Origin of the sequence: Aestuariivirga sp. (assembly GCF_020252395.1) — a bacterium.
Taxonomy (GTDB): domain Bacteria; phylum Pseudomonadota; class Alphaproteobacteria; order Rhizobiales; family Aestuariivirgaceae; genus Aestuariivirga.
Genome location: NZ_JADCDB010000003.1, coordinates 1 through 57671, shown reverse-complemented (window position 1 = coordinate 57671; position 57671 = coordinate 1). Strand labels below are relative to the sequence as shown.

Sequence of the window (57671 nt, the reverse complement as noted above, 5' to 3'; positions counted from 1 at the left end):
TCGGCGACCTCATCGGCGCCACCTTCCCGGGCGGCTCGATCACCGGTGCGCCGAAGATCCGCGCCATGGAGATCATCGCGGAGATCGAGCAGTCCCCGCGCGGCGTCTATTGCGGCGCCATCGGCTATATCGGCTTCAACGGCCGCACGGACCTCAACATCGCCATCCGCACCGCGCAGTTCGCGAACGGCATCGCCCGCGTGCAGGGCGGCGGCGGCATCACGGCGCGGTCGAACCCGGCGGCCGAGTACGAAGAGAGCCTCACCAAGATCAAGCGGATCATGGCGGCTTTTGAACCATGATCCTCATCGTCGACAATTACGACTCGTTCGTTCACAACGTGGCGCGCTATTTCGAGGAGCTGGGCCAGCACACGCGCGTCGTCCGCAATGACGGGGTGACGGCGCGGGACCTCGATGCAGCCAAAGCCATCGTCGTCTCGCCCGGCCCCTGCACGCCGCGTGAGGCGGGCCAGTCGTTGGACATCATACGCGAATACTCGGGCAAGCTCCCCATTCTCGGCATCTGCCTCGGCCACCAGGTGATGGGCGAGGTCTTCGGCGGCCTCGTGACACGCGCAAAGCGTCCGATGCATGGCGACTCCTCCGAGATCAACCATGACGGCAAAGGCATCTTCGAGGGCCTGCCACAGCGATTCAGCGCCGGGCGCTATCATTCGCTCATCGTGGAACTGGAGGGCCGTGACACGCCACTCATCGTCACGGCCAAGAGCGACGAGGGCGAGGTCATGGGTCTGCGTCATGCAAGCCACCCGACTTATGGGGTACAGTTTCACCCCGAATCGATCCTCACTGAGGGCGGCTACGACATGTTCAGGAATTTCCTGAAGGCGGTGGAATGAGCCGCACCTGGTTCAACGGCGCCCTCACCGAGGGCCCGCTGGCGGTGGCGCGCGGCGAGCGCGGTCTGCTGCTGGGCGACGGACTGTTCGAAACCATGCTGGTTCTCAACCGCACGCCCTTATGGGGCAACATGCATTTCGCCCGGCTCGAGGCCGCGGCCAGGGAACTGGGCCTCGGCTTCGACCGCGGCACGCTGGATGATGCGGTGGCGGAAATCCTCACCGGCATCCCCAGGCTTCACCACGTGCTGCGCGTGACGCTGACCCGCGGTACCGCGGCGCGCGGACTTGCGGCGGCCGGCGGCTCCTCCAGCCTGCTCCTCATGCTCGACGCCTTCGACGCGAACATGATGCTGAAGTCCGTGGCGCTGTCGTCAACCGCGATCCGCCGCAACCCGCAGTCGGTCTCCTGCCGGCTGAAGACCCTCTCCTACATCGACAACATCGCAGCTGCGCGCGAGGCGGCGAGCCACGGCGTCGAGGACGCGCTGATGCTCAATGGGGACGGCAATGTCGCCTGCACCACCATCGCCAATGTCTTCCTTCTCAAGGGCAAGAGCCTTGTCACGCCGGCCCGCGACCAGGGCATCCTGACGGGGGTAACCCGCCAGACGCTGCTCCATTCCGCCGCGCACTTGGGCCTCAAGCCCGAGGAACGCGTGGTGAAGCCCGGCGAGCTGAAGGAGGCGGATGCCGTGTTCCTCACCAACAGCCTGCGCTTCATCAGGCCCGTCACGGCGCTGGACCGCGGGCCGCTGGCGCAGGGCGACCTCAGCCCCCTCATCCAGTCTCTGTGCGAGGCGGCCCGCCTGCAATGCGGCCACGACCCGCGCATGGTTGATTTGGGCAAGTCCGGGCGGTAAGGCTCCCCGCAGACAAAAGGGACCCGCCCATGAAATTCTTTGCCGATACCGCCGAAGTGAAGGACATACAGGAACTGAATGACCTGGGGCTGCTCGACGGCGTCACCACCAACCCCTCGCTGATTGCCAAGTCCGGCCGCAACTTCAAGGATGTGATCGCCGATATCTGCGCGATCGTCGAAGGCCCGGTCTCGGCGGAGGTCGTGTCGCTCGACTATGACGGCATGATGCGCGAGGCCGCCGGCCTGCGCCAGATCGCACCCAACGTCACGATCAAGGTGCCGCTCACGCTCGATGGCCTCAAGGCCTGCAAGGCGCTCACCTCCGACGGCTGCATGGTGAACGTCACGCTCTGCTTCTCGGCCATCCAGGCGCTCTTGGCCGCCAAGGCCGGCGCCACCTTCATCTCGCCCTTCATCGGCCGTCTCGACGACATTCACCTGGACGGCACGGACCTCATCGCGGAGATCCGCCAGATCTACGACAATTACGCCTTCGACACCGAGATCCTCGCGGCCTCCGTGCGCACCGCGCTGCATGTGAAGCAGGTGGCCTTGATCGGCGCCGACGTCGCCACCTGCCCGCCCGCCGTCATCAAGGGCCTGGTCAAGCACCCTCTGACCGACAAGGGCATCGAGCAGTTCCTGGCGGATTGGAAGAAGACCGGGCAGACGCTGTAAGGCGCAACGTGACGGCGCCCCACTCTTCGCCCTCTCCCCCTCTGGCCGTCATCCCGGCGAAAGGCGGGACGGCGGACTTCGAGGGTGGCGCGTAATGGGCGCCATCCTTACTGAATATCAGCTGCGCTGCGGCGCAGGCACCCTCAAGCCCGATGCCGCGCAGCGAGCTGTTGCAGCGAGGCTCGACGCACTCGCCACCGCACTGACCGCGCAGGTCCCGTCTTCCGGCCTCCTCGCCCGCTTCCGTAAGCCCGCAGCCCCACCCAAGGGTCTCTACATCCACGGCGAGGTGGGCCGCGGCAAGACCATGCTGATGGACATCTTCTACGAGACAGCCGAAACCGCCCCGAAGCGCCGCGTCCACTTCCATGCCTTCATGCAGGACGTGCACAGGCGCCTCCACGCCGCGCGGCAGTCGCACCGCCAAGATGCCATCGCCCCCGTGGCGAAGGCGCTGGCGAAGGAAGCGCGCCTCCTCTGCCTCGACGAGATGCAGGTCACCGACATTGCGGACGCCATGATCGTCGGCCGCCTGTTCGAGGGCCTGCTGGCGGCCGGCACGGTGATCGTCACCACCTCCAACCTCGCGCCCGGCCAGCTTTACCGCAACGGCCTCAACCGCCAGCTCTTCCTGCCCTTCATCGCGCTCATCGGGGAGCGCCTCGATGTCGTCTCGCTGGAGAGCCCGACGGATTACCGCCTCGGCCGGGTGAAGGCGCATGAGACTTTCCTCACGCCGATCTCGGCCCAGACCGACGCCCGCCTGCAGGACCTGTGGCAACGCCTCACCGACACGGAACGGGGCGAGCCCATGGACATCGGCGTGCTGGGCCGCAAGCTGCACGTGCCGCAGGCCGCCCATGGCTGCGCGCGCTTTTCCTTCGCCGAACTCTGCGGGCAGCCGCTGGGCCCGCCGGATTACCTGGCGCTGGCCCAGAATTTCCAGATTCTATTCCTTGAGCACATCCCAGAGTTGAACCCAGACAGCCGCAACGAGGCCAAGCGCTTCGTGCTGCTGATCGACACGCTCTATGACGGCAAGATCAGGCTGGTGGCCACCTCCGCGCAAGCCCCGGAGGGCATCTATCCCGCGGGAGACCACGCCGTCGAATTCGGCAGAACCGTCTCGCGCCTCAAGGAGATGCAGTCGGCCTCCTGGTGGGGCAAAAAAATCGCCGAAACCTGACGTTTTGGTCAAGTTTCTCCTCCAAAAGGACTAGGCCGCCGTCTTGAAGGTGATAGATATCGGGTCTACACAAACGTCGCTTTTGCACTGCAAAACGACCTGACGGCACGGCCTTCAAGAAGGAATCCCTTACATGGCTCGGAAGAAAATCGCTCTGATCGGCGGCGGCATGATCGGCGGCACGCTTGCGCATCTCGCGGCGCTGAAGGAACTTGGCGACATCGTCATTTTCGACATTGCCGAGGGCCTGCCACAGGGCAAGGCGCTGGACCTCGCCCAGTCGGGGCCGGTCGAGGGCTTTAACACGAAGCTGTCGGGCGCCAATTCCTACGAGGCCATCGCCGGCGCCGACGTCTGCATCGTGACGGCGGGTGTTCCGAGGAAGCCCGGCATGAGCCGTGACGATCTCCTGGGGATCAACCTCAAGGTCATGGCCTCGGTGGGTGCGGGCATCAGGCAACATGCCCCCGATGCCTTCGTCATCTGCATCACCAACCCGCTCGACGTGATGGTCTGGGCCCTGCAGAAATATTGCGGCCTGCCGCCCCAGAAGGTGGTGGGCATGGCGGGCGTGCTCGACAGCGCCCGCTTCCGCCACTTCCTCGCCGAGGAATTCAATGTCTCCGTCCAGGACGTCACCGCCTTCGTGCTCGGCGGCCATGGCGACACCATGGTGCCGCTGATCCGCTACTCCGCGGTGGCCGGAATTCCGGTGCCGGACCTCATCAAGATGGGCTGGTCCACAAGCGAGAAGATCGACAAGATCGTGCAGCGCACGCGCGACGGCGGAGCGGAAATCGTCAGCCTGCTGAAGACCGGCTCCGCCTATTATGCCCCCGCCACCTCGGCGATCGAGATGGCCGAGAGCTACCTCAAGGACAAGAAGCGCCTTCTGCCCTGTGCCGCAAACCTGACTGGCCAGTATGGCGTGAAAGACACCTATGTGGGCGTTCCCGTCGTGATCGGCGCCAAGGGCGTCGAGCGCATCGCCGAGATTTCGCTCAGCGACGAGGACAAGGCGGGCTTCAGGAAGTCGGTTGACGCCGTGCACGCCCTCATGGCCGCGGCCAAGACCATCGCTCCCGATCTCGCCTGATTTGACGCGCACGTAAAACAAGGACGTGGCAAGATGAACATCCATGAATACCAGGCCAAGGACGTGCTCCGCGGCTTCGGCGTCGCGACCGGCAAGGGCATCGCGGCCTTCACCGTGGACGAGGCCGTTAAGGCCGCGCAGACGCTGGGTGGCCCCGTGTGGGTCGTGAAGTCGCAGATCCACGCCGGCGGCCGAGGCAAGGGCGGCGGCGTGAAGGTGGTGAAGTCCATCGACGATGTGAAGGCCGAGGCCACCCGCATGCTCGGCATGACGCTGGTCACGCACCAGACCGGCCCCGAGGGCAAGCTGGTGCAGCGCCTCTATATCGAGGAAGGCACGGCCATCGCCCGCGAGCTCTATCTCTCGATCCTGGTCGACCGCGAAACCTCGCGCGTCGCCTTCATCGCCTCGACCGAGGGCGGCATGGACATCGAGAAGGTGGCCCATGACACGCCGGAGAAGATCGTCACCGTGCAGGTCGATCCTGCCGCCGGTTACGCGCCCTATGTCGGCCGCCGCATCGCCGCGGCGCTGAAGCTTGAGGGCGATCAGGCCAAGCAATGCGTGAAGATGATCGGCCAGCTCTACAAGGCCTTCGTCGACAAGGACATGAGCCTGCTCGAAATCAACCCGCTGGTCGTCACCAAGGACGGCAACCTGATCTGCCTCGACGCCAAGATCAACTTCGACTCCAACGCGCTCGACCGTCACCCGGAGATCAAGGAACTCCGCGATCTGACGGAAGAGGACCCGAAGGAGATTGAGGCTTCCAAATATGATCTCTCCTACGTGGCGCTCGATGGCTCCATCGGCTGCATGGTGAACGGCGCAGGCCTCGCCATGGCGACGATGGACATCATCAAGCTCTATGGCGCCGAGCCCGCCAACTTCCTCGACGTCGGCGGCGGCGCCTCCAAGGAGAAGGTCGCCGCGGCCTTCAAGATCATCACAGCGGACCCGAAGGTGAAGGGCATCCTCGTCAACATCTTCGGCGGCATCATGAAGTGCGACGTCATCGCCGAGGGCGTCATCGCCGCGGTGAAGGAAGTGGGCCTCAAGGTTCCCCTCGTCGTGCGGCTCGAAGGCACCAACGTCGATCTCGGCAAAAAGATCATCAGCGAGTCTGGCCTCAACGTCATCCCCGCCGACGACCTCAACGATGCCGCGTCCAAGATCGTCCAGGCTGTGAAGGAAGCGGCGTGATTCTCGTACCCCTTGCCATCTCCTCAGCAATCTGCGCCGCATTGGTGTGGCTGCTGCTTTTGTTGGCAGGGCGGTACTTGGGCCAGCGGGCGGTCTGGGCCGTCGGGCTACTGCTAAGTGGACTTCTTCTCTACGCGATTGTCGAGATGGTCATTACATGCAGTGCTCCGCCAGAATTTGTTCCCCCTGATTGCTCCGATCCTGCTGTCTGCGGTGACGGCAAAATGATTTTTGCGTGCGACGGGCCAGGAGGAGCTTTGAACTACGGCTTCATCTACGTGTTTGGTCCACTGATGGCCTGCCTCGTCCTGCTCCTTACATTCCGGGTTGCAAAGCGACCGCGCCAAGAAAAACTGGAGAGCTAATGTCCATTCTCGTCGACAAGTCCACCAAGGTCATCTGCCAGGGCATCACCGGCAACAACGGCACCTTCCACACCGAGCAGGCCATTGCCTATGGCACGCAAATGGTGGGCGGCGTGACGCCGGGCAAAGGCGGCACGATCCATGTGGGCGTTCCGGTGTTCGACACGGTGTGGGATGCAAAGCAGGCCACGGGCGCTGACGCCTCCGTGATCTACGTGCCGCCGCCCTTCGCGGCGGATGCGATCCTCGAGGCGATCGATGCCGGGATCCCGCTCATCGTCTGCATCACCGAGGGCATTCCGGTGATGGACATGGTGAAGGTGAAGCGCGCGCTGTCGGGCTCCAAGTCCCGCCTCATCGGGCCCAACTGCCCGGGCGTGCTCACGCCTGACGAATGCAAGATCGGCATCATGCCGGGCAATATCTTCAAGAAAGGTTCGGTCGGCATCGTCTCGCGCTCCGGCACACTCACCTATGAAGCCGTGTTCCAGACCACCCGCGAGGGCCTGGGGCAAACCACCGCCGTCGGCATCGGCGGTGACCCTGTCAAGGGCGCCGAATTCATCGACATGCTGGAAATGTTCCTCGCCGACGACGCAACTCAATCGATCATCATGATCGGCGAGATCGGCGGCTCGGCCGAGGAAGACGCCGCGGAGTTTATCGCCAAGTCCAAGAAGAAGAAGCCCATGGCCGGCTTCATCGCCGGCCGCACCGCACCTCCGGGCCGCCGCATGGGCCATGCCGGCGCCATCATTTCCGGCGGCAAGGGCGGGGCCGAGTCCAAGATCGACGCCATGAAGCGCGCCGGCATCGCCGTCGCGGATTCGCCCGCTTTGCTTGGCAAGACGCTGGTCAAGACGCTGAAGGGCTGATTTATGCGGCAAGCCGGACCCCATGCCCCCTCGTCCTCTCCCGCCAGGCGGGAGAGGACGGGACCCCATGCGCAGCATGGGGGAGGTGAGGGTCCGCTGGTTCTGCGCTTACTTCCCCTCACCTATCCCGCCGCTGCCGCGGCGGGCCCCTTTCCTCTCCCGCTTCGCGGGCGAGGACGCGCAATGAGGATCATGGGATGAACAAAACCGATCTCACCACTGCCTTCGAGCAAACCTCCTTCCTCTATGGCGGCAACGCCCAGTACATCGAGCAGCTCTACGCCAAGTATCTTGAGAACCCCGCCGCCGTGGACCCGCACTGGCGGCAATTCTTTGCCGGGCTGGAAGACAACGCCGCACAAGCCAGGCAGCAGGTCGAGGGTCCGTCGTGGCAGAGGAAGGACTGGCCCAAAGCTGAATCGGGCGATCTCGTCAACGCCCTCGACGGCAACTGGCCGGCCGTGGCCCCCCCCGCCGCCAAGGGTGCGCCTGCCGCCGAAGCCAAATCCCCCGCCCTGTCGGCGGACGACGTGCGCAAGGCCACGATGGATTCTGTCCGTGCGCTGATGATGATCCGCGCCTACCGCATGCGCGGCCATCTCGCCGCCGACCTCGACCCCCTGAAGCTCAAGGCGCCCGAAACCCACCCGGAGCTCGACCCCGCCACCTACGGCTTCACCGAAGCGGACATGGACCGCCCGATTTTCCTCGATCGCGTGCTAGGGCTCGAACACGCGACCATCCGCCAGATCACCGGCATCCTAAAGCGCACGTACTGCAGCACGCTGGGTGTCGAGTTCATGCATATCTCTGACCCCGGGCAGAAGGCCTGGATCCAGGAGCGGATCGAGGGTCCGGACAAGGCCATCAGCTTCACCAAGGAGGGCAAGAAGGCCATCCTCAACAAGCTCATCGAGGGCGAGGGCTTCGAGCAGTTCCTGAACGTCAAGTACACCGGCACCAAGCGCTTCGGCCTCGATGGCGGCGAGTCGATGATCCCCGCGCTCGAGCAGATCATCAAGCGCGGCGGCCAGCTGGGGCTGAAGGAAATCGTGCTCGGCATGGCGCATCGCGGCCGGTTGAACGTGCTGGCCAATGTGATGTCGAAGCCCTTCTCGGCGATCTTCCACGAGTTCAAGGGCGGATTCTCCACCCCTGATGAGGTCGAGGGTTCGGGCGACGTCAAGTATCACCTCGGCTCTTCCTCCGACCGCGTGTTCGACGAGAACACCGTGCACCTCTCGCTCACCGCCAATCCCTCGCATCTCGAGATCGTCGATCCCGTTGTGCTCGGCAAGGCGCGCGCCAAGCAGGACCAGCGCGGCGACAAGGAGCGCACCTCGGTGCTGCCCCTCCTGATCCACGGCGACGCGGCTTTTGCGGGGCAAGGCGTGGTGGCGGAATGCTTCGGGCTGTCAGGCTTGCGCGGCCACCGCTGCGGCGGTTCCATCCACTTCATCGTCAACAACCAGATCGGCTTCACCACAAGCCCGATCTGGTCGCGCTCATCGCCCTACCCCTCCGACGTCGCCAAGATGATCGAGGCGCCAATCTTCCACTGCAATGGCGACGATCCGGAAGCCGTCGTCTATGCCGCGAAGATCGCCATCGAGTTCCGGCAGAAGTTCAGGAAGCCCGTCGTCATCGACATGTTTTGCTACCGCCGCTTCGGCCACAACGAAACGGACGAGCCGGCCTTCACCCAGCCGCTGATGTACAAACGCATCGCCCAGCAGCCCACTGTGGTGACGCTCTATGGCAAGCGCCTGGTCGACGAGGGCGTCATCTCCGGGGCCGATTTCGACGCCATGAAGGCGGCCTACCGCAAGACGCTCGATGACAATTTCAGCGTGGCCGAGAACTACAAGGCCAACAAGGCCGACTGGCTCGACGGCCGCTGGGCCGGCCTCAAGGCAGCGAAGGATCACGAGGAGCCGAGGAAGGGCCACACCGGCGTGCCCATCGCAACGCTCAAGGACATCGGCCTCAAGCTCACACGCGTGCCGAAGACCTTCAAGGTCCACCGCACCATGCAGCGCGTGCTCGATGCGCGCCGCAAGATGATCGAGGACGGCACGGGGCTGGACTGGGCGATGGCTGAGCACCTCGCCTTCGGCTCGTTGCTGCTCGAGGGCTTCCCCATCCGGCTTTCGGGGCAAGACGTGCAGCGCGGCACCTTCTCGCAGCGCCACGCCGTGCTCGTCGACCAGGACAACGAGAAGCGCTACACGCCGCTCAATCACCTGGTGAAGGACCAGAAGGTCAAGATCGACGCCATCAACTCCATGCTCTCGGAAGAGGCGGTGCTGGGCTTCGAATACGGCTACTCGCTGGCCGAGCCCAACACGCTGACCATCTGGGAAGCCCAGTTCGGCGACTTCGCCAACGGTGCGCAGGTGGTTTTCGACCAGTTCATCTCGAGCGGAGAGCGCAAGTGGCTGCGCATGTCGGGCCTCACCGTGCTGCTGCCGCATGGCTACGAGGGCCAGGGGCCGGAGCATTCCTCCGCCCGCATGGAGCGCTATCTGCAGATGTGCGCCGAGGACAACATGCAGGTGGCGAACGTCACGACGCCCGCGAACTATTTCCACATCCTGAGGCGCCAGCTGAAGCGCGACATCCGCAAGCCGCTGGTGATCATGACGCCGAAGTCGCTGCTGCGGCACAAGCGCGCCACCTCGCCGCTCTCGATGATGGACGAGGGCGCCACCTTCCACCGCCTCCTGTGGGACGACGCGGAGATGATGCCGGGCGAGGCGATCAAGCTGCAGCCGGACGGCAAGATCCGCCGCGTCATCCTGTGCACCGGCAAGGTCTATTACGATCTCTACGAGGAGCGCGAGAAGCGGGGCCTCACCGGCATCTATTTGCTGCGCGTCGAGCAGCTCTATCCCTGGCCGCACAAGGCGCTCATCAACATCCTGTCGCGTTTCAAGGATGCGGAGTTCGTCTGGTGCCAGGAGGAGCCCTACAACATGGGCGCCTGGAGCTTCGTGCAGCCCAACATCGAGCGCGTGCTCGACTTCATCGGCGCGAAACACACACGGCCCCGCTATGTGGGCCGCGCGGCTTCGGCTTCCACCGCAACCGGCCTGATGAGCCGGCACCTCAAGGAACTGCGCACGTTCCTCGATGAGGCGCTGGGCGAAAACAAGGCTTGAAGGAACAAACAAGATGGCAAAGGAAATCCGCGTTCCGGCACTGGGTGAATCGGTCACCGAGGCGACGATTGCGAAGTGGTTCAGGAAGCCGGGCGAGGCCGTGAAGGCGGACGAGTCGCTGGTCGAGCTGGAAACCGACAAGGTCACCGTCGAGGTGCCCGCCCCGGCCTCGGGCAAGCTCGCGGCGATCTCCGCCGAGCCCGGAACCACGGTCAATGTCGGCGCCCTTCTCGGCATGATCGAGGAAGGTGCGGCCGGTTCCGCGCCCACCAATACGGCCGAAGCGCCGAAGAAGGCCGAGGCCCCCGCCGCCAAGGCCGCCGAGCAGACCCTCTCGCCCGCCGTCCGCAAGATGGTGGCGGAGAACAAGGTCGACACCGCCGCCGTTTCCGGCACCGGCAAGGATGGACGCCTCACCAAGGGCGACGTGATCGCGCATCTGGAGAAGCCCGCCGCGGAGTCGAAGCCGCTGGTGATCCCCGCAGCATCCGCACCTGCCGCCCGCGCGCCGTCAACCCCGTCCGATGCCGCGCGCGAGGAGCGCGTGAAGATGTCGCGCCTCCGCCTCACCATCGCGCGCCGCCTGAAGGATGCGCAGAACACCGCCGCCATGCTCACCACCTTCAACGAGGTGGACATGACGGCGGCCATGCAGGTCCGCAACCAGTACAAGGACCTGTTCGAGAAGAAGCACGGCGTGAAGCTCGGTTTCATGAGCTTCTTCGTGAAGGCCTGCATCCAGGCGCTGAAGGAGATCCCGGCGGTCAATGCCGAGATCGACGGCGACGACATCGTCTACAAGAACTTCTACAACATCGGCGTGGCGGTCGGCACCGACAAGGGCCTCGTCGTGCCCGTGCTGCGCGATGCCGACATGCTGTCCTTTGCCGGCATCGAGAAGACCATCGCTGAATACGGCAAGCGCGCGCGTGACGGCAACCTGCAGATCGCCGACATGCAGGGCGGCACCTTCACCATCTCCAACGGCGGCATCTATGGCTCTCTGATGTCGACGCCGATCCTCAACGCGCCGCAGTCCGGCATCCTCGGCATGCACAAGATCCAGGAGCGCCCCATGGCCATCAACGGCCAGGTGGCGATCCGCCCGATGATGTATTTGGCGCTGTCCTATGACCACCGCATCGTCGACGGCAAGGAAGCCGTCACCTTCCTGGTGCGCGTCAAGGAGAACCTCGAGGATCCGCAGCGGATCATTCTGGACCTTTAACAATAATGCCGTGATCCCTCCCCTCATTGCTGTCATCCCGGCCCTTTGCCGGGGTGACGGAAGAAGGGGAGCGGGAGGCGGGGGAGTGGGAGATATGACAGCAGTAGCCATCCTCACTGGCGGCAGCCGCGGCATCGGCCGCGCGGCGGCGCTGAAGCTTGGTGCGGCGGGCTACACCGTCGTCGTCAACTACGCCTCGAACGAAGCCGCTGCGAATGATGTGGTGAAGGCCATCACCGCCGCGGGCGGCAAGGCGGTCGCCGTCCAGGGCGACGTCGCGAAAGAAGCCGATATCCTCGCCCTCTTCGCCGCAGCGGACAAGCTCGGCCCCCTCAAGGTCCTCGTCAACAATGCCGGCATCATGGACCGCCAGAACCGGCTGGACGAAATGAGCGCGGAGCGCCTGAAGCGCCTCTTCGACATCAACATCCTCGGCTCCTTCCTCTGCGCGCGCGAGGCGGTGAAGCGCATGTCGGCGAGGCATGGCGGCAGCGGCGGATCGATCGTCAACCTCGGCTCCGCGGCCTCCGTGCTGGGCGCCCCGGGCCTCGGCGTCGAATATGCCGCGAGCAAGGGCGCCATCGACGTGCTCACCATCGGGCTCGGCCGCGAAGTCGCAGCCGAGGGCGTGCGCGTCAATGCGGTGCGCCCCGGCATCATCGACACCGAGATTCATGACAGCTCCGGCATTCCCGGCCGCGTGAAGATGATGCGCGAGCACATCCCCATGAAGCGTGAAGGCACGGCGGACGAGGTGGCGGACGCCATCCTCTGGCTGTGCTCGGACCAATCCTCCTATGTCACCGGCTCCATCATTCCCGTGGCCGGCGGGCGCTGCTAAGGAACAGAAACATGGCCAACCCGTTCGACGTCACCATCATCGGCACCGGCCCCGGCGGCTATGTCTGCGCCATCCGCGCCGCCCAGCTGGGGCTCAAGGCCGCGGTGGTGGAAAAGCGCGCCACCCATGGCGGCGCCTGCCTCAATGTCGGCTGCATTCCCTCCAAGGCCCTGTTGCATGCCTCCGAGCTCTATGCCGAGTCGAAGCATGCCTTCGCCAAGATGGGCATCAAGGCCGAAACCAGCGTCGACTTCCCGAAGATGATGGGCTTCAAGCAGGAGGCCATCGACGGCAACACCAAGGGCATCGACTTCCTGCTGAAAAAAAACAAGGTCGCCGTGTTCCGTGGGGTTGGCAAGATCTCAGGTCCCGGCAAGGTCACCGTGGGCGGCGAGACCATCGAGACGAAGTCCATCGTCATCGCCACCGGTTCGGACGTCGCCAGGCTCAAGGGCATCGATGTCGACGAGGAGCAGATCGTCTCCTCCACCGGCGCCCTCGACCTCGGGAAAGTTCCCGCCACGCTGGCCGTCATCGGCGCCGGCGTCATTGGCCTCGAGCTCGGCTCCGTCTATGCCCGCCTTGGCGCCAAGGTGACGGTGATCGAGTATCTCGACCGCATCCTGCCCGGCATGGACCACGACGCCGCCAAGACCTTCCAGCGCATGCTGCAGAAGCAGGGCTTCGCCTTCCGCCTGTCATCGAAGGTGACGGGCGCCGTGAAGTCGAAGGACAAGGTGACGCTTAACGTCGAGCCCGCCGCGGGCGGCACGCCTGAAACCATCGAGGCAGAAGTGGTGCTCGTCGCCGTCGGCCGCACGCCCTACACCGAAGGTCTTGGCCTTGAAGCCGCGGGCGTGAAACTCGATAACCGCGGCCGCGTCGAGGTGGACGACTATTTCCAGACCAATGTGCCGGGCATCTATGCCATCGGCGACGTCATCCGCGGCCCCATGCTCGCCCACAAGGCGGAGGACGAAGGCATCGCGCTCGCCGAGATCCTCGCGGGGCAAGCCGGCCATGTGAATTACGGCGTCATCCCCGGCGTCGTCTACACCAACCCGGAAGTCGCCGCCGTCGGCAAGACGGAAGAGGAGCTGAAGGCCGGGGGCGTGGACTACAAGGCCGGCAAGTTCCTGTTCCTCGCCAATGGCCGCGCCAAGGCCAATCAGACGACGGATGGCTTCGTGAAGGTGCTGGCCGATGCCAGGACCGACCGCGTGCTGGGCGTCCACATCGTCGGCCCCATGGCGGGCGAGCTGATCCACGAGGCCGCCGTGCTGATGGAATTCGGCGGCAGTGCCGAAGACCTCGCCCGCACCTGCCATGCGCATCCCACGCTGTCGGAAGCGGTGAAGGAAGCGGCGCTCGCGGTGGCGGGCCGGGCGATCCATTCGTAACGCCCTGCTCACACGTCACCAGTTTTCATCATGGCCGGGCATGATGAATGTGTGAGTGGGCGAGTGTTCCTACAGCCCCGTCGTCGGCCGCGGGTTCGTCCCATCAAAGAACCGCGTGTAGCGGAAGGGCGATGGGTCCACGCATGGCGTCTCTCCCGTCACGATCTCCGCCATCAGCTTGCCCGCGCCCGGCCCAAGCCCGAAGCCGTGGCCCGAGAAGCCGGTGCACAAATGGAAGCCGGGCAGCGCATCGACTTTCGAGATGACCGGCACCGCATCCGGCATCGCATCGATGGCGCCGGCCCAGCGCTCGGCGATCTTCATCGGCTTGAACACCGGATAATATTCCTTCAGCGCCATCGCAGCACCGTCCAGCACATCGTTCACCGGCTCCGGATCGAGAATGCGCACCTGTTCGAAGGGCGTCACTTCATCGAGTTCCCAACGGCGCTTGAGTTTCGCCTCCGCGATGAAGCGCTTGCCGAGGCGCAGGCGCAATCCGTTCCAGTCCAGCATCAGCGCGGGCAGAAATTCGCGGAACAGGCGGAAAGAATCCGGCACGATGTCGGCCACCGAGAAGTGGTTGTCGGTTACCGTATAGCCGCCATCCATGCGCTTACGGAAGGTGAAGCCGCCGCCGGAGCAGGTGCGGGTCAGCCCCGTGTCGATAGGCTCGGTGCGCATCACCGAATTGATGACGGTGAGCTGCGGCAGCGAAATGCCGAGGTTGTGACAGAAGCGGCGCGACCAGGCGCCGCCCGCCAGCACCACCGTGTCACAGGCGATCGTCCCCTTCTCTGTCACGACCGACGAGATGCGCCCCCCTTTTGTCTCCAGCCCGCGCACCGCGCAATTGGTGAAGACCTTGCCGCCCTTGGCGCGCAGCGCCTCCGCCATCAGCGGCACAGCGACGAAGGGCTCGGCGCGGCCATCGTTCGGCGTATAGAGCGCACCCTTCCAGGGCCTGGTGCAGCCAGGCTGCAATTCGTTCGCTTCGGCAGCGCCGATCATGCGCGTGGCAAGGCCAGCGGGCTTTGCGTTCTTCTCGAACCACTCACCCTTCTGCGCCAACTGCTGCCCGGTTTCGCAGAGATAGAGGATGCCGCAGCGCGTGAAGCCGGTCTGGCCATCGACACGCGCATCCATGCCGTCCCAGATCGCCATGGAGATCTGGATCAGCGGAATCTCGCGCGGGTCGCGCCCCATCTGGCGGCACCAGCCCCAGTTCCGGCTCGACTGCTCGGCGGCGATCTCGCCCTTCTCCAGCAGCACGGCATCGATCCCGCGCTCGGCGAGTTCGAGGGCGGTGGATACCCCGGCGACACCGCCGCCAATGACGCAGACGGCGGCCTGTTTCGGGAGTTGCGTGTCGGATGGAACGAGCTTGATCTTCGGCATGGGCTGAAACTAGCCTGCCCGCCCCGGCCCTGTCACCAACAGCACGTGCATGACCCCCTCACGCGCGGGGATGGGCCTTGCGATACTGCTCCAGCAGATGCGCGCGGTTCACTTCGGTATAGATCTGCGTGGTCGACAGGCTGGCGTGGCCGAGCAATTCCTGGATCACCCGCAGGTCGGCGCCATTCGCCAGGAGATGCGTGGCGAAGGAATGCCGCAACGCATGCGGAGTGGCCGTCCCGGGAAGCCCCAGCGCGCCACGCAGCCGCGCGATCAGCAGCTGGATGTTGCGGGCATTCAGCGGCCCGCCCTTCTGCCCGCGGAACATTGGCTCGCGCGGCTTGAGCGCGAAGGGGCAGAGCTCGCGATAAAGCGAGATGGCCGCGCGCGCCACGGGCAGCAGCGGCACGAGCCTGGTCTTGTTGCCCTTGCCGGTGATGGCCAGCGTGGGCTGCTCCACCTGCGCCTCGGTGAGAGACAGGGCTTCCGAAATGCGCAAGCCGCAACCATAAAGCAGCGTCAGCACCGCCTGGTCGCGCGCCAGCACCCAGCGCGGGGTTTCCTCCGTGGCCAGAACATCGGCTTTCGCCAGCGCCCGCGCCTTCTCCGGCGAAAGGGGTTTCGGCACCGCATGCGGCAGCTTGGGCGAGCGCAGGGCGGAGAGTGCGGGGTTGCGGAACAGCCCGGTCTTCTCGGCATGGCGATAGAAGGAGCGCAGGCTGGACAATTGCCGCGCCAGCGTGCGGCTCTCGACCCCGGCCATGCGCCGCCTGGCCAGGAAGGCCCGGAAGTCGGAGACGGTGAGGTCTGCCAAGTCCTTGTTGGATGGCAGCGCGCCGAGGTGATCGGCCATGAACTGCGCGAACTGCCCCATGTCCCGCGCATAGGCCTCCAGCGTCTTCGCAGACATGCGACGCCCGGACTTGAGGCTCGTGAGCCACCCCTGCACGGCAGCAGCGGCATCGGCGCTCAAACTGGATGCGAAGTCAGACATGGCGCGGAACGCTACGGGTGTGCGGTAAAGATTCGCTCACCACTGCGAAAGCTCCCCGGCCTTAAGTTCCGTTATCACCGATCAGCGGCGCCTGCGGGCTGGCATGCCGAGGCATCGCCCCCGTCAGCCGCGGATCGGGGTGCACCTCCACCATCACCGCATAAGGCCGGAAGCCGGAGCGCTGGTAGAAGCCCAGTGCGGCCGGATGATCGAAGTGGCAGGTGTGCACCCACATCCGCGTGATGGGCTGTGCCCAGGCCCGAGTCAGCGCCTCATTCATCAAGAAGCGCCCGGCGCCGCCGCCCACGGCGGAGGGCGCCACTCCGAAGAAAGACAGCTCGCACTGGCCTTGTTCGCGGAAGTCCAGTTCGAGAAGCCCCATGTCATGCCCGTCCCTTACCAGTGCGAAGCATTGTACACCGGGGTGGCCGATGATGGCGGCAAGCGTCTCCTCGCTCAGCATCAGCCGCGAGAACCACATGATGTCCTGCCCGATCGAACGGAACAGGGCGCGGAATCGCCCGGTGTCCTCCGCCCCCATGCGCTCCAGCGTGAAGCCCTGCTCCGGCGCGGGCCGCAGCGCGGGTTTCGCCGTCATCTCGAGGCAGGTCACCAAGTTGGCGAGGTGGCCCTTGGGCAGCGGGTGATAGCCCACAGGCAGCGGGACTTTGTGAATGTCAGCCATGGCCAGCGCGGAAAAGCGAAGGCTTCTGCTTGTTCAGCGCATCGTCGGGATCGAGAACTGTGCCCCTTCCTTGATGCCGGAAGGCCAGCGCGCCGTCACCGTCTTGGTCTTGGTGTAGAAGCGCACGGAATCGGGCCCATGCTGGTTCAGGTCGCCGAAGGCCGAGCGCTTCCAGCCGCCGAAGGTGTGGTATGCCAGCGGCACCGGGATCGGTACATTGATGCCCACCATGCCGATCTGGCAGCGCGAGGCGAAGTCGCGCGCCGTGTCGCCGTCGCGCGTGAAGATGGCGGTGCCGTTGCCGTATTCGTGATCATTCACCAGCTTCAGCCCTTCGTCATAAGTCTTGGCGCGGACGACCGAGAGCACGGGCCCGAAGATCTCTTCCTTGTAGATCTTCATGTCCTTGGTCACGTTGTCGAACAGCGTGCCGCCGAGGAAGAAGCCCTTCTCGTAGCCCTGCATGCGGAAGCCGCGGCCATCGACCTTCAGTGTGGCCCCTTCCTTCACGCCGGCATCGATGTAGCCCACCACCCGGTCCAGCGCCTGGCTTGTGACGAGCGGGCCGTAATCGGCCTCGCGGTCGGTGGACAGACCCACCTTCAGCTTCTCGACGCGCGGCGCCAGCTTCTCGACCAGCGCATTGGCCGTGGCCTCGCCGACGGGAACCGCGACCGAGATCGCCATGCAGCGCTCGCCGGCGGAGCCATAGCCGGCGCCGATCAGCGCATCGACCGCCTTGTCCATGTCGGCGTCAGGCATGATCAGCATGTGGTTCTTGGCCCCGCCGAAGCACTGGGCGCGTTTGCCGTTGTTGGCGGCGCGCGAATAAACGTAATGCGCGATGGGCGTCGAGCCGACAAAGCCCACCGCCGCAATGTCCGGATGATCGAGAATGCCGTCGACGGCTTCCTTGTCGCCATTCACCACATTGAAGATGCCGGGCGGCAGGCCCGCCTCAAGGAAAAGTTCGGCGAGCCGCATCGGGCAGGACGGGTCACGCTCCGACGGCTTGAGGATGAAGGCATTGCCGCAGGCAATCGCCGGGGCCGCCTTCCACAGCGGGATCATGGCCGGGAAGTTGAAAGGCGTGATGCCCGCCGCGACGCCCAGCGGCTGGCGCATCGAATACATGTCGATGCCGGGGCCGGCGCCATCGGTGAATTCGCCCTTCAGCAGATGCGGAATGCCGCAGGCGAATTCCACCACCTCGACGCCGCGCTGCAGGTCGCCCAGCGCATCGGGAATGGTCTTGCCATGCTCCATGGAAATCAGCGTGGCGATCTCCTCGGCATGGGTGCGGGTGAGCTCGAGGAACTTCATCATCACGCGCGCCCGCACCTGGGGGTTCCTGGCCGCCCAGTCCGGCTGGGCCGCCTTGGCGTTCTCCACCGCGGCGCGGAGTTCAGGCGGCGAGGCCAGCGCCACCTTGGCCTGAACCTCGCCGGTATTGGGGTTGAACACGTCGGCGAAGCGGCCCGAGGCGCCCTTCACGTGCCTGCCGCCGATGAAATGTCCGATCTCCTTGACCATGAAGGCCTCCTGCCAATCTGAAATGGTGGCGCAACCTAGAGCATGATCCGCAAAAGTGGAACCCACTTTTGCGATAAGATCATGCTCAAGCTTTTGATCTGGCGCATGTTCTTGCCGATCAGGCGAGCCCACCTGATCGGAACATGCTCTATCGCGGCGTAGGCGCCGTCGGCACCCAGGCATATCCGTCATCGTCGAGGATGACGCATTCGCGAAGCCCGTGCGCCTTGTCGAGTGAGCCCGCCAGCACCGTGAAGCCCAGCTCGCGCGCCTTTGCTTCCGCCCGGTCCGGGTCACAGCCGTAAATCCGCAGTTCCACCCCGGCGCCGCGCGCCTCCAGCCCGGCGACGATGCCGGACAGCGGGTGCCCGCGATAGGAACGGTCGGCATGGAACATGAAGTCCTGCCCCTGCCAGCGCAGCGCCGCGAAATCCTCATTGTCATAGAAACTGGTGGCGCCCAGCACCTCCCGGGCGAAGGTCACGGAGCGCGGCACATCGGTCACCAGCAGGTTGAAGCCGAGGCCCCTGAGGCCGCGTCCATATTCGGCGGCATCCGGTTCGGGATTGGTATCGCTCATGATGCGATGTGAACACTTGCCCGCTCGGCGCGCAAGTTCCACATCACGGCGCAGGCGGGAATCCGCTTTGGGTCGGCAATGCCATGGCGCTTCATGGCGATGAGGAACACCACCGCCGCATCTGCCACGGCCTCGGACAAGTCGGCCGCGGGCAGCCCCTCTTCCAGCAGTTCCATCAGGTGCAGTGCCGCAGCATCGCTGAGTTCGGCGGCCTCGCCGGCGGTGAGCTCATCGGCCGCCTGCCAGCTCTGGGCCAGGTCGTCGTCATCCATCTCGGCGACCAACTGCGCGCCAATGGCGAAGGCCAGGCGCCCTGCCTGGGGCCGGTAGCCGGGAGACACGAGAGTGAAAGATTCTTCCGGCAGGGATTGAGACATGGAACACCTCACGCAACAAACGGGCTCCATCCTGCGCCCGATGCTTTGCCGGATGGTTAACACCCCTTGTGCGAAGCTTGCCGCATTTTAGGGAAGCGGGTAAGCAACATGCCGCGGCGATTTCCCCTCTCTCGTCGCAGCAGGCAGTCGGAGAAGAATTCGCCGCAATCACCGCCTCTCATAGGCCAGCGTCCGCCACGCCGCCTGATACCCGGCGAGCCCCGCAATCTCCGCCGGCGTCACGTCCGTCATTCTGATGCCGATCGCCGGCAGCTTGCCATTCTCGATCATCGCTAATGCCGCCGCCCCCGCGGTGGTGCCGTCGCGGAGTGCGGAGGCCTTTACCTTCTGCGCCGGGCGCAATTGCGCCAGCACCGCGAGCAGCACCGGGTTCTGCGAGAAGGGCCCATCGACGATGATGTCGTCCTTTGACGTAACGGCATCGAGCTGCTCGGACACCATTAGCGCGCAATAGAGGGCCGCGAGCGAGGCGCGCTCCTCCGCGTTCTCCGCCGCGGGCCCCTTCACATAGCCCTTGCCGAGAGACTCCGGCACCGGCCCGCTGGTCATGGTGAAGGACGGCACGGCGTAAGTCCCCCGCGCGGCCAGTGCTGCAACGCAGGCGAGGCTCGCCGCCTCTGCCGGCGCGCCATTGGCCACCGCGGCGAATTCCATGCCGCCGAAGAAGCGGCTGCAGCACACATTGCGTCCCAGCACGTCGGTGTTGGTGTTGGTGTCGCGCCTGGGGTCCAGCACATCCACACTCGTCGAAGGATCGAAGCTGATGCTCCACGTGCCGGTCGAGACGAGCGTGAAGCGGTCGAGCCCGGCGCAGACATAGCGCATGAAATTGGCGGTCGAGTCGTGCACGCCGCCCAGCACGCGGGCCTCGCCACGGAAGCCTGGCCCCCGGAACTCGTCCTTCAGGGCGCCGATCGTCTCCCAGGCCTTGGCCATGGGCGGAAACAGCGCGTCCCAGCCGAGCTTGCGCGCCATGCTCGATGGCGCTTGCGCGCGGATGTCGAGCAGATGCGTCTGGCAGGCCATGGAGGAGATCTCGGTCACCCGGACGCCGCTGAGCCTGAAGGCCACATACTGGATCCACGGCAGCAGCGTCGTCACTCGCGCGAAGTCATCCGGCCAGGCCCGCTGCTGCCAGAAAAGCTGCAGGCCGTGGGTGATCGCCATCGGCAGCAGCGGGCACAGCGCCTCGTCGAAGCCCGGCATGATCTTCTCATACTCCGCTACGATCTCTGCGGGCGGCTCGCTGGTATAGCCCATCACCGGCAGCGCGAGCTTTCCCTCGGCATCAAGGCAGGCCATGGCCGCGCCATGGGCCGTTGGCACGATCGCATCGATGGGCAGCATGGCGTCAAGTTCGGGAAGCGCGCTCCGGCACAGCGCCACCATCGGCTCGGGGTCGATATGCTTGTAAGGCGGTGCGGGCACATGCCGGCTCGGCGCCTTGCGCTCCGCCAGCAACTCGCCCGCCTTCGAAAACAGCGCGATCTTGGTGTTGGTGAAGCCCACATCCACCACCGCGATGCCGCGCAAGCCGTCCTGCCCCATTCGCTTCGTCCTTTTGTTTTCGGCCACTCTCTCGCATCCGCCGCATGGGCGTCAATCGCCCCGGGCACTTGAAGGGGCAGGCGGCTCAGGTCTATAGCCATGCGCCTGACAACCAGTCCGGAGATCCGCCCACATGGCCAAGCTGAAACATCTCGACCTCCGCCAGGCGGTGATCGACACCTGCCTCAGGATGAATGAGGAAGGGATCAATCAGGGCACGTCGGGCAATGTCAGCGTGCGCACCCCTGAAGGCTTCCTGATCACCGCTTCGGGCATCCCCTATGCCCGCATGAAGCCCGATCACATCGTCGAGATGGATTTGGACGGCGGCTACATCGGCGAATACCTGCCATCGACCGAGTGGCGCATGCACCTCGACATCTTCAAGCACCGCGCGGAAGCCGGCGCCATCGTCCACACCCACTCGATTTATGCCACCGCCCTCGCCTGCCTCAGGATGGACATTCCCGCCTTCCACTACATGATCGGCATTGCCGGCGGCACCGACATCCGCTGCTCGGACTATGCCGAGTTCGGCACGCCGGAACTGTCGAAAGTCATGCTGAAGGCGTTGGAGGACCGCTCCGCATGCCTCCTCGGCAACCATGGCCAGATCGCCTTCGGCCCAAACCTCGAGAAAGCGCTTTGGCGGGCGGGCGAGGTCGAAACCATCGCGCAGCAGTACTGGGCGGCCCTGCAGGTGGGCAAACCCATCATTCTGAAGCCGGGCCAGATGGGCACCGTGCTGGCGCGCATGAAGACCTATGGCAAGCAGTCCGGCGAATTCAACAAGACCGATGCGCCCTCCGTCACCGGCCTCGTGCGCCGCGATGTGCCGAAGACATCCGCCGCCAGGAAGAGCGCGAGGAAAAAGTGATCGCAGGCGTCTCCCCCCTCGTTGCCGAACTCAAAGCCCGCGAAGAGGCGGGGAGGCCCGTCACCATCGGCCTTGCCGGCTGCGGCCAGATGGGCACCGACATCATGGTGCAGCTCAACCGCATGCCGGGCCTCCGCCTGGGCGCCGTGGCCGAAATGCGCCCGCCCCAGGCCCGCGCCGCCGCCGCCATGGCGGGTTTCACGGAGGACCGCACGGTTTACGCCGAAACGCCCGCCGCCATCGATGCGGCGATCGAGGCAGGCCGCATCGCCATCACCTCGGACCCCGCGGTGCTGGCCAGGTCCGGCCGCATCGATGTGGTGATCGACGCCACCGGCAATCCCAACACCGGCACGCAGTTTGCCCTCGAATCCATCGCCAGCGGCAAACACGTCGTCATGCTCAATGTCGAGGCCGATATCACCATCGGCCGCCACTTGCATGAGGCGGCGAAGCACGCCGGCGTCGTCTACACCGGCGCCGCGGGTGACGAGCCCGCCGCCACGCTGGAGCTCATCGGCTTCGCGCAGTCCATCGGCCTCGAGGTGATCTGTGCGGGCAAGGGCAAGAACAATCCGCTGAAGTGGGATGCAGTGCCCGCCGACTACGAGGCGGAGGCCAAGGCCCGCAACATGAATGCCCGCATGCTGGTCGAGTTCGTCGACGGCTCCAAGACCATGGTGGAGATGGTGGCCATCGCCAACTGCACCGGCCTCGTGCCCGACGTGCCCGGCATGCACGGCCCCGCCGCCACACGCGAGGAACTCGCCTCGGTGCTGATCCCCAAGGAACATGGCGGCGTGCTCTCGAAAAAAGGCTGTGTGGATTATTCCATCGGCAAGGGTGTGGCGCCTGGCGTGTTCTGCATCGTGACGACGGACCATCCGCGCCTGCAGGAGCGCATGATCGATCTCAAGGTCGGAAAGGGCCCCTATTTCGCATTGACGCGGCCCTATCACCTCACCAGCCTCGAAGTGCCGCTCTCCGCCGCCCGCGCCGTGCTTCACGGCAAAGCCGACATGGCGCCGCTGGAACAGCCCGTCGCCGAATGCGTGACAGTGGCCAAGCGTGACTTGAGCCCCGGCGAAATCCTCGGCCGTATCGGCGAGATGGACTACCGCGCCTGGGCCATGACTCATGCGGAAGCGAGAAACGCCAACGCCATGCCCCTGGGCCTCGCCCAGGGTGCAAAGGTGCTGAAGCCCATCAAGGCCGGCGACCGCCTCACCTACGACAATTGCGCGCCGGACGAATCCCTCCTCGTCACCCAGATCCGCCGCCGCATGGACCAGGCCGACACGCGCTTCCACGCGTTGTAGCGCGCCGCCACGCTTCTTGCGCCGCAATATACTGTTTGCAACGCAAAATCCTGCGCCATTTGGCTGCGCGCCGTTGACTCGCGCCCAATTCCCCTGCACTTTTGCAATTCAAAAATCACAAATGCAACTGCCCGCAACGCCGGGAATGGGAGCCGTCCTGATGCCTGCCGATTCCGCCAGCCTGGAGGTCCGCGCGACGGATCGCCGTCCGTGGCTGCCGCATTGGCTGACGTCCGAAAGCCCCTTGCCGTGGCTGCTCCCGGCCGCGGCGCTAATGGCGGTCTTCGGCATCTATCCGCTCATCTATGCGGTGACGCTGTCGCTCTACAAGAAGAACGCCGCCACCCGGAAGATGGTGTTTGACCCCACGCATAACTGGACCAAAATCCTCTCTGACGAGCGGGTCTGGAACGCCATCTACAATACCTTCCTGTATACCGGCGTGGCGCTGGTCTTCCAGCTGGTGCTGGGCATGTTGATCGCCCTGCTGCTCGATTCGGACCGCAAGGGCTACGGCGTGCTGCGCGCCATGATGACGCTGCCCCTCGTCATCCCGCCCGCCGTCACCGGCATGATGTTCCTGCTCATGCTCAACGGCTCCTTCGGCGTTCTGAGCCGCGGGCTTATCGCCATGGGCGTGTTCCCGCCCGGCTTCTCGATCCTCGGCACAGCGAATACGGCGATGGCCGGCGTGCTGCTGGCCGAGATCTGGCAGTGGACGCCCTTCATGGTGCTGATCATGCTGGCGGGCTTGCGCTCGCTGCCGAAGGAACCCTTCGAGGCCGCCGCCATCGACGGCGCCACTGCCTTCCAGGCCTTCTTCAAGCTGACCTTGCCCATGATGTCGAAGGTCATCGCCATTGCGGTGCTGATCCGCGGCATCGACCTGTTCCGCGCCTTCGACTACGTAAAGGTGATGACCGACTCCGGCCCCGGCACGGCAACCGAGACGCTCACCTCCTATGCCGGCCGCATCTATTTCGGCAATGCCGATTTCCCCTATGCCTCGACGATCGCGCTCCTTACCCTGATCATCGTCATCCTCGTCTCCACGGCCTTCATGAAGGCCTTCAAGGTCAAGCTGTGATGGAAAGCTCGCGCCCCCTTCGGATTGTGCGGGACGTCACCGCCGTGACGGTGGTGGGGATCTTCATGTTCCCCATCTTCTGGTGGGCGCTCACCTCGATCAAGCCGATCTCGGCCATTTTCGACAAGGACCGCGTCAACTTCTTCGACTTCACGCCGACCTTCATCAATTATGGCGTGACGTTGTTCGGGCAGTCGCGCTCGCAGCTCGCCATCGACCAGGGCATCGGCATGGGCGTAGGCGGGGCTGAAGCTTATGATTCGCGCCAGTCGATCATGGAATCGGTCATCGTCTCGCTCGGCGCCACGGCCATCACCATGGCGGTCGCCGTCTTTGCGGCCTATGCCATCTCGCGCATGATGTTCAGGGGCCGCAGCCACTATCTCAACTGGGTGCTGGGCCAGCGCTTCATGCCGCCCATCGCCATCCTGGTGCCGCTCGTCACCATCTACAAGACGGCGGGCCTGCGCGACACCGACAACCTCTACATGGGTTATTTCGGGCTCATGATGATCTATGCGCTGATGAACCTTCCCATCGCCGTGCTCCTGATGAAGTCCTTCCTCGACGACGTGCCGAAGGACGTGGACGAGGCGGCGATGATCGACGGCGCCACGCGCTTCCAGACCTTCCGCAAAGTGGTGCTGCCGATGGTGAAGGGCGGCATCGCGGCCTCCGCCGTCCTCGTCTTCATCTTCAGCTGGACCGAGTTCCTGCTGTCTCTCTTCCTCACGACGGAGATCCGCACCGTGCCGGTGAAGATCCAGACCTTCGTGACCTCGACGGGCAATGAATGGGGCTTCATCGCGGCGCTGGGCACGGCGGCGATCATCCCGAGCTTCGTATTCATCCTGCTCGTCCAAAAGAATCTGGTGCGCGGCCTCACTCTTGGCTCCCTGAAAGAGTGAACCGCGCGCGAGAACCTAAAGCTCAAACCCATGGGAGGATTTCAATGAGCTTCAAAGACCACGACAAGAAGACGTTCATCGCCGATACGGCGCGCGACTTTGCCGCCCGCCGCATCACCAAACGCGATTTCATGAAGAAGATGGCGCTGGCTGGCGTCGGCTTTTCGGCCTTCTCGGCCGGGTTGCTCGGCAACACCCGCGGCTTCCGCGGCGACCTCAGCCTGATCGGCACCGAGGCCATGGCGCAGGACGCCTCCGTCACGCAGTGGCTGAAGGATGTGGGATCGAAGTACAAGGGCGCCAAGATCCGCTACACCTCGGAAGCAACCCCGCCCACCGTCGTGCTCGACAAGATCAAGAAGGAATTCACCGACCCGACCGGCATCGAGGTGGAAGTCGAGATCGTCCCGCTGGAGCAGGTGCTCGCCAAGGCCACGCAGGACGTGCAGGGCCAGCTCGGCACGTACGACCTCTACTATCTCGACCAGTCCTGGGTGGCGACCTTCGCGCAGGACACGATCGACCCCACCCAGTACTACAAGGACAAGCCGGACCTGGCGATGCCCAACTTCGACTGGGATGATTTCTCCAAGCCGCTCGTCGACGGCCTTGCCATGTACGAGGGCAAGATGGTCGGCATTCCTTTCGACATCCCGATCTTCATGCTGATGTACAGGAAGGACATTCTTGAGAAGCACGGCATCGCCGTGCCAACCACCGAGGACGAGTTCACCGCGGCGATCAAGAAGATCACCGAGGCGGAAAAGGCCAATGGCATGTATGGCACCGGCCTCCAGGCCAAGTCGGGCCACTATTCGCTGAACTGCGACTGGACCCAGATGGTGTGGAACGCCGGCGGCTCGATCTTTGGCGCCGACAAGAAGTTCAAGGGCAACGACGAAGCAGGCGTCGCCGGTCTCGCGCTGTACCAGGAATGGGCGAAGAACGCGCCGCCTGAGTCGCTCAACTCCACCTGGGACGGCCAGTTCCAGATGATGGCCGCGGGCCAGTGCGCCCTCGTCCAGTCGTGGGACGAGTTCTTCCCCGGCCTCGACGCCGCGGACTCGAAGGTGCAGGGCCTGTGGATGCCGGCAAAGCCGCTGCAGGCCAAGCCGCTGCGCCCCACCTCCGAAGTGGGCTTCGGCGAAATCCCGAACCGCGCCCACCAGGGCGGCTCGGTGCTCGGCCTGTCGAAGTACTCCAAGAACGTCGATGCAGCCTGGCTTTTCATGCAGTGGGCCTGCTCGAAGGACGTGATGACCCGCTGCACGCTGATCGGCGGCTTCGCGCCCATGCGCATCTCCTCCTTCACCGATCCGCGCGTCGCGGAGAAGGCGGTGGTGGGCCCCGGCACCACGCGCCACCTCGAGCTGGTGAAGTGGATCATCGACAACGACATGGCCTCCGAGCCGGACATGCCGCTGTGGGCGGGCTTCTCGAACAACGAGATACCCGTCAACCTCGGCAAGCTGCTCACGGGTCAGGACTTCGGCGGCGACCCGAAGAAGTGCATGGACACGATCGCCGCGGCGATCGATGCCGCCGTGGCCGACGCCGGCCTCTAAGCAATACGACGCGGAGGCGGCGCAGCGCATCGTGCGGGCAAGTGGCAACACTTGCGAAGCCTAAGATGCGCCAGAGTTAAAAGTCTGGCGCAGCTTTTTCCCCTCAAGTGCTTTGCACTTGAGGGTCCGTTGCGCCCGCCGCCTCCATTTTCATCTGTGAAAGAAACACCCCGTCCCATGCGCCCCGATCTGGTCATCGGCATCGACAGCTCGACCACGGCCACGAAGGCCATTGCCTTCGATGCCAGGGGCCGCATCGTGGCCGAAGGCCGCGCGCCCATTCCGCTGTCCAACCCGCATCCCGGCTGGTTCGAGCAGGAGGTCAGCGACTGGACCGGCGCCCTCACCAAGGCGCTGAAGCAGCTGTCGAAGAAGATCGACATGGCGCGCGTTGCAGGCCTCGCCATCTCCAACCAGCGCGAAAGCTTCGCGCAGTTCGACGCGAAGGGCAAAGCGCTCCGCCCAGGCACGCTGTGGCTCGACGAGCGTGCGCAGAAGGAAGTGAAGGACATCGCCGCCGAACTGGGCGCCGGCACGGTCCATCATATTTCCGGCAAACCCGCCGATGTCACCCCCTGCCTCTATCGCTGCCGCTGGCTCTCGACCCACATGCCGAAGGTCTGGGCCAAGACTGCGACGACGGCGGAGGTCCACGGCGTCCTCACCCATTTCCTTACTGGCCAATGGGCCACCTCGACGGCCTCCGCCGACCCCATGGGCCTGCTCGATGTCCAGTCCTATGACTGGTCCGACGTGCTGCTGAAGGCCGCGCGCCTGCGCCGCGACCAGATGCCTATCCTCTTCCGCCCCGGCGAGGTGATGGGCGAGGTCACTCCGCAGGCCGCCAAGCTCACCGGCCTCAAACCCGGAACACCCGTCATCGCCGGCGGCGGCGACGGCCAATGCGCCGGTACCGGCGCCAACACATTCCTTAGAGGCCGCGCCTATGTGAACCTCGGCACCGCCGCTGTCTCCGGCAGCTACGGCAAGCATTACGCCGCGCACCGCGCCTTCCGCACCATGATGGCGGTGGGCGAGGAGGGCTTTTCCTTCGAAACCGCCATCCGCACCGGCACCTTCCTCGTCAACTGGATGGTGGAGCGCCTGTTCAACGTGAACCCGGGCAAAGACCCCACGATCTTCAAGGCGCTGGAGACGGAAGCCGCCGCTTCCCCCATCGGCGCGCACGGCCTCGTGCTGGTGCCCTACTGGTCTGGCGTGATGACGCCTTACTGGGATAGCGCCGCGCGCGGCGTCATCGCAGGCCTCTCCGGCAGCCACTCGCGCGGCGACGTCTATCGTGCGCTCCTCGAAGGCGTGGCGCTGGAACAGGCGATGATGACCAACCAGGTGGCCGATGCGACCACACCCATCACGCATTTCGCCGCCGTGGGCGGCGGGTCGCGCTCGGACCTGTGGTGCCAAATTCTCGCGGATGCCTCAGCCCGCGAGGTGAAGCGGCTGGAAACGGCGGAAGCCTCCGCCCTTGGCGCCGCCATGGCCGCCGCCAAGGGTGCGGGCTGGTTCAAGTCCGTTCCGCAAGCCTCGGCCGCCATGTCCGGCAAGCCATCCAAAACCTTCCGCCCACGGAAGAAAAACGCAGCCCGCTATCAGGACCTGCTCGTCATCTATTCCGAACTCTGGCCGAAGCTCTCCGGCTGGAACCAGAAACTCGCCGATTTCTCGCGAAGCGCACAGAAATGACCGGCTGGAACGAACTGATCGCCGACGTCGTGGCCGGCAACTGGAAGGACCCCGCCACGGGCAAGACCGCCACCGTCCCCTTCGAGGTGATCCGCATCGAGGAAGACCTCGACGGCGGCGAGGCCGATGTGCTGGCGCCTTTAAAGCTCGGCAAGCGCATCGCGGTGGTGTCGGACGTCAACACGCATGAGGCGATGGGCAAGCGCGTGGCCAAGCACCTCAAAGGCCTCGGCGCCATCGAGGAGCTGGTGCTGCCCGGCAATACCCATTGCGACGAGCCCACCATCGCCATGGTGCAGGAGAAGACCCGCCATGCCGATGCGCTCGTCGCCGTCGGCTCGGGCGCGCTTTCTGACACCTGCAAATACGCCACCTTCAAGGACAGCCGGAAATACGCCTCCTTCGGCACCGCCGCCTCGATGAACGGCTATGCCGCATCGACCGCCTCGGTGACGCTCGCCAACGGCTACAAGACCTCGCTTGCCGCCCACGCGCCGCGCGGCATCTTCCTCGATCTCAAGGTCTCCGCTGCAGCGCCTCACTGGCTCTCCGCCGCGGGCTTGGGCGACTCGCTTTGCCGCCCCACCGCACAGGCCGAATGGTGGGCCTCGCACCGCCTGTTCGACACCTTCTATTCGAGTGCGCCCTACACCCTCATCGGCGGCGACGAGCCGCGCATGATCGAGTCCGCCGCGGGCTTGAAGACCCATGACATCGCCGCCAATGGCCACCTCCACCGCGTGCTCACCCTTTGCGGCCTCGGCGTCTGCTTCACCGGCGTGTCGCATCACGGCTCCATGGGCGAACACCAGGTCTCGCACTGGATCGACATGTTCGCGGGCGAGAAACACCCGGGCTCCACCCACGGTCAGCAGGTCGGTGTCGCCTCGCTCGCCATGGCGCGGCTGCATCACGAGCTTCTGGCCTTGGACCAGCCGCCCCTCATCAAGGCGACCCGCATCGAGGAGAAGGAATTCATCGCGCGTTACGGCGAGGCCATCGGCCGCATGTGCTATACCGAGGCCAAGAAGAAGAGCTTCGACCGCGCCGGAGCGGAAGCCTTCAACCGCAAGCTTGGCGCCATGTGGCCGCAGCTCCGCGAGGAGCTGCGCCCCATGCTCATGGACCCCGCCAGGATGAAGGCCGCGCTCGCCGCCGCCGGCGGACCCACCACGGCCACCGAGCTCGGCCTCGACCGCAAGGTCTGGCGCGATGCCATGAAATATGCCCGGGACGTCCGCAACCGCTGGTCCTTCCTCGATCTCGCGGACGATGCGGGCCTGCTCGACGATTTCCTCGCCCGCGACGAACAATAGGAACGTAGAATGTCATCGGTAACGATCAAGAACGTCAGGAAGAGCTACGGCAACCTCGAAGTCGTCCACGGCATCGACCTGACCATTGAGGATGGGTCCTTCGTCGTGCTGCTCGGCCCCTCTGGCTGCGGCAAGTCAACCCTGCTGCGCATGATCGCCGGGCTCGAAAGCGTCACCGGCGGCGACATCGAAATCCAGGGCCGCCGCGTCAATAACGTGCACCCGAAGGACCGGAACATCGCCATGGTGTTCCAGAACTATGCGCTCTACGCCCACATGAAGGTCAAGGACAACATGAGCTTCTCGCTGCAATTGGCCAAGCGCCCGAAAGCCGAGATCGACGAGAAGGTGAAGTGGGCCGCCAAGATCCTCAACCTCAAGCCATACTTGGACCGCTACCCGCGCGAGCTCTCGGGCGGCCAGCGCCAGCGCGTCGCCATGGGCCGCGCCATCGTGAGAAACCCCGCCGTCTTCCTCTTCGACGAGCCGCTCTCCAACCTCGATGCCAAGCTGCGCGTGCAGATGCGCACCGAGATCAAGGAACTGCACGAGCGCCTCAAGACCACCACCGTCTACGTCACCCATGACCAGATCGAGGCCATGACCATGGCCGACAAGATCGTCATCCTGCGCGATGGCTATATCGAGCAGGAAGGCTCGCCACTCGAGGTCTATGACAAGCCCGCCAACCTCTTCGTCGCCGAATTCATCGGATCGCCGTCGATGAACCTGCTGAAGGGCGAGGTGACGTCCAATGGCGTGCTGCTGGGCGAGGGAACGACCCTGCCGTTGCCGCCCGTCCACAAGGCGGCGCTCGGCCAGAAGGTCGTCTATGGCATCCGGCCGGAACACTTCACCTTCGGCTCAGGCGCCCCCGCCAAGGTCGTGGTGGTGGAGCCGACCGGCCCTGAGATGCACATCTATGCCGACATGGGCGGCCAGGAAATCTGCGCCATCACCCAGGACCGCGTGTCGCTCACGCGTGATGAGATCTTCCACCTGCAGCCGCGCCTCGACAAGGTGCACCTCTTCGACGCGACAAGCGGAAAGGCTCTTGCGTGAGCACGGTCACCATCCTCGGCGCCGGCGTCATGGGCTCCGCCATGTGCATGCCGCTCAGCGACCGCGGCCATGCCGTGCGCCTCGCCGGAACGCATCTCGATGCGGAGATCATCGACAGCGTCAAGGCCACCGGCCGCCACCCCAAGCTCAACGTCAAGCTCCCCGATGGCGTCACTGGCTACCAGCACGACGCGTTCGCCAAGGCACTGGGCAGCGACACCGATCTCCTCATCCTCGGCATCAGCTCCGCCGGCGTCAACTGGGCCATCGACCGCCTGTGCGAAACGCTGAAGGCGCCCGTGCCCGTCGTCATGATCACCAAGGGCATGCACCCGGAGGAGCAGCGCCTCGCCGCGCTCCCCGGCCGCGTGGCGGCGGAGGTGAAGCGCCGCACCGGTATCGGCTTGCGCATCGCCGCCATCGGCGGCCCCTGCATCGCGGGCGAACTCGCGGTCAGGCGCCAGACAGGCACCGTCATCACCTCGCATGACTTGCCCTTCGCGCAGAGCCTCTGCGACATGCTGGAGTGCGAGTACTACCACCCGCGCCTCTCGCCGGATGTCATTGGCGTCGAGATCTGTGCGGCCTTCAAGAACTTCTTCGCCATCGGGGTGGGCTGGGCGGCGGGGCGCCTCGAGAAGATGGCCGCCACCGAGAACCGCGCCTTCAACCACAATGCCGCCGCCATCATCTTCGACCAGGCGATCCGCGAGCTCATGGTGCTGGTCCGCGCCCACGGCGGCGCAGAGGCAAGTGTGTGGGGCATGCCGGGCGCCGGCGACCTCTATGTCACGGCCCAGGCCGGCCGCAATTCGCGCCTCGGCAACAATCTCGGCCGCGGTCTCACCTACAGCCAGACCAAGGACGGCCCGATGAAGGGCGACACCATCGAGGGCGCCGAGCTCGGCGTCACCGTGGCCAAGACGCTCCGCGCCATGATGGCGGCCGGCGCGCTCGACGCCAGGTCGCTGCCCCTAACCACCGCCATCCTCGATGCGCTCACCCACGACACCGCCCTCGACATTCCCTGGGCGGCCTTCCACCGCATGTGAGGCGATGATGGACGAGGGCGACACACGCGCATTGCCGGACCTGGCGCCCGCCCTCGGCGCCAATCTCGCCGTCGACCCGGAAGAACAGCTCGCCACCCGCGCCGCCTGGCTCTATTTCGTGGCTGGCCTCACCCAGGCGCAGATCGGCAAGAAGCTTGGCCTCAACCGCACCCGCGTCAACCGGCTTCTCGCCCAGGCGCGCGACCAGGGCCTCGTCCAGATCAACATCACCGGCAGGCTCGCCTCCTGCGTGGAGCTCGAGGAGAAGCTCGAGGAATGCTACAGCCTCGAAGACGCGACGGTTGTGCCCACGCCGCCCAGCCAGGAACTCATCCCGCAGGTCATCGCCACCGCCGCGGCGGCTGCCCTCTCCGCGCGGCTCAAGGACGGCATGTCGGTGGGCGTCGGCTGGGGCCGTACGCTGCGGCTCTCCATCCAGTCCGTGCCGCGCCGCCAGCTGAGCCGCCTTTCGGTCGTCTCGCTGCTGGGTGGCCTCACGCGCGGCTCCGCAATGAACCCGCACGAGACGGCCTCGCACCTGGCCGATCTCGTCGGCGCGCAATGCTACTACGTCGCCGCCCCCGCGCTGACCGACACGCAGTCGACGCGCGACCTGCTCATGGCCCAGCCCATGCTGCACGAGATCTTCGAGCGGGGCTCAAAAGTCGATCTCGCCTTCCTCTCGGTGGGCGAGCTTACGCCCACCTGCACCATGACGCGCGTCGGCCTCGTATCGCGCGCCGATGTCGACTCGCTGACGCAGGCCGGAGCCGTGGGCGACATCTCGGCGCACTGGATCGACCGCGAGGGCCGGGTCGTCGACCATGAGCTGAACAAGCGCGTGGTGGCGCTCTCGCCTGAGAAGCTGAAGCAGATTCCCTGCGTGATGATCGCATCGGGTGGCCGCACCAAGGTGCCGGGCTTGCGGGGCGTGCTCAAGGGTGGCATGTGCGACGTCATCATCACGGACGAGCAAACAGCTCAGTCCGTCCTCGCCATGGAAGAGACATGACGGACGTCGTCCTCGGCATTGACATCGGCACGTCGGGCGTGCGCATCGCCGCCACCGACGGGAACAATACGCTCAAGGCTATGGCCACGGCCCCCATCGCTGCCCCGATCGCCGATTTCGGCCGCGCCCGGCAGGACCCGCAGCTGTGGTGGAATGCGACACTTGCCGCCTTCGCCACCCTGAAGCTCGATGGCTTGCACGTCCGCGCCATCGCCATCGACGGCACGTCGGGCACCATCCTCGCCGTCAACTCTGACGGCAGCCCGGCGAGCCTTGGCTCCATGTACAACGACGTTTGCGACAATGAGAGTCTGGCGAGGATCGCCGCCGTCGCCCCGCGCGAGACGGCGGCACTGGGCAGCACCTCGCCCCTTGCCCGCGCCATGGAACTCGTCGGCAAGGGCACGCGCATCCTCCACCAGGCCGACTGGATCCTCGGCAAACTCTCGGGCCGCTATGACGTCACCGACGAGAACAACGCGCTCAAGTCCGGCTATGATCCCATCGCTCGCGATTGGCCGCGCTGGATCGCCAGGACGGGCTTCGATCTTCGCCTCTTCCCCGCCGTCGTCCCCGCCGGCGCCAGGATCGGCAACATCACCGCCGGGATAGCCGCCCAGCTCGGCCTGCCGGAGACGGCCGCCATCGTTGCCGGCACCACCGACGGCTGCGCCGCCTTCCTCGCGAGCGGCGCCTCCGAGCCCGGCGACGGCGTCACCTCGCTCGGCACCACGCTCACATTGAAGCTGCTCTCCGCAGAGCCTGTCTTCGCGCCCGACTTCGGCATCTACAGCCACCGCATCGGCGGCCAGTGGCTGGCAGGCGGTGCGTCGAACACCGGCGGCGCCGCCATCGGCGCGTACTTCTCGAAGGACGACATCGCACGCCTGACGCCGCTGCTCCAACCGGACCAGTCCACTGGCCTCGACTACTACCCGCTGCCCAAACACGGCGAGCGCTTCCCTATTAACGACCCGAATTTCCAGCCGCGCCTCGCGCCGCGCCCGGCGGATGACCGCATCTTCTTCCAGGGCATCCTCGAAGGCATCGCCCGCATCGAGGCGGAGGCCTATGCCAAGCTCGGTGAGCTCGGTGCTTCCACACTGAAGAGCATCCGCAGCGCCGGCGGCGGCTCCGCCAATGCGGCGTGGACGGCGATCCGCCTGAAGGCGCTCGGCGTGCCGGAAAAGCCCTCCCTCAGCGAACACGCCGCCGTCGGCACGGCCCGCCTCGCCTGGCGGGGCATCGGCCATGTCAACTAAAGCAAAGCGACTTGACGGCCTTCACGAAATCGCATCCCGTTTCGACGGGATGTTGATCGACCAGTTCGGCGTCATCCATGACGGCCAGTCGCTCTATCCCGGCACGCCGCGCGTGCTCAGCGAACTGCACAGGCTTGGCATTCCCGTGGCGGTGATGACCAATTCCGGCAAGCGCGCCGAGTCCAACCGCCAACGCCTCGTCAAGATGGGCGTGCCGCGCGATCACTTCGTCGATGCCATCAGCTCCGGCGAGGCTGCCTTCTCCAGCATCACCGCCAAGAAGGCCTTCCTCATCGGCAAGGACGGCGAGTACTATGGCTTCGACGGCATCCAATTCGTAAGCGACCCTCGCGAGGCCGAGATCATCCTCATCCTCGGCTCCAACGCGCCGAAAACCTCGCTCGAGGACTATCGCAAGCTGCTCACCGGCCTGGACCTTCCGGCGATCTGCTGCAACCCCGACAAGCTGATGCTGACGCCCGCAGGCCTCATGCCCGCTCCCGGCGCCATCGCCGCGCTCTATCAGGAGATGGGAGGCTCGGTCACCTGGATCGGCAAGCCCTACCCACAGATCTACGCGCAAGCCGCGCGGCTCATCGGCAACCCCCGGCGCATCCTCTGCATCGGTGACAGTGCCGAGCATGACGTGGCGGGCGGGCGCGCCGCGGGCTTCTCAACGCTGCTCGTCCTGCAGGGCGTCTCCGCGGGCCATGATCCCGCAACACTCTCTCCCCAACCCGATTACGTGATGGACGCCTTCCAATGGTAGAACTCCGCCGCCTCCGCGCTCTCTCGGCCAGGGCCGGCAGCGACCCGCTGCTGGTGCAGGCCGCCGGCGGCAACACCTCGCTGAAGGACCAGGGCATCATGTGGATCAAGGCTTCCGGAACCTGGCTGAAGGACGCCGCCGCGCGCGACATCTTCGTGCCGCTCGATCACACCGCCATCATGCAGGGCCTCGCCAGCAACGACCCGGCATGTGAATCCTGCACCGCCTTCGTGCGCACGGATTTGAACAGCACCGGCCTTCGCCCCTCGATCGAGACCACCGTGCACGCCCTGATGCCGCAGCGCGTGGTGGTGCATGTCCATTGCGTCAACACCATCGCCTGGGCCATCCGTGCCGATGCCGGGCAGCGCCTCGCCGGGAGGCTGAAGGACTTCGACTGGGCCTTCATCCCCTATGCCCGCCCCGGCCTGCCGCTCGCCGGCGCGATCCAGTCCCGTATGCGCGAGGGCGTTGACGTTCTCGTTCTCGGCAACCACGGCCTCGCCGTCGCGGCTGACAGCGTGGAAGAAGCCGAAACGCTTCTCGACAAGGTGGTGGCTGCCGTCACCCGTCCCGTCCGTGCCGCGTCGAAGGTCGACCGCGCCGCGCTGGAAAAGCTCAGCGCCGGCACGCCCTACAAGCCCGCCGAAATGGACGCGACCCACGCGCTCGCCACCGACCCACTGGCGCTGAAGCGTGGCCAGCACAAGGTCTTCTACCCAGACCACGTGGTCTTCCTCGGCGTCGGCGTCGCCACCAGCTTCGAGGGCAACCCGCCCCTCGTCGCCATTCCCGGCGTCGGCGTCTTGATCCGCGAGGATGCCAAGCCCGCCATCGAACCCATGGGCCGCTGCCTTGCCGACGTCATGCGCCGCGTGGAGGAGGACGATCCGCTCGTGGCGCTGACAGACGACGACGTCGGCCGCCTGGTGAACTGGGACGCGGAGAAATATCGCCAGACCTTGAAGGTGTGAATATCGACTCCCGTCATCCCGTTGGGTGGTGTTGCAGACTAAGCCTTCAGCAGCCACTCATGCTCTGGCGCATTGTGGAACTTCCATGTCCGCTTCGGCCCCGCCATCACGTTGAGATAATACAGGTCATAGCCATGCGTCGTGGCGCAGGGATGATAGCCCTTGGGCACCAGCGTCACGTCGCCATCCTCCACAGCCATCGCCTCGTCGAGCGACCGGTCATCGGTATAGACGCGCTGGAAAGCGAAGCCCTGTGGCGGGTTGATGCGGTGGTAGTAGGTTTCCTCCAGCAATGACTCATGCGGAAGATTATCCTCGTCGTGCTTGTGCGGCGGATAGCTGGACGTGCAGCCGCCGGGCGTGATGACCTCCACGACGAGCAGGCCTTCGGCCGGGTCCCATTCGGGAATGATGTTGGTGACGTGCCGCGTGTTCGAGCCCTTGCCGCGCGTTTCCTGGTGCAGGCCCTCGGGCGGGATGACGCGGGCCGGGTGCTTGCCCCCTTCGTCGGGCGCCGTGCATACGGCGAGCGTCACCTCATTCTCCGCCGTCACCTTCCACGGCTCGCGAGCAGGAATATAGACCGACCAGGGCTTTCCCTCGAAGGGCGAATTCCTTTCACCCAGCACGCCGAAATCCTTGGCCCCGACATAAACCTGCCCCTTGCCCCCGATGAAAACGAGGCACACCTCCCGGCCCTCTTCGCCGCCCTCGGCAACGCCGCCCGGCTTCAGTTTCCAGATGTCGAAACCCACATGCTTCCAGCCCGCACTTTCGGGCGTCACATGAACGATGCGGCCATCCCGCGCCGTGGGGTGAATCTTCAGCTTCGGCATGTCAACCTCCTGCATGTGCCGCGTTCGCCAACAACCTCTCCCGCGAAGCGGGAGAGGACGCTCCAACGAAGTTGGAGCCAGTGAGGGGAAGTCCGCCACAACCGGACGGCACTCCCCACGTCCCCTCATCTCCCCGTTGCAGATCGCAACAGGGTCTTCTTCCGCTGAAGCGGGAGAAGAGGTCGCGCACTGAGCACAGTAAAGCCACTCCAAATTTAAAGGCCAGCGGAACTTTCCGCCTGCAAGTGCTGCGCTCCTGAGGGCACGTAGCGCGAGAGCATGATCCGCAAAGGTGGAAGCCAGTTTCGTGGCAAGATCACGCGGAGCGCCGCGCCTCCCGCCAGAGGCCGGCCAGCGCCTGAAATCGCTGCGCCATGTCCTCCACCGCCTGCTCGTCATCCATTTCGCCGCGCAGCCAGTTCTGCGCCGCGTTGCTGAAGATGGTCCGTCCCACGGCGAAGCCTTTCACGATGGGCTGGCCCGCCACGGCGGCGAAACCCTTGGCCAACTCCTCCTCCGGCGCGTCGAGGCCCAGCAGCACCACGCCGCGGCACCACGGATCATTCTGCTTGATGACGCTTGCGATGTTCTCCCAGGCTTGCGCCGAAGCCTGCGGCTCCAGCTTCCACCAGTCGGGCTTGATGCCCAGCGCATAAAGCTCCGCCAGCGCGCGCGCGATGGTTCTGCCATCCATCGGGCCGTTCTTGCCGGCGATGATCTCGACCAGCAATTCGCGCCCCACCTTGCGGGCGGCCTCATAAAGCGTGCGCAATTTCTGCGCTTGCTCTTCCTTCATGTCCCCTGGGTCGTCGGGGTGATAGAAGGCCAGGCACTTGATGGTGTGCGTCACGGGCCAGTCCACCAGGCGCGAGCCCACATCCTGCCCGAACTCGAAGCGCAGGGGGCGCGAGCCCGGCTGCTCCAGCGGGCGGCCGATCCACAGGCCCAGCTTCGCCGCATCGAACATCGCCTCGCGGCCATAAACGTCGTCGAGAAGCGTGCCATAGCCCGGCTCGCCTTTCGACACGCGGCCGATGGCCTGAACGGCCAGCCGCTTGAAGGCGTTGAGGCGCGTGCGCGGCGCGCCCGCATCGTCGGCCATCTTCTCCATCTGCATGCGGTGGTCGATGGCGAAGGCCAAGAGCTGCTCCGGTTGCTGGCGGCGCGTGGTCGCCCAATGCACGTGGTTGATCGCCTCGTCCTTGCGCAGCGCCGTGTGCGGGCTGCCATGTTTGAGGAAAAACTGCAGCTCCTCCCACGTGGGGATTTCCGGCGAGCACAGAAGGCGGGACACCGCAAACGCCCCGCAGGCATTGGCCCAGGTGGCGCTCGTCGCATAGTCCTCGCCCTTGAGCCAGCCGCGCAAGAAGCCGGACATGAAGCTGTCGCCCGCGCCCAGCACGTTATAGACCTCGATGGGGAAGCCCTTGCCGACCAGCCCCTTGTCCAGCGCATCCGGAATTTGACCGGGATAGACCACGCAGCCCATAGGCCCGCGCTTCAGCACGATCACGGCATTCGACAGCGCACGGATGGTGCGCAGCGCTTCGAGCGTGTCTTCCGTTCCCGCCGCGATGTGCACCTCCTCTTCCGTGCCCACGATCAGGCCGCAATCCGGCAGGATCGACTTCATGTGCCCGGACACCTTGTCCGACTTGATGTAGCGCTCCTCGCCCGCGCCCAGCCCCGCGAGGCCCCACAGGTTCGGCCGGTAGTCGATGTCGAGGATGACCTTCGCGCCATTGGCCTTGGCGATGCGCATGGCCTTGCGCTGCGCGGCATCCGTATTCGGCTTGGCGAAATGCGTGCCGGTCACCAGCACGGAGGCGGAGGATTTCACGAAGTCCTCGTCGATGTCCGCCTCGCAGAGCGCGGAGTCCGCGCAATTATCCCGGTAGAAAATCAGCGGGAAGATCTTGTCGTTCTCGACCGACAGCAGCACCAGCGATGTGAGCCGCGCGGGGTCGGTGGCGATGCCGTCCAGCGCCACGCCCTCGCGCGCCATCTGCTCCTTCACATAGCGCCCCATCTGCTCGTCACCTACCCGGGTGATGAGGCCGGACTTGAGGCCCAGCCGCGCCGTGCCGATGGCGATATTGGAGGGGCAACCGCCAACGGACTTGGCAAAGGAGGCGATGTCCTCCAGCCTGGATCCGATCTGCTGGCCATAAAGGTCCACCGAACACCGCCCGATGGTGATGACGTCCAACCGCTTGCCCGTGGCCGAACCCGCTGACATGCCGCACTCCGAATTCTTGTTTGCCGGCTTGACAATACGAAACAGTAATTCCAAAATGAAGTCAATTCGGAATGTTTATTCCAAACGCCATTGATCCCGGGAATGGGTTGGGCAACCCGATTGCGCAACCGGACAGCAACGAGAATGCGTCGGACAGCAACGCAAAACCACCGCCGCGGCAACGGCGCCCCAGCCTCTGCCGCCATCCCGGCAAAGGCCGCGATCTCGCATTGCCACGAGCTGAACATATTCCTATTGCGTAACATTCTCGCGCATCGCACTTCGGTTGCACGCCACCCGCCGGCCGGCAGCAACCGAAATGCAACCGCAACAGCCCGGAAGCATCATCCGGGGCAACAGACAGCAACTGAAATCGCACCGTTCCACGGGAGGATCTCAATGATACGTTTTGGAGTTCTGGGCGCCGGCCGAATCGGCAAGGTTCACGCGCGAACCATTGCGGCATCCGGCAAGGCGAAGGTCGCCTACATCGCTGACGCCATGCCGAAAGCGGCGGAGGACCTGGCGGCGGAGGTGGGAGCCAGGGTCGCGGGCGTTGACGACATCATCAAGGCGGGTGATGTTGACGCGGTCCTGATCGCCACGCCCACGCCGTTCCATGCCGAGCAGATCGAGGCTGCGTCCAATGCCGGCAAGGCCATCCTGTGCGAGAAGCCGGTGAGCCTGTCGGTCGCCCGCATCGAGGCGTGCCTGAAGACGGTGGAGAAGAACAAGACCACCCTGATGATCGGCTTCAACCGCCGCTTCGACCCCAACTTCGCCTCCCTCGAAAAGCGGCTGCGCGCGGGCGCCATCGGCGCCATCGAGATGGCCACCATCATCAGCCGCGATCCGGCGCCCCCTCCCGCGTCTTACGTCAAGAGCTCCGGCGGCATCTTCCGTGACATGATGATCCACGACCTCGACCTCGCGCGCTTTCTGGTGGGCGAGGAGTTCGTCACGGTCGGCGCGCTGGGCGCGGCCCTCGTCGACAAGGCCATCGGCGATGAAGGCGACTGCGACACGGCGGCCGTGCAGATGCAGACGGCGAGCGGAAAGATCGCCGTCATCACCAATTCGCGCCGCGCCGCCTATGGCTACGACCAGCGGATCGAGGTGCACGGCGCGAAGGGCATGCTGCGCGCCGGCAATATCCACAACACCACAGTGGAAACGGCGACCGCGGAAGGCTTCAGCGCCGACCCAATCCTGCACTTCTTCACCGAGCGCTACGGCCAGGCCTATGCCAGCGAAGTGCTGACCTTTATCGACGCCGTGACGGACGGCAAACCTGCCGCCCCCTCCGGGACTGACGGCCTGCAGGCCCAGAAACTCGCCGATGCCGCGACCGAATCGTGGGCGACCGGCAAGCCCGTGAAAGTGAGCTGAACCCCATGAATATCGAGAGTCTCAAGCACCTGTCCATGGACGGCAAGACCGCTGTCATCACCGGCTCTACACAAGGGCTGGGCGAGGCCATCGCCCACCTCTTCGCCGACCGCGGCGTCACCCAGATGGTCATCACCGGCCGCAACGCGGAGCGTGGGGCGAGGGTGAAAGCCGCTCTGGAAGCGAAGCAGGTGAGAACCGTTTTCGTGCCTGCCGACCTCGTGAAACTCGCCGACGTGCGCAAGATCGTGGCGGCGTGTGACGCCTCCTTCGGCCGCATCGATGCCCTCGTCAACGCCGCCGCCCTCACTGACCGCGGCACCATCTGGGACACGCCGGAAGCGCGCTATGACGAACTCTTCGACGTCAATGTCAAGGCGCCCTTCTTCCTCATGCAAGACGCGTTGCAGCTGATGAAGAAGGCGAGGACCAGCGGCACCATCGTCAACATCCTCTCCATGTCGGGCCATGGCGGGCAGGATTTCCTCACCGCCTACTCGACCACTAAGGGCGCGCTGTCGGTGATGACGAAGAACGTCGCCTATTCGGTGATGAGGTATAAAATCCGGGTCAACGGCCTCAACATCGGCTGGATGGACACACCCGGCGAGGACCGCATCATGAAGACCTATCATGACGCCGGCCCGGACTGGCTGAAGCGCGCCGAAGCCGCCCGCCCGGTCGGCCGCCTGTTGAAGCCCGCCGAAGTCGCCCGCGCCACAGCCTATCTCTCCAGCAACGAGTCCGGCCTGATGACAGGTTCCATCATCGACTTCGACCAGCAGGTGCTGGGAGCGGGCAACGCCATCGCGGAGCCGCCCGAAGCGATGTGGTGAGACGCTGCGCCTGACTCGCGTTAGCGAGAGTCTAATGTCAGGTGATTACCGTTCTGGTAGAGCGTTGCACAAGAACGCGATTGCAGAATAGACTTTATACTAGAATTCTTGACTCAACAATAAGTGCTTTGCAACTCGAAATCTTAGACTAATGAAATGGCGGAGCAAAGGCGAGTGGAAGGGAAAACTCTCTTGGACGGGAGAGCAGTATTGCCACCAGACCAGAGTCAAGAGTCGGAAAAACATAGCAAGAAGACCAGCAATCTTATCCTTTCTGATGGTCAGAATTTTATCGAAGTCAATCCAAAGACAAAGAAAGTCTTATCCGTGAATACAATCATACGAGGAAGTTCATGTCCGCAGATAACCATCCGCTCAAACTCGCAGGCAGTGTCCCGGGACTTCGGGATTATATGGTGCTACGCTGCGCGCATGCTGTTCGATATTCCCGACCACCAGACGCTTTACCAGGCCCTCGTCTCCCGCAACGAGCTGTACGACGGGCGCGTCTATGTCTGCGTCTCGTCCACTGGCATCTTCTGTAGGCTGAGCTGCGTCGCGCGCAAGCCCAAACCGGAGAACTGCACGTTCTTCGGTTCCATCGGCGAGTGCATGGAGGCCGGGTACCGGCCCTGCCTTCGCTGCCACCCATTGCAGCAGACCGTCTCTAGGGAGCCGGTTATCGCCGCCCTGATTGCGGAGCTGGACCGGCGGCCAGGGCATCGCTGGACCGAGCAGGACATCATGCGCTTGGGTCACGACCCCTCGACCGTGCGTCGAGCCTTCAGGCGCCACCTAGGCCGTACCTTCCTGGAGCTCGCCCGACAGCGACGCCTGCGCGAGGGCTTCACGGCGCTGGCGGAGGGCGACAAAGTCATCATGGCCCAGCAGGACGCAGGCTACCAATCACCCAATGCCTTCCGCGAGGCCTTCGCCCGCCTGATGGGGGCAAGCCCGTCGCAGTTCGGCACCCGCGGTGTGCTTCTGGCCGATTGGTTTGCGACGCCCTTGGGCGACATGATCTGCGTCGCCTCGGCGCGACATCTCCACCTGCTGGAGTTCGCTGACCGTAAAGCGCTTCCGGTCGAATTGCACAAGCTGCGCGAAAACGTGAAGGGGGACCTCGGCATCGGTCGCTACGCGCCGACCGAACAGGTCAGAGACGAACTGGGCAGTTACTTCGCCGAGGCGCGGGACCGCTTCGAGGTGCCGCTGGCGCTGCACGGGTCCGAATTTACCCGGGCCGTCTGGATGGAACTGCAGCGCATACCCGCCGGGCACACGCGCAGCTATTCCGAGATCGCCCGGCGGCTCGGGCACCCGTCGGCCGTGCGCGCGGTGGCGCGGGCCAACGGTGCCAACCAGATTTCGATCGTCATCCCGTGCCATCGAGTCATTGGTGCCGACGGCGCGCTGACCGGCTACGGCGGCGGGCTCTGGCGCAAGCAGAAGCTGATCGAGATCGAACGCAACCTGCGTGACTGTGTCACGCAGGACCGGCCTTCGCAGGCAGGATGAACTGCCTTACGAATAATTGGTCGAGCATCCTGCCATGCATGGCCATAGCCACAGCATGGGTCTTGTTGCTGGAGTGCAGCTTCCGGTAGCAAGCCCGCAAGTAGCCGTCGACCGTCTTCTCAGAAAGGTCAAGGATCTGCGAGGTCTCCCAGCTGGACTTTCCTGCCGCGGCCCAGCTGAGCACCTGCAACTCACGCTTCGACAACTCTTCGAAAGCTAGCGGCCCATGGGCGTGGTACTGGACGTGGTGGATGTGGAAGAGATAGGCGAGATGCTCCAGATCGGCGCGGCGTTCCGTCAGCAGCGCCTCCCAGTCGCGGCGAGGCAGGGCGGAGTTCATTGAGAACAGCGCCCTGCGATTCTCGCAGTCGGAGATATGCACCGAGAGGCCACAGGAGTGAATCCCGTACTCCCGGGCCTCGCCGAAGAACCGCACGAGCTTCCGGTCCGAAAGATCGAGATCAAGCCAGTTTAGCGTGCGCTTGTGCGAAAGGCCCAGGCCGATCACTGGATCGATGGTGAAGTAATCCTGCTCAATGTAGCGGTCTTTCCAGTCGGCCGAATAGTTCGTCAGGATCTCTGCCGCGTTGGCGCTTCCGGCGTCCGGCGGACGCAGATAGCAGATCTTGTCGATCCCGAGGTGCGCGAGGATGCTCGTCGCGGTTTCCACCAGATCCGTAGCGCGCTTCTCAAGGAGTAAAGTTTCGAACCTCTCAGAAAGCGTTTCCTGCATCACAAAATCCTGCTCAATGGTCGGCCAATGATTTCGAAGACGCAAAGTGAGATCAAATAAACTTCCGTGCGGCCTCTGTCAATGCGCGGTTTCTAGCCAGATAGGGGGCAGGCCCGAAGCTAACGCGGGCCACGCCGGCAGCGGCCAGCGGCGCGAGATCTGCCCCGGTGTCCAGCACCATCACGTTCACCGGCAGGTCGACCCCAGCGACGACCTCGGCCACCAATTCGGGCGCGCCGAGCAGCGGAACGAAGAAACAGTCCGCGCCTGCCTCGGCGTAGCGTCGCCCGCGCGAGATGGCAGCAGTCACCAGCGTCGCGTGATCGCCCCCGTCCCCCGCCTGCAGGAACAGGTCCGTCCGGGCATTGATGAACATCGGCACGCCGCTGTCCTTCGCCGCTGCCCGGACCGCCGCGATCCGCGCCGCCTGCATCTCCACCGGATAGAGGCCGCTGCCGCCGACCACCTGATCCTCGAAGTTCAGGCCGATGGCCCCCGTCCGGATCAGCCGAGCGACATTGGCCCGGATGGTGTCGGGATCGGCGGCGTAGGCGCCTTCGAAATCGACGGTGACGGGCAGGTCGACCGCCGCCACGATCCGCGTCACGAGCGACAGGACGAAGTCGAGCGGGATCGCCTCGCCGTCCGAGTATCCCTGCGCAGCGGCGACGGACATCGACCCGGTCGCGATGGCCTTCGCGTCTGCCTGGGCCACCGCGCGGGCACCACCGGCGTCCCAGATATTGTACAAGATCACGGGCCGGCCCCTGACATGCAAGGCTCTGAAGACGTCCGCCTTTTCGATCTGGCTCATGGTCCGCTCCATATTCGGCGAGGGTTTCGGTTGTGTAGGCGATCCCGCAAGGCGGGAGCGCCTGATATCGGGCACCGATATGATTTTCTCATCCCACGGCGCGCAGATCCGGCGGCGTGCGGCATTCGGCGATGTGATCCAGGTACGGCGCGGCCAGTGCGAGCCAGTCCTGGGGCCTAAGTGCAACGGAATGGTCTAGCCGCCCCGAGTTGAACCACAGGAGCGGCCGGTCGAGAAGGCCGTAGTCTGCCACGGTAAGCAGCTCGGCGTTCTGGGCGATCGGCATCACGCAACCGCTGACACAGCGCGTCAGCGTCTCAGTCGTCTTCTGGTCGGCGAAGCGTGCCTCGATCCCGCCGAAGCAGCGTGCCACCCGGACGAGGTCCACGCGCTGGTGACCACAGACGATCGCGATCGCATAGAGCCGGTCCTTGCGACCGAGTTTGACCCGGACCACGATGGACTTTGCCGCGTCCTCGATCCGGTGGCGCCGGATTTCAGAGGCACGCACGGTGTTGCCCTCGGCCGAGTGCGATAGTGTTTGCACAGGGATGCGGGTACGTCGAAGGCGGGACATGAGGTTCCGGTGGGCGTAATCGTCAATGTCGGCAACGCGCATGGACATCGGCCTTCCTGTCATCTTCGGGATCATTGCACGGTCGAACGACGCGCTTGATCGAGCAGCAGGCTGGCGGTGACTTGGTCCGCCATTGCATCGAGCGGGACGGCACCGTACCGCAGCACCTCGCCGTGGAAACGACGCAGGTCGAAGTCGCGGCCTAGCGCCTTGTGCGCGTCGGCGCGCAGCCGCAGCAGCCACGCCTTGCCCATGGCATAGGAGAGCGCCTGCGCAGGGTACTCGATGTACCGCGCGATCTCGCGCTCCGCCCGAGCGGTCGCGAAGCCGGTGACGTCCATGAAACAAGCCAGCGCCTTCTCGAAGGACCAACCTCGCGCATGCAGGCCGGTATCGACTATTAGCCGTGCCGCCCGCAGCAGCTCCATCCCGATCTTGCCGCGCAGCGCCGCCCGGGTTACGTAAAGGCCTTCTTCCGCGGCGAGTTCCTCGCAGTAGAGGCCCCAACCCTCAATGAAGGAGTTGAACCACGAGGCTCGGCGGTAGTCGGGACTCGCAACGGAGCGCGCGATCTCGAATTGCAGGTGGTGGCCGGGTATCGCCTCGTGGAACACCATCGCCTGCACTGCCCCGCAGGGTTGCCCGACAAGCGCCGCGTGGTTGACCATAAGCGTGCCGGGCCGAGCGTCGTTGCCCGGAATATAGTAGGCGGGCGGGGAAGCGGCGGAGAGATGGGCGGGAATCGCCTCGCTGCGCATCGGGCCGATCCGGTCGAAGTCGAACCGGTCGGCAAAGCTGCGCCGCGCGGCGTCCAGAAAGGTGCACATCTCGGCCGCCACATCCGCAGGGGTCGCGTTGACGGCTTCGTTCGGCCGGGGAGCCAGCATCTCCTCGACCGAGGCTTGTGCGTCCATCTCGCACAAGGTCGCCAGCGCGTCGCGCAAGCGCGCCACCTCGGCGAGACCGTATGCATGGATTTCATCGGCCGCAGCCGCACGGTCGGTGTGCAAGGCCACCAGACGCTCGTAGTCGGCGCGCCCGCCAGGGACATGGCAAAGGCCCGGCCGATCATTGCCACGGGTCGTTGCCCAAGTGTGTTCGAGGCCCCCGACGTATCGTGCGACGGCCGGGCTGACGTGGCGCTCGAAGAGCGCCGAGGCTTCGGCCGCGAAGTCCGGTGTGACCTCAGCGGGAAGCAGGTCGCGACCTTGGTTCCGCTCCAGCGCGGACCAGTCCCGCAGCGCTTGCTTCAGGCTGCGGTCGAGCGGTGTCCGGCCCCGGCTCGCGGCCCGCGCGGAGGCATCCAGACAACCGTCGAGATACCCCCCGACCGAGGCGAGTGCCTCGAGGAACCAAGCCCGCGCGGCCGGGCAATCCACTGGCAGGGTGGGAAAGAGGCCGCTGACCCGACCCAGCGGCGAGTGGTCGTAGCCGGTGAGGAAAATGGCCCAGAAGGCGGTGTCGAGCCTCAGCCGGGCCTCCTCCATCTGCCGGGCCACAATGGCGCGGGCCAGCGGGTCATCCTGACGGGTCGAAGGCAACGATGCCAGCGCCGCCTCCTGCGCGTCGAGGCCTGAGCGCAGGTCGGCTTCCCACCCGGCGGAGATCGCGGGAAGGACATGCGCCGGGCGAGGGAGGACGCGGAAGGCGTCGTCGAGCGGGTCCATGCGCTGTCGCAGGTCGAGCACGGCGGCACCGATGGAGTCTATGGTATTCTGGGGCATGTCAGCCTCCGCTACCGGATGCCCCGGCCGCGTCCGGAGCTGCGGGGAGCGTGTCGGCGGGGGCGCGCATCCCGACGACGCAGAGCATGCCCGAGATCAGTGCGAGCGCCAAACAGATGAGCCAGATGAGCCCGCTATGGCTGTTGAAGATCGCGATCCCGACAATGGGTCCGATGGCCAGTCCGGCAGAGAAGGCGGCCTGGTTCGCGCTGATGTAGAGGCGCCGCACCGCGAGCGGGAAGCGCGCGGGATAGGCAAACATCGTCGGCCCGCTGATTATCAGCCCACCGACCAGCAGCACGGTGCTGGCCATTTGTCCGGCCGCGCTATGCAGGGTCAGACCGAAGGAGGCAACGCCAAGGCAGAGCACAGTGGTCCCCAGCGCAGCCGGTTTCCAGACGGGATAGCGGCGCACGATCGAGCTGATCTTGAGCTCGCAGAGGATGAGAACCACCGCGTAAGTGCTTAGCAGCGTCGAGTAGACCTTGAGGGGCATCCCCTGCGCCTCAATCCCAATCGGCACGGTGGCATAGAACTGGGCGAAGACGATCGAACTCAGGAACATGGCGCCCAGGAAGGCAATGAACCGCCCGTCTCGCATCAGATGCGACCAGGCCGAGGTCGCGGAGGGCGTGCCGACGTCGTCCCGGGCATCCCCGGTGGCGGGACGCGGGTCGCGGATGAAGGCCGCCGCCATGCCAGCGAAAAGCAGGCTCGTAAAGGCATTGAAGCCGAAGACGAGATCCCAGTTCCAAGCCGCGAGTGCGGTCGCCACGACCGGCCCGACTGCACCGCCCAGGTTCAGCGCAATGCGCAGCATCGAGAAGCCCATGACCTGAAGGTCCTGGCGGAAGTGATGGCTGAGGATGTTAGCCGCCGCGGGGCGGTACATCTGGGCGAAGACGCCAGCCAGGGCGATGGACCCGGCCCAGGCAAAAACCGGCAGGTCCGGGCGGACGCCAATTGGGATCATCGCGACGAAGAGCGCGGTGCAAAGCGAGGCGAGCATGATTGTGCTCCGGTCGCCAATCCGCGCCGCGAGGGGCGCCGCCAGAAGCGTGCCGAGGATCGAGCCGGCGGAGAAAGTGGCGAGGCCCCAGCCCGCCTGCAGCGTATCGAAGCCGCGTGCCACCATGAACACGATGATATAGGCCTGGATAAAGTACCCTAGCTGGTTGATGAAGGCCCCTGCAAGGAGGAAGCGCACGGTCAGCGACGTGCCCTTCAGCACCTGCAGGACGGTCGGATTCTGGTCGTGAGGGTGCATGCTCATGAGGGCGTGACTTGCGCTGGAGAATGATAGAGCGAGACTTGGCGGCAGAGGCCGTCCGGGTCGCAGCGGAGCCGGGCCGCGACCAGCTCGTCGGCAAAACCGGAGAGGTGGCGGTTGGCGAACGCGTCGTCGTCCGAATCGGGAAAGTTGATGTAGCCGCCCGCCGCCATGTGCGGCGCGGCCAGCTCGTCGAGGTCGCGCAGCCAGCGATCCTGCCGGGCGATGTCGGCCGCACTTTCCTGCGCCGTCCATGAGGTGTCGAACGAGGCGAGGTAGTGTGCATCGCGTCCGGCGGCGCAGGAGCGCGCGCGCGGCGTGTCGGCCACCGCCCCGCCCCAGGCGAAGAGCCCGAAGCCTGCACCGTCAGGGTTGCGTGTCGGCGGCCAGTTCCCCACGTGTGCGGCCATGGCCTCCAGCGTGTCCGTACCCACCGGCCGGGGGGCGAAGCGGCTCTTGATCCGGAAGGCCCCGCCCGAAGTCACGTGCCTTGCCCCGGCCATCGCCTCGGCGTAGGGCATCGTCCGCTGGTGCCAGTCGGCGGGCTGCGGGATACCCGCGAGGTGCCGTGCTAGCAGGGCTTCGTCGCCGCCCATCACTTGGCCTGAAACGGTTATCCGCAGGGTGCAGTCCGCGCCAGTGATGTTCGTCCCAACGCGCATCGAAAGCGCACGCGGCGCCGAAACCAGCGCCTGTTCCAGCCTACCCAGGAGGCCCGGCTGCCAGGACCAGCTGCCGCCGAAGGCCGTGACGGGACTGGTCTCGTAGGTCTCGAAGATCAGAGTCGTGACCGCCCCGAGCCAGCCGCCGCCCGCACCCCGCACAAGTCGCATGAGCGCCGGTTCGCTGGCGTCATTCAGCCTAAGCACCTCGCCGCCCCAGGTGACGAGCTCGACCTCGACGAGGGCATCGCAGGTAAGGCCGCGGCTGCGCGAGGTGTAGGCCGCCCCGCCACCCATCGCAAGCCCGGCGATGCCGACGTCCTGGTTGGTTCCGGTTGAGATCGCGCGGTCGTGCGGACGCAGGGTGTCGTTGATTGCGGCCACGCGGGTCGCACCACCGACGGTGAGACGCATGGTTACAGGGTTGTAGAACGTGCCGGTGAACGCATTCAGGTTGAGTATGACCTCGCCCGAGAGCGAGCGCCCCTCGAAGTCGTGGCCGGTGCTGCAGATGCTCAGGGTCCGGCAATGCTGTCGCGCCTCGGCGATCGCCGCCACGAGTTCAGAGGTGTTGCGCGGCGTCACGACCGAAGCGATGCGGGGCAGGCGGACCGCCTCGTTGTAGGGCGAAAGGCGCTCTAGCTGAAGAAGGTCACGTGCCATCGGGGATCTCCCTTAGGTAGGAGACGCCGCTGCATGCGACCGGTGAGAAACGTTGCCATTCCTCGCGCAGGTGCACGAGGTTGTCCGGCCCAACCTCGGCGGTGCTGGTACACTGTCCGGAAATCACCTGGTTCGCCGCATCGACCATGGAGTAGGAGAACTGCAGGGTGCCATCTTCCCGCACGACGCCGCAGAGGCAGCCATAGCGGATGTCGGCCCCTTGGAAGCTTCCGTGAAGTACATCTCCACGCTGGCGATAGACCGCTGTCGGGGCCTCGAGCACGTCGCTACGCGTGAATCGCCGACCGTCGTAGTCAATGCGTTGCGACATCGGCAAGCTCCTGTTCGGGTTCGCAGGCAATGGTGATGGCGGCCGCCGCCACCTCGGCGAGGCGGCGGGCCGCAGCGGCATCGTCTGCCTCGATCGTCACCGATCCGGGACGCTGCCAGGACGAGACCAGCGGTGCTACGAGATCGCCCGGCTTGACGGAGATGTGGACCTGCTTTATGCCCGGTGCGGCTAGCGCGACCTCGTCGCGGATGACCTGTCTGACTCGGCCCTCGGGGGCGTCGAGAAAGCGCACCAGCGCAGCCTTGCGGGGCCGCTCGGGCAGTATACCCGTGTCTTCGCCGCGCATGAGCGCGTGGTAGGCGGCCACAATGTCGAAACCCCAGGCACGACAGATCAAGTCGATGATCCCGTCGCCGGCGAATCTGCCCGCGCATTCCACGAGATGCGGCACGCCCCGGTTCATGAGCCATTCGCAATGCACGATGCCGGTGCCGAAGCCGGTCACCGTCACCAGACGAGCGGTATCGGCCACCAGGCGGGCATAGTCGTTAGGTGCCAGGTCGGCGGGCACGAGGTGCATGCGCTCGATCGGGCGGTCGCCGGGGTAGAGCGATTTTGCGGTGACGTTGGCGAACAGCAGGTTGCCGTCGCGGATCAGCGCCTCGACACTGAATTCCCGTCCCTCGACGAACTCCTCGACAAGGGTCAGTGGCGGCAGCGCCGTCTGCGGCTCCAACACGCCCTCGTCGCGGGCCTGGCAGATGTCCCAGGCCGCCACAAGGTCCGCCGGATTGCGCACGATCACCGTGCCAACGGAAGCCTGCCGGTTGCGGGGCTTGAGGATCACCGGGCGGCCGAGGTCGGCGGCGAAGGCCCGGGCCTCGGCCAGCGAGGCGACCGGTTTCGAGCGCGGGTTGCGGATCCCGCCCGCTTCGGAAACCCTGCGCAGCAGGTGCTTGTCGCGCAGCGTGCGGGCCGCCTCGTACCCGGCACCGGGCACGCCGAAGAATTCGGAAAGATACGCAGCCGCGGGCGTGCCGTATTCGTTCAGGGGCACGACACTCGCCACGACCTCGCGGGCGAGCGCCGAGTGGATCGCGTCGAGCGCGGCCGGATCGGTGTGGCAGGCGGCGATTACCCGGTTGACACCCGGAAGGGCTGCGACCGCAACTTCGATCCCGCGCCGCGCCACGACGGCGGGCTCTTCGATCACGATGATCGACCCGGCGGGGCGCAGCGCGTTCAGCGACGCGAGGCCGGCCTGCGTGTAGCCGACGGCGATCGTCCTAGCCTCCGACATGGTCCACCTCCTCGACGATAACCCGAAGTTTGGCACTCTTGCGGTTCAGCGTCTCAACCACGTCGGCGTAGCTGGTGCCGCGGACGCCCAGGAACCCGACGATGGAATTGCCGCGCGGCGGGCGCCGCAGCTCGGTGCCGACCGCAGCCACAAGCTTAAAGAAGAAAACCGACGGATCGTCGCGCAGCGCTTCCGCGCCTTCGATGCCGGAGATCTGCCCTTCGTAACCCATAAGGCAGGCAGCGGCAGTGTGTACTCCGGTCGGGCCCGCCGGGCGCGGCCCCGGAATCTGCCCCAGCGCCAGCCTCGCCACCATGTCCAGCGGGTCGTAGCCGAAGGATTCCCCGGCCATGAGGTTCAGCCCGCCGCCACCCGGGCGGATGCCGATCTCGACGATGTAGGGGCGGACCTCGTGGAAGCGCACTTCCGCATGGACGGTGACCATGTCGATCTTCTGTGCTGTGCAGGCCAAGCCGATCACCTCGCCCACACGGTGCTGATCTTCGAGTGACAGCCGTGAGGGCGCGTGATGCACATCGTCATCGAAAGTCACGCCTTCGAGGGTGATTCGATCCACAATTGAGCCCAACACGAAGCAGCCGTTGTAGACATAACCCTCGACCAGGTGCTCGGAGCCGTCGAGGAAGCGCTCCACCACCACGCTCGGCGCATCGCGCAGTGGCATCTCTGCCTCCAGCTTTGCCACGGCCATGGTGCTGACGTTCTCCAGCACGAGCTGCGCATAGCGCCGCAGTTCTTCGGGCGTATCGGCCCGGAACACGAAAGAGCTTGCCGATCCCATCGCGGGCTTTACGATGGCGGGGTAGGCACTCTCGGGCCAGGCGGCGAGGTCGGTAATCTCGCGCAACCCGATGAAGTGAGGGTGCGGCACGCCCAGCCCGCGATGCGCGCAGCGCATTTCGAACTTGTCTCGCGACAAGAGCGCCGCGCCGAGCGAGGGATAGGACAGCCCCAACGCCGCGGCGATCTCTGCCGTGGCCAGAACGGAAGGCTCGCACAGCGTGGTGATGCCGTCGAAGGGAGTCTCGCGGTGCCAGCCGGCGGCGGCGGCGATCAGTGTGTCGATGTTGCGCTCGCCCGCGACCCGGTGATGCGCACGGTCGCGCCCCTCTAGCGTGCCAGTGCCGTAGAGCACGTGCACGTCGTAGCCAAGCTTGCAGATATGCGCATAGCGGTCGGCGTAGTAGGTGCCGTACTGCACGGCTTCGATGAAAAGGATGCGTCGGGTCACATCATCACTCCCGGTTTCAGGGTTTCGAGCAGCGCCTCCGCCACCATTGGCGCGCGTTTGAACAGACCGCCGTCGCAGGCAAGGTGCAGGGTGGTCCGCCCGATTTGCCGGATCCGGGGGGCAAGGCTGGCGGCATAGCTGTCGATGCGCCAGCAAACGTCGCCTTCGGTTATGCTGTCCGGGCAGACTGCGACCGCCTCCGGCAACTGCCGTGCGCGAACGAGGAACGCACCGCGCCCGACCGGCGAGGCAACGAAGGCCTCCGCTTCCGCGCGACTGTCGAAACAAAGGTCCGAGGCGCTGATCTTCGCGGGTTGGGCGCCTACCGCGGGCGTCCCCCAGAGTCCATGCCCGGCCTTATGCTGAACGAACGGCGTACGGACCGCGGGGGGAACGCGCGGGAGCTCGGCGCAAACCTGCCAACGCATCTGGATGGCCCCTGGATCTCCAGCAAGGTCGGCACTGCCCTGTCCCGCCGCCACGATCGCGGCATCGGGGCGCATCAGCTGCCCGTCCGCAAGCCGCAGGGCGCGACCTTCAGCCTCGATCCGCATGACTTTGGTGCGATGCCAGGTGAAATGCGGCTCGGCGTCCAGCCTGGCGTGGAGGAGCACGCGCACCCGCGCGGTATCGAGACAGAAGGCCAGGGGTTCGGCGACCTGGTGCGCATCTTCCAGATGCACGACAGGACGCGCATCGACCGCGCCGTGCCCCAGAAGCTTGAGCACCGCGCTCCAGGGCCGCGTGTTGTCGCCTGCGCCGATGCGCGGATCGCGAACGATTCGGGCGCCATTCCAAGAGATCGCACCGTCGTCTCCGGGATCGACGAGGTCGACGGTGTCGCCCTGGCGCAGCGCCCAGAACGCCGCCAACAGCCCGAGGACACCACCGCCGACGATAGCGATCCTTGCCATCACGCGGCGTCCCGGGGGCCGGGCGTCTCAGGGTCGAGCCATAGGGCGAGCGGCCGAGGCATCCACTCCTCGCGTGTCGTGGTGACATCCCCTTGCTTCAGGATCGGGTCGGCCAGCCATGCGAGAGCCTGGAACTGCGCCGCCAGCTGGCCAGCGTCACCTGGCGGCAGCGACGCAGCCATCCGGTCGAGCCGCCCGAGATGCTTAGCCAGCATGCGTGCTGCGCCGGCCGTCGAGAAGGATGCGAGCGACATGTGGCCAATCATCTCGGCCAGCATCAACGCGATGTCCGCCGCCGCAGCCACCCGGTCCTGCGGCGTGATCTCCACCGGCTGCACGGCCATAAAGATGCGGTTCCAAGGCGCGACGAGGCAGCGATCCGTTACCCGCACGAAGGCGTCGCGCGAGAACGACCGCTCGGTCGCTTCTGGGGCGGTCCAGCAAAGGAAGAACCGCACCGCCGATGCACCGAATTCCTGCAGAAGGTCGCCCATCAGGACGACATGGCCGCGGCTTGTGGATATCTTTTCGTCGTCCAACTCGTAGAAGTGGTTCGAATAGTAGTTGACGGGCAGCATGAAGCGCCCGTCGTGCGCGAGCAGCATCGCCAAGTGCGTCACACCCCAAAAGTATACGTTGTCGAGCCCGAGGAAGTAGACAAGGTCAGTGTGCCTGTCCTGCCAAGCTTGCAAGCCGGTCTGGACGGCACCGTCGCGGGCCGCCGCCGTGCAGTACATCGACGCCGCCATGCCTTCAGCCCAAGCGTTGAAGACCTGCCCAGGCACTTCGTCGTAGCACGCCGGAATTCCCCAGGCCAGCGGGTAGGTCACCGGGAAATCCGGCAGCGGGCCCGCAAGGGCCTGTGAGATGATGCGGCGGGCACCGGGGCGAAGCGCGGCCAGGCGTTCGGGGTTGTAGTATGCTTCAATCCGCCCGCGCAGCGGCTCCAGTTCCAGAACGAGGATTTCCGTCTCGTGGAACTCCAGGTCGCGATTGCCGGACAGTACGGAATGCGGATTGCGCAGGGTCTCGCAGGCGACGGGCTGCCCGCAGCTTTCGCAGAGCCCGCCGCGCGACTCGGCGAGGCAGTGCGGACATTCGCCCGCCACCAGCCCCTCGACGACAAAACACGCCTCCTGCGTGTCCCACGGCAGGAACCGCGTCTTCTTCACCAGCTTGCCCGCAGCATGCAGCGGATCGAGGAAGGCGCGCACCGCAGCCTCATAACCCGCGTCGAAGGGGGCGAAACCGTCGATCCGGATGAGCGCTTGGTCGAGCGAGCGCCGGATGGCCGCGGTTGATTGCGCCGCAAGCGTCGCTGGCTCAATCCCGAGCTTGCGCGCCGACGCGACGGTGAAGGTCTGGCTGTCGTCGGTGCCGGTCACGAACTCGGCCTCGCCGCCTTGCAGCAGGACCCATCGGCGCAGAACGTCGGCGCTCATGTATGGACCCGCTATGTGTCCGATGTGCAGGTCGCCGTTCGGAGTCGGGGGCGGGCCGATGATCAGCAGGCGGTTGTTGGGCACGGTCATGACGCCACATTCCTTTCGGGCAGCATCGAGGCGGCGAGCTGACGAAGACTCATGGCGTCGTCCCACCAGATGCTGTACATGATGAAGTCCGTCGTCCCGCGGTTCACGACGCGGTGGCGGGCGCCCGGCTCGAAGTAGACGGTGTCGCCGCGGGTCAAGGTCACTTCCTCGCCATCCATCTCGATGACGGCTTCGCCTTCGAGGGCAACGAAGATCTCATATTCGTGGTGCGCATGTGGGGTGGAGGCGCTGCCCGGAGCCAAGATGCACCAAGAGCTCTCGAAGGGAGTGGTCAGCGGGAACGGCAGCAGACGCTGAGCTCGCAGCCCGTTTTCGTGCACCAGCATCTTCGGGTCGAAGCGCTTGACGCGCTGATCGGCGGCGCAGCGGCGCAGCGAATTCCGCTGGATCAGCGCGCCGACCTCCTGTGCCCGCACACTTTGAACGCTGAGAAGGGAGTCAGCGATTCCATGGGTGCCTTCGTTGACACCGAGGACGAAGCACATCGCGGACTCAGAACCCTGCGCCCCGAGTTCGAGCCGGTAGAAGCGATCGATGATGACCTCGTCGACGCCCGCGGCGCGGGCAGTCTCGAGGATCAGTCGCGGCATCTGCGGGTCGAAACCGGTGCCAAGCAGCACGAGATCAAACCGAGCTTCGCTCGGGCCATCGAGCTTCGAATGCAGGCGCATTGTCACCGCTGCGTCATCCACCATGGCGTGGCGGATCCAGGTCAGCGGCCGGATTTCGAGGTCACCCCGTCCGTCGAGCTTCCGCTGATATCGCTGTGCATAGAGCGCCTCGACGGTATGCGGCGCAAGACCCGCGTAGTTGGCGCGGTGCATCTGCTCGAGCACCAGCGCGCGGTCCTCCCCGGGCAGCGCATTGAAGCTGTCGATGAAGTCGGGATAGAAGTACTCGTTGGTGAACTTGCTGGTCTCGTAGCCCATCAGCCCGATTGAGCGCATGATCATCGTTCGCTTGGCGTCGGGAAAACGTCGTCCGATTTCCAGCGTCATCTCGGCGGCACTCTGGGCGCTGCCGATGATGGCGACGGAGCGGATTGCCTCGGGGGCAAACCGTCCGATACGCTGCATGAAGGCGGTGGAGTGGATGATGCGATCGTCCGGAAGGTCCATCAGCTCCTGCGGAATGCGGGCTTCTCGCCCGATTCCGATGACAACATGACGTGCTGTCAGCGAAAGCCTGGCCTCGGTCTCGACGCGCCATCCGGTGATACGGTGTCCTTCGCGGATCGGAGCCACCTGCGTCACCCGCTGCCCGAGCTTTAGCCGCACGTTGGTAAGCAGGTCTGCGACCCACGCATGGTAGCGCGAAACCTCCTCGCGCAACGGGAATGCGCTGCCCATGTTGATGAAATCGTCGATCTGTCCTGTTGAATGCAGGTAGTTGAGGAAGGTGAACCGGCTTTTGGGATCGCGAAGGGTCGCGAGGTCCTTGACGTAATTCACCTGGCTGAGCGCGCCGGGGACCATCAGTCCGGGCTGCCAGGCGATCGTCTCGCAGGCTTCGAGCATTACGCTGCGGGCCGCGATGGCCGGCGAGGTTTCATCGAGCATGGCGGCCAAGGCGAGGTTGCCCGGACCGGCGCCGATCATGATGACGTCAAAGTTCAGATCATGCGTGATCATGATGTCAAATCTCGCTCGTTGAAAGGGCACCGACCGTGGTACCGGTGCCGGACGGGGTCGCGGCACGCCAGTCGAACTCGGTCGCGAGACTAGCGGCGAGGGTCACGCAGTCGGCGGGATCAGGGCCATGCGCGATGGCGTAACCGACACGCCCGAGGTGGTGCTCCGGCGGCAGACCGACAATGTCGCCAGGTCGGGCAAGGCGAGTGGCGCTTCCCTGCGCCAGACCCAGGATCCGCGCCTCGGGTGCCATGACCTCGGCCACGGTGAGGTTGCGGTCGGGGTATCGGAATGCGATGGCAGCACAGCCGCGGCCTGCGCCCCTTGACGGCAGGGTGACCGGGTCGCCCGCGGCAACCTGGCCGGCAAGAAGACCGGGCCGCATCCCCATCGCCAGCGTGGCCAGCCAGGGGATGAAGTCGCCTCCCAGCCGCCCGTTAATCTCTATGATTACGGGACCGTTCGCGGTCAGTTTCAACTCGGTATGGGTGATGCCGTCGCCGAAGCAGATGGCGGCGTGTGCGCGGTTAAGCACGTCGCGCAGCACCGCATCGTCCAGCAGCGGGTCTGCCGCGTCGACAAGATGCGCAATCTCCTCGAAGAACGGTGCCATGCCCACCGATTTCCGCCCGACGAAGAGCGGCGTGTACCGGCCGCTGAAATAGATGCCGTCGATGCTGATCTCCGGGCCTTCGGCGATGAACTCCTCGACCAGGACACCGGTCAGGCTGCGGTCGGATCCGCTGCGACTGGCGGCCTGAGCCCTGCCGAAGGCCTGGCGTAGGTCTGCGGGGCCTGTCACTAGGGCAACGCCGATGCTCCCTCCCATGTCGCGCGGTTTAACTACGCAGGAATAGCCGACCGTCTCGGCGAAGCTAGCGGCATCTTCCGCGTCGTAGCACTGCCGGGAGCGGGGCTGCGGTAACCCCGCCTCAGTGAGCCGCGTGCGGCACAGCGCTTTGTCGCGGCAGCCGCGAATTCCCAACGCGCCCGGCGTCGGCAGCCGGAACAGTGCCGCACAGTCTGCGGCCACAAGAACGTAGCGTTCATCCCAGCAGACGATGCCGTCTAAGCCGCCGTCCTGCATTAGATCGGCAACCGCCGCCTCGATCAGGTCGGGGCGGAATGCCTCGATTCGCGTGGCCCCGCGCAGCCGGGTGCGTTGCCAGGTCGGCTCTGCCGTATCGATCAGCCAGATGTCATAGCCTTCGCTGATCTGCTCAAGTAGGTACGACCGATAGCGCTCGTCGCCACAGCCGATCAGTGCTAGGCATTTAAGTTCCTGTGCCATCATGTCCTCTGTCCTTTGATATCAGGGATCTCGGTACCGTTCCGATAAGGCTATTTCCACTGAAGCGACGGCCGTACGACCGTCAGGCGGCGGCGCATTGCCCTCGGCGGATAAGCCCTTGACGCAGCGCATCCGACGCGTCCGCGCCGACAGGGAAGAGCGCGGCAACCGTGCGTAGGCCACGATCCAGGATGATCTCCGGGCCGAGCCGTTCGAAACGGCAGCCGACGCGCACTAGAGCATTTTCACGCTTAGCGGAATCGCGGATTTTCTTAGGGCCTGTTTGGTGATTCAGTGTTCATGTTGATTCGGCATGGAGACCTGCGATGGGAGTTGCCTATTCTCAAGATCTGCGTGAACGTGTTCTGAGCGTC

The 57671-nt window shown here is 65.2% G+C and carries 50 protein-coding genes (1 of these 50 running past the window's edge); 28 read left to right on the top strand and 22 right to left on the bottom strand.

Annotated features, from left to right (window positions below; genetic code table 11):
* The 12 genes from pabB to lpdA all read left to right on the top strand — a co-directional run.
* Positions 1–302: the 3' portion of an aminodeoxychorismate synthase component I gene (pabB, locus tag IOC82_RS03335; protein WP_290544764.1), read on the top strand. It extends 1039 nt beyond the left edge of the window; 302 of the gene's 1341 nt are visible here — the last part of the coding sequence; the start codon falls outside the window, past its left edge; the stop codon is at positions 300–302.
* A complete protein-coding gene (locus IOC82_RS03330) occupies positions 299–862 on the top strand; it encodes an aminodeoxychorismate/anthranilate synthase component II (RefSeq protein ID WP_290544763.1) in 564 nt (187 codons plus the stop codon). The genes pabB and IOC82_RS03330 overlap by 4 nt, the downstream gene beginning before the upstream one ends.
* Positions 859–1725 carry an aminotransferase class IV gene (locus tag IOC82_RS03325; RefSeq protein ID WP_290544762.1) on the top strand — a complete coding sequence of 289 codons (867 nt, stop codon included), beginning with the start codon at positions 859–861 and terminating at the stop codon, positions 1723–1725. The genes IOC82_RS03330 and IOC82_RS03325 overlap by 4 nt, the downstream gene beginning before the upstream one ends.
* Positions 1726–1754: 29 nt before the next feature.
* Positions 1755–2405, top strand: a complete 651-nt coding sequence (gene fsa, locus IOC82_RS03320) for a fructose-6-phosphate aldolase (protein WP_290544761.1) — start codon at positions 1755–1757, stop codon at positions 2403–2405.
* 94 nt (positions 2406–2499) lie between these two features.
* Positions 2500–3591, top strand: a complete 1092-nt coding sequence (zapE, locus tag IOC82_RS03315) for a cell division protein ZapE (RefSeq protein WP_290544760.1) — start codon at positions 2500–2502, stop codon at positions 3589–3591.
* Positions 3592–3724: 133 nt separating this feature from the next.
* Positions 3725–4687, top strand: coding sequence for a malate dehydrogenase (mdh, locus tag IOC82_RS03310; RefSeq protein WP_290544759.1), 963 nt, complete (start codon positions 3725–3727; stop codon positions 4685–4687).
* Positions 4688–4720: 33 nt separating this feature from the next.
* Positions 4721–5890 carry an ADP-forming succinate--CoA ligase subunit beta gene (gene sucC / locus IOC82_RS03305; RefSeq protein ID WP_290544758.1) on the top strand — a complete coding sequence of 390 codons (1170 nt, stop codon included), beginning with the start codon at positions 4721–4723 and terminating at the stop codon, positions 5888–5890.
* Between the two features lie 364 nt (positions 5891–6254).
* Positions 6255–7130: a succinate--CoA ligase subunit alpha gene (gene sucD, locus IOC82_RS03300; RefSeq protein ID WP_290544757.1), complete on the top strand. Its 876-nt coding sequence runs from the start codon at positions 6255–6257 to the stop codon at positions 7128–7130.
* Between the two features lie 197 nt (positions 7131–7327).
* On the top strand, positions 7328–10291 hold the full coding sequence (locus IOC82_RS03295; RefSeq protein WP_290544756.1) for a 2-oxoglutarate dehydrogenase E1 component: 2964 nt from the start codon (positions 7328–7330) through the stop codon (positions 10289–10291).
* A gap of 13 nt (positions 10292–10304) precedes the next feature.
* Positions 10305–11519, top strand: a complete 1215-nt coding sequence (gene odhB, locus IOC82_RS03290) for a 2-oxoglutarate dehydrogenase complex dihydrolipoyllysine-residue succinyltransferase (protein WP_290544755.1) — start codon at positions 10305–10307, stop codon at positions 11517–11519.
* A 94-nt stretch (positions 11520–11613) separates the two neighbouring features.
* Positions 11614–12360, top strand: a complete 747-nt coding sequence (locus IOC82_RS03285) for an SDR family oxidoreductase (protein ID WP_290544754.1) — start codon at positions 11614–11616, stop codon at positions 12358–12360.
* Between the two features lie 11 nt (positions 12361–12371).
* Positions 12372–13760 carry a dihydrolipoyl dehydrogenase gene (gene lpdA / locus IOC82_RS03280; protein WP_290544753.1) on the top strand — a complete coding sequence of 463 codons (1389 nt, stop codon included), beginning with the start codon at positions 12372–12374 and terminating at the stop codon, positions 13758–13760.
* Positions 13761–13829: 69 nt separating this feature from the next.
* On the opposite strand, the gene IOC82_RS03275 is transcribed toward lpdA, so the two are convergent.
* From IOC82_RS03275 to IOC82_RS03245, 7 genes are all read right to left on the bottom strand, one after another.
* Positions 13830–15158, bottom strand: a complete 1329-nt coding sequence (locus IOC82_RS03275; protein ID WP_290544752.1) for an FAD-binding oxidoreductase — start codon at positions 15156–15158, stop codon at positions 13830–13832.
* Positions 15159–15216: 58 nt separating this feature from the next.
* Positions 15217–16152: a tyrosine recombinase XerC gene (locus IOC82_RS03270; RefSeq protein WP_290544751.1), complete on the bottom strand. Its 936-nt coding sequence runs from the start codon at positions 16150–16152 to the stop codon at positions 15217–15219.
* Between the two features lie 61 nt (positions 16153–16213).
* Positions 16214–16837 (bottom strand): GNAT family N-acetyltransferase, encoded by a 624-nt coding sequence (locus IOC82_RS03265; RefSeq protein ID WP_290544750.1) that lies wholly within the window; start codon positions 16835–16837, stop codon positions 16214–16216.
* Between the two features lie 33 nt (positions 16838–16870).
* Positions 16871–18370: a CoA-acylating methylmalonate-semialdehyde dehydrogenase gene (locus IOC82_RS03260; RefSeq protein ID WP_290544749.1), complete on the bottom strand. Its 1500-nt coding sequence runs from the start codon at positions 18368–18370 to the stop codon at positions 16871–16873.
* Positions 18371–18518: 148 nt separating this feature from the next.
* On the bottom strand, positions 18519–18950 hold the full coding sequence (locus tag IOC82_RS03255) for a hypothetical protein (RefSeq protein ID WP_290544748.1): 432 nt from the start codon (positions 18948–18950) through the stop codon (positions 18519–18521).
* The gene (locus IOC82_RS03250) at positions 18947–19327 is read right to left on the bottom strand and encodes a hypothetical protein (protein ID WP_290544747.1); all 381 of its coding nucleotides are present in this window, start codon (positions 19325–19327) and stop codon (positions 18947–18949) included. The genes IOC82_RS03255 and IOC82_RS03250 overlap by 4 nt, the downstream gene beginning before the upstream one ends.
* 168 nt (positions 19328–19495) lie before the next feature.
* Positions 19496–20896 (bottom strand): FGGY family carbohydrate kinase, encoded by a 1401-nt coding sequence (locus tag IOC82_RS03245; protein WP_290544746.1) that lies wholly within the window; start codon positions 20894–20896, stop codon positions 19496–19498.
* A 133-nt stretch (positions 20897–21029) separates the two neighbouring features.
* Between IOC82_RS03245 and IOC82_RS03240 the strand changes: the two genes are divergently transcribed.
* The 13 genes from IOC82_RS03240 (at position 21030) to IOC82_RS03180 (ending at position 35803) form a co-directional block, all read left to right on the top strand.
* A complete protein-coding gene (locus IOC82_RS03240) occupies positions 21030–21773 on the top strand; it encodes a class II aldolase/adducin family protein (protein ID WP_290544745.1) in 744 nt (247 codons plus the stop codon).
* The gene (locus IOC82_RS03235; protein WP_290544744.1) at positions 21770–23092 is read left to right on the top strand and encodes a homoserine dehydrogenase; all 1323 of its coding nucleotides are present in this window, start codon (positions 21770–21772) and stop codon (positions 23090–23092) included. The genes IOC82_RS03240 and IOC82_RS03235 overlap by 4 nt, the downstream gene beginning before the upstream one ends.
* A gap of 160 nt (positions 23093–23252) precedes the next feature.
* Positions 23253–24179: a carbohydrate ABC transporter permease gene (locus IOC82_RS03230; protein ID WP_290544743.1), complete on the top strand. Its 927-nt coding sequence runs from the start codon at positions 23253–23255 to the stop codon at positions 24177–24179.
* Positions 24179–25087 carry a carbohydrate ABC transporter permease gene (locus tag IOC82_RS03225; protein ID WP_290544742.1) on the top strand — a complete coding sequence of 303 codons (909 nt, stop codon included), beginning with the start codon at positions 24179–24181 and terminating at the stop codon, positions 25085–25087. The genes IOC82_RS03230 and IOC82_RS03225 overlap by 1 nt, the downstream gene beginning before the upstream one ends.
* A 44-nt stretch (positions 25088–25131) precedes the next feature.
* Positions 25132–26652, top strand: coding sequence for an extracellular solute-binding protein (locus tag IOC82_RS03220; RefSeq protein WP_290544741.1), 1521 nt, complete (start codon positions 25132–25134; stop codon positions 26650–26652).
* 177 nt (positions 26653–26829) lie between these two features.
* Positions 26830–28356 carry an FGGY-family carbohydrate kinase gene (locus IOC82_RS03215; RefSeq protein ID WP_290544740.1) on the top strand — a complete coding sequence of 509 codons (1527 nt, stop codon included), beginning with the start codon at positions 26830–26832 and terminating at the stop codon, positions 28354–28356.
* The gene (locus IOC82_RS03210) at positions 28353–29672 is read left to right on the top strand and encodes an iron-containing alcohol dehydrogenase (RefSeq protein ID WP_290544739.1); all 1320 of its coding nucleotides are present in this window, start codon (positions 28353–28355) and stop codon (positions 29670–29672) included. The genes IOC82_RS03215 and IOC82_RS03210 overlap by 4 nt, the downstream gene beginning before the upstream one ends.
* Before the next feature lie 9 nt (positions 29673–29681).
* Complete coding sequence (ugpC, locus tag IOC82_RS03205; protein WP_290544738.1) at positions 29682–30734, top strand: sn-glycerol-3-phosphate ABC transporter ATP-binding protein UgpC; 1053 nt, start codon at positions 29682–29684, stop codon at positions 30732–30734.
* Entirely contained in the window at positions 30731–31786 is a 1056-nt protein-coding gene (locus tag IOC82_RS03200; protein ID WP_290544737.1) for a glycerol-3-phosphate dehydrogenase, read from the top strand. The genes ugpC and IOC82_RS03200 overlap by 4 nt, the downstream gene beginning before the upstream one ends.
* A 4-nt stretch (positions 31787–31790) precedes the next feature.
* Positions 31791–32798 (top strand): sugar-binding transcriptional regulator, encoded by a 1008-nt coding sequence (locus IOC82_RS03195; RefSeq protein WP_290544736.1) that lies wholly within the window; start codon positions 31791–31793, stop codon positions 32796–32798.
* On the top strand, positions 32795–34060 hold the full coding sequence (locus IOC82_RS03190; RefSeq protein ID WP_290544735.1) for an FGGY-family carbohydrate kinase: 1266 nt from the start codon (positions 32795–32797) through the stop codon (positions 34058–34060). Before IOC82_RS03195 ends, IOC82_RS03190 begins: the two co-directional genes overlap by 4 nt.
* Positions 34050–34829 carry a TIGR01459 family HAD-type hydrolase gene (locus IOC82_RS03185; protein ID WP_290544734.1) on the top strand — a complete coding sequence of 260 codons (780 nt, stop codon included), beginning with the start codon at positions 34050–34052 and terminating at the stop codon, positions 34827–34829. The genes IOC82_RS03190 and IOC82_RS03185 overlap by 11 nt, the downstream gene beginning before the upstream one ends.
* Positions 34823–35803: a class II aldolase/adducin family protein gene (locus tag IOC82_RS03180; RefSeq protein ID WP_290544733.1), complete on the top strand. Its 981-nt coding sequence runs from the start codon at positions 34823–34825 to the stop codon at positions 35801–35803. The genes IOC82_RS03185 and IOC82_RS03180 overlap by 7 nt, the downstream gene beginning before the upstream one ends.
* 38 nt (positions 35804–35841) lie before the next feature.
* Here IOC82_RS03180 and iolB read toward each other — a convergent pair whose 3' ends face one another.
* A complete protein-coding gene (gene iolB, locus IOC82_RS03175) occupies positions 35842–36639 on the bottom strand; it encodes a 5-deoxy-glucuronate isomerase (protein ID WP_290544732.1) in 798 nt (265 codons plus the stop codon).
* Positions 36640–36955: 316 nt separating this feature from the next.
* On the bottom strand, positions 36956–38878 hold the full coding sequence (gene iolC / locus IOC82_RS03170; protein ID WP_290544731.1) for a 5-dehydro-2-deoxygluconokinase: 1923 nt from the start codon (positions 38876–38878) through the stop codon (positions 36956–36958).
* Positions 38879–39277: 399 nt separating this feature from the next.
* On the opposite strand from iolC, the gene iolG reads away from it, so the two are divergent.
* The 3 genes from iolG (at position 39278) to IOC82_RS03155 (ending at position 42621) form a co-directional block, all read left to right on the top strand.
* On the top strand, positions 39278–40267 hold the full coding sequence (iolG, locus tag IOC82_RS03165; protein WP_290544730.1) for an inositol 2-dehydrogenase: 990 nt from the start codon (positions 39278–39280) through the stop codon (positions 40265–40267).
* A gap of 5 nt (positions 40268–40272) precedes the next feature.
* On the top strand, positions 40273–41103 hold the full coding sequence (locus IOC82_RS03160) for an SDR family oxidoreductase (protein ID WP_290544729.1): 831 nt from the start codon (positions 40273–40275) through the stop codon (positions 41101–41103).
* A gap of 432 nt (positions 41104–41535) precedes the next feature.
* Entirely contained in the window at positions 41536–42621 is a 1086-nt protein-coding gene (locus IOC82_RS03155; RefSeq protein ID WP_290544728.1) for a bifunctional transcriptional activator/DNA repair enzyme AdaA, read from the top strand.
* Here IOC82_RS03155 and IOC82_RS03150 read toward each other — a convergent pair.
* The 13 genes from IOC82_RS03150 to IOC82_RS03090 all read right to left on the bottom strand — a co-directional run bounded on the left by IOC82_RS03150 (position 42590) and on the right by IOC82_RS03090 (position 57300).
* Positions 42590–43354, bottom strand: a complete 765-nt coding sequence (locus IOC82_RS03150; RefSeq protein ID WP_290544727.1) for a LuxR family transcriptional regulator — start codon at positions 43352–43354, stop codon at positions 42590–42592. The genes IOC82_RS03155 and IOC82_RS03150 overlap by 32 nt on opposite strands.
* Before the next feature lie 52 nt (positions 43355–43406).
* Positions 43407–44168, bottom strand: coding sequence for an isocitrate lyase/phosphoenolpyruvate mutase family protein (locus tag IOC82_RS03145; protein ID WP_290544726.1), 762 nt, complete (start codon positions 44166–44168; stop codon positions 43407–43409).
* Positions 44169–44256: 88 nt separating this feature from the next.
* Positions 44257–44793: a YbaK/EbsC family protein gene (locus IOC82_RS03140; RefSeq protein WP_290544725.1), complete on the bottom strand. Its 537-nt coding sequence runs from the start codon at positions 44791–44793 to the stop codon at positions 44257–44259.
* Positions 44794–44816: 23 nt separating this feature from the next.
* On the bottom strand, positions 44817–46469 hold the full coding sequence (locus IOC82_RS03135; protein WP_290544724.1) for a DUF885 family protein: 1653 nt from the start codon (positions 46467–46469) through the stop codon (positions 44817–44819).
* Position 46470: 1 nt separating this feature from the next.
* Positions 46471–47742 (bottom strand): MFS transporter, encoded by a 1272-nt coding sequence (locus IOC82_RS03130; RefSeq protein ID WP_290544723.1) that lies wholly within the window; start codon positions 47740–47742, stop codon positions 46471–46473.
* Positions 47739–49064 carry an FAD-binding protein gene (locus tag IOC82_RS03125; protein WP_290544722.1) on the bottom strand — a complete coding sequence of 442 codons (1326 nt, stop codon included), beginning with the start codon at positions 49062–49064 and terminating at the stop codon, positions 47739–47741. The genes IOC82_RS03130 and IOC82_RS03125 overlap by 4 nt, the downstream gene beginning before the upstream one ends.
* Positions 49054–49395, bottom strand: a complete 342-nt coding sequence (locus IOC82_RS03120; RefSeq protein WP_290544721.1) for a hypothetical protein — start codon at positions 49393–49395, stop codon at positions 49054–49056. Before IOC82_RS03120 ends, IOC82_RS03125 begins: the two co-directional genes overlap by 11 nt.
* On the bottom strand, positions 49379–50656 hold the full coding sequence (locus IOC82_RS03115) for an ATP-grasp domain-containing protein (protein WP_290544720.1): 1278 nt from the start codon (positions 50654–50656) through the stop codon (positions 49379–49381). Before IOC82_RS03115 ends, IOC82_RS03120 begins: the two co-directional genes overlap by 17 nt.
* A complete protein-coding gene (locus IOC82_RS03110) occupies positions 50643–51908 on the bottom strand; it encodes an ATP-grasp domain-containing protein (RefSeq protein ID WP_290544719.1) in 1266 nt (421 codons plus the stop codon). Before IOC82_RS03110 ends, IOC82_RS03115 begins: the two co-directional genes overlap by 14 nt.
* Complete coding sequence (locus IOC82_RS03105; protein ID WP_290544718.1) at positions 51905–52822, bottom strand: FAD-dependent oxidoreductase; 918 nt, start codon at positions 52820–52822, stop codon at positions 51905–51907. The genes IOC82_RS03110 and IOC82_RS03105 overlap by 4 nt, the downstream gene beginning before the upstream one ends.
* Positions 52822–54354 (bottom strand): class I tRNA ligase family protein, encoded by a 1533-nt coding sequence (locus tag IOC82_RS03100; protein WP_290544717.1) that lies wholly within the window; start codon positions 54352–54354, stop codon positions 52822–52824. Before IOC82_RS03100 ends, IOC82_RS03105 begins: the two co-directional genes overlap by 1 nt.
* Entirely contained in the window at positions 54351–56006 is a 1656-nt protein-coding gene (locus IOC82_RS03095) for a SidA/IucD/PvdA family monooxygenase (protein ID WP_290544716.1), read from the bottom strand. The genes IOC82_RS03100 and IOC82_RS03095 overlap by 4 nt, the downstream gene beginning before the upstream one ends.
* A gap of 4 nt (positions 56007–56010) precedes the next feature.
* Complete coding sequence (locus IOC82_RS03090; RefSeq protein WP_290544715.1) at positions 56011–57300, bottom strand: ATP-grasp domain-containing protein; 1290 nt, start codon at positions 57298–57300, stop codon at positions 56011–56013.
* Positions 57301–57671 lie beyond the last annotated feature (371 nt).

Coding starts and splice junctions, on each gene's coding strand:
- IOC82_RS03330 (WP_290544763.1), top strand. CDS start 299: ATGATCCTCATCGTCGACAATTACGACTCGTTCGTTCACAACGTGGCG.
- IOC82_RS03325 (WP_290544762.1), top strand. CDS start 859: ATGAGCCGCACCTGGTTCAACGGCGCCCTCACCGAGGGCCCGCTGGCG.
- fsa (WP_290544761.1), top strand. CDS start 1,755: ATGAAATTCTTTGCCGATACCGCCGAAGTGAAGGACATACAGGAACTG.
- zapE (WP_290544760.1), top strand. CDS start 2,500: ATGGGCGCCATCCTTACTGAATATCAGCTGCGCTGCGGCGCAGGCACC.
- mdh (WP_290544759.1), top strand. CDS start 3,725: ATGGCTCGGAAGAAAATCGCTCTGATCGGCGGCGGCATGATCGGCGGC.
- sucC (WP_290544758.1), top strand. CDS start 4,721: ATGAACATCCATGAATACCAGGCCAAGGACGTGCTCCGCGGCTTCGGC.
- sucD (WP_290544757.1), top strand. CDS start 6,255: ATGTCCATTCTCGTCGACAAGTCCACCAAGGTCATCTGCCAGGGCATC.
- IOC82_RS03295 (WP_290544756.1), top strand. CDS start 7,328: ATGAACAAAACCGATCTCACCACTGCCTTCGAGCAAACCTCCTTCCTC.
- odhB (WP_290544755.1), top strand. CDS start 10,305: ATGGCAAAGGAAATCCGCGTTCCGGCACTGGGTGAATCGGTCACCGAG.
- IOC82_RS03285 (WP_290544754.1), top strand. CDS start 11,614: ATGACAGCAGTAGCCATCCTCACTGGCGGCAGCCGCGGCATCGGCCGC.
- lpdA (WP_290544753.1), top strand. CDS start 12,372: ATGGCCAACCCGTTCGACGTCACCATCATCGGCACCGGCCCCGGCGGC.
- IOC82_RS03275 (WP_290544752.1), bottom strand. CDS start 15,158: ATGCCGAAGATCAAGCTCGTTCCATCCGACACGCAACTCCCGAAACAG.
- IOC82_RS03270 (WP_290544751.1), bottom strand. CDS start 16,152: ATGTCTGACTTCGCATCCAGTTTGAGCGCCGATGCCGCTGCTGCCGTG.
- IOC82_RS03265 (WP_290544750.1), bottom strand. CDS start 16,837: ATGGCTGACATTCACAAAGTCCCGCTGCCTGTGGGCTATCACCCGCTG.
- IOC82_RS03260 (WP_290544749.1), bottom strand. CDS start 18,370: ATGGTCAAGGAGATCGGACATTTCATCGGCGGCAGGCACGTGAAGGGC.
- IOC82_RS03255 (WP_290544748.1), bottom strand. CDS start 18,950: ATGAGCGATACCAATCCCGAACCGGATGCCGCCGAATATGGACGCGGC.
- IOC82_RS03250 (WP_290544747.1), bottom strand. CDS start 19,327: ATGTCTCAATCCCTGCCGGAAGAATCTTTCACTCTCGTGTCTCCCGGC.
- IOC82_RS03245 (WP_290544746.1), bottom strand. CDS start 20,896: ATGGGGCAGGACGGCTTGCGCGGCATCGCGGTGGTGGATGTGGGCTTC.
- IOC82_RS03240 (WP_290544745.1), top strand. CDS start 21,030: ATGGCCAAGCTGAAACATCTCGACCTCCGCCAGGCGGTGATCGACACC.
- IOC82_RS03230 (WP_290544743.1), top strand. CDS start 23,253: ATGCCTGCCGATTCCGCCAGCCTGGAGGTCCGCGCGACGGATCGCCGT.
- IOC82_RS03225 (WP_290544742.1), top strand. CDS start 24,179: ATGGAAAGCTCGCGCCCCCTTCGGATTGTGCGGGACGTCACCGCCGTG.
- IOC82_RS03220 (WP_290544741.1), top strand. CDS start 25,132: ATGAGCTTCAAAGACCACGACAAGAAGACGTTCATCGCCGATACGGCG.
- IOC82_RS03215 (WP_290544740.1), top strand. CDS start 26,830: ATGCGCCCCGATCTGGTCATCGGCATCGACAGCTCGACCACGGCCACG.
- IOC82_RS03210 (WP_290544739.1), top strand. CDS start 28,353: ATGACCGGCTGGAACGAACTGATCGCCGACGTCGTGGCCGGCAACTGG.
- ugpC (WP_290544738.1), top strand. CDS start 29,682: ATGTCATCGGTAACGATCAAGAACGTCAGGAAGAGCTACGGCAACCTC.
- IOC82_RS03195 (WP_290544736.1), top strand. CDS start 31,791: ATGATGGACGAGGGCGACACACGCGCATTGCCGGACCTGGCGCCCGCC.
- IOC82_RS03190 (WP_290544735.1), top strand. CDS start 32,795: ATGACGGACGTCGTCCTCGGCATTGACATCGGCACGTCGGGCGTGCGC.
- IOC82_RS03185 (WP_290544734.1), top strand. CDS start 34,050: ATGTCAACTAAAGCAAAGCGACTTGACGGCCTTCACGAAATCGCATCC.
- IOC82_RS03180 (WP_290544733.1), top strand. CDS start 34,823: ATGGTAGAACTCCGCCGCCTCCGCGCTCTCTCGGCCAGGGCCGGCAGC.
- iolB (WP_290544732.1), bottom strand. CDS start 36,639: ATGCCGAAGCTGAAGATTCACCCCACGGCGCGGGATGGCCGCATCGTT.
- iolC (WP_290544731.1), bottom strand. CDS start 38,878: ATGTCAGCGGGTTCGGCCACGGGCAAGCGGTTGGACGTCATCACCATC.
- iolG (WP_290544730.1), top strand. CDS start 39,278: ATGATACGTTTTGGAGTTCTGGGCGCCGGCCGAATCGGCAAGGTTCAC.
- IOC82_RS03160 (WP_290544729.1), top strand. CDS start 40,273: ATGAATATCGAGAGTCTCAAGCACCTGTCCATGGACGGCAAGACCGCT.
- IOC82_RS03155 (WP_290544728.1), top strand. CDS start 41,536: ATGCTGTTCGATATTCCCGACCACCAGACGCTTTACCAGGCCCTCGTC.
- IOC82_RS03150 (WP_290544727.1), bottom strand. CDS start 43,354: ATGCAGGAAACGCTTTCTGAGAGGTTCGAAACTTTACTCCTTGAGAAG.
- IOC82_RS03145 (WP_290544726.1), bottom strand. CDS start 44,168: ATGAGCCAGATCGAAAAGGCGGACGTCTTCAGAGCCTTGCATGTCAGG.
- IOC82_RS03140 (WP_290544725.1), bottom strand. CDS start 44,793: ATGTCCATGCGCGTTGCCGACATTGACGATTACGCCCACCGGAACCTC.
- IOC82_RS03135 (WP_290544724.1), bottom strand. CDS start 46,469: ATGCCCCAGAATACCATAGACTCCATCGGTGCCGCCGTGCTCGACCTG.
- IOC82_RS03130 (WP_290544723.1), bottom strand. CDS start 47,742: ATGAGCATGCACCCTCACGACCAGAATCCGACCGTCCTGCAGGTGCTG.
- IOC82_RS03125 (WP_290544722.1), bottom strand. CDS start 49,064: ATGGCACGTGACCTTCTTCAGCTAGAGCGCCTTTCGCCCTACAACGAG.
- IOC82_RS03120 (WP_290544721.1), bottom strand. CDS start 49,395: ATGTCGCAACGCATTGACTACGACGGTCGGCGATTCACGCGTAGCGAC.
- IOC82_RS03115 (WP_290544720.1), bottom strand. CDS start 50,656: ATGTCGGAGGCTAGGACGATCGCCGTCGGCTACACGCAGGCCGGCCTC.
- IOC82_RS03105 (WP_290544718.1), bottom strand. CDS start 52,822: ATGGCAAGGATCGCTATCGTCGGCGGTGGTGTCCTCGGGCTGTTGGCG.
- IOC82_RS03100 (WP_290544717.1), bottom strand. CDS start 54,354: ATGACCGTGCCCAACAACCGCCTGCTGATCATCGGCCCGCCCCCGACT.
- IOC82_RS03095 (WP_290544716.1), bottom strand. CDS start 56,006: ATGATCACGCATGATCTGAACTTTGACGTCATCATGATCGGCGCCGGT.
- IOC82_RS03090 (WP_290544715.1), bottom strand. CDS start 57,300: ATGATGGCACAGGAACTTAAATGCCTAGCACTGATCGGCTGTGGCGAC.